The sequence below is a fragment of the Streptosporangium sp. NPDC002721 genome (assembly GCF_042888905.1).
Taxonomy (GTDB): domain Bacteria; phylum Actinomycetota; class Actinomycetes; order Streptosporangiales; family Streptosporangiaceae; genus Streptosporangium.
In genome coordinates, this window is sequence record NZ_JBIAQI010000012.1 from 1 (window position 1) to 57136 (window position 57136).

Annotated in this window: 50 protein-coding genes and 1 pseudogene (1 of these 51 cut by a window edge); 35 read left to right on the forward strand and 16 right to left on the reverse strand. The window is 71.8% G+C overall.

Going from position 1 to position 57136, the window contains the following annotated elements; all coding sequences use genetic code 11:
- From ACFYWM_RS18335 to ACFYWM_RS18350, 4 genes and pseudogenes are all read left to right on the forward strand, one after another.
- Window positions 1-141: pseudogene (locus ACFYWM_RS18335) on the forward strand (succinate--CoA ligase subunit alpha); the annotation flags it as partial.
- A 467-nt stretch (window positions 142-608) separates the two neighbouring features.
- Entirely contained in the window at window positions 609-2270 is a 1662-nt protein-coding gene (locus ACFYWM_RS18340; protein WP_389916051.1) for a DUF6350 family protein, read from the forward strand.
- Window positions 2271-2605: 335 nt separating this feature from the next.
- A complete protein-coding gene (locus ACFYWM_RS18345; protein WP_389916053.1) occupies window positions 2606-3124 on the forward strand; it encodes a SigE family RNA polymerase sigma factor in 519 nt (172 codons plus the stop codon).
- Complete coding sequence (locus ACFYWM_RS18350; RefSeq protein ID WP_389916055.1) at window positions 3111-4508, forward strand: hypothetical protein; 1398 nt, start codon at window positions 3111-3113, stop codon at window positions 4506-4508. The genes ACFYWM_RS18345 and ACFYWM_RS18350 overlap by 14 nt, the downstream gene beginning before the upstream one ends.
- Window positions 4509-4686: 178 nt before the next feature.
- Here the strand turns inward: ACFYWM_RS18350 and ACFYWM_RS18355 are convergent, their stop codons facing one another.
- Window positions 4687-5097 (reverse strand): hypothetical protein, encoded by a 411-nt coding sequence (locus tag ACFYWM_RS18355; protein ID WP_389916058.1) that lies wholly within the window; start codon window positions 5095-5097, stop codon window positions 4687-4689.
- Window positions 5098-5176: 79 nt separating this feature from the next.
- On the opposite strand from ACFYWM_RS18355, the gene purN reads away from it, so the two are divergent.
- The 4 genes from purN (at window position 5177) to ACFYWM_RS18375 (ending at window position 8796) form a co-directional block, all read left to right on the forward strand.
- On the forward strand, window positions 5177-5797 hold the full coding sequence (gene purN, locus ACFYWM_RS18360) for a phosphoribosylglycinamide formyltransferase (protein WP_389916061.1): 621 nt from the start codon (window positions 5177-5179) through the stop codon (window positions 5795-5797).
- 61 nt (window positions 5798-5858) lie between these two features.
- Complete coding sequence (gene purH, locus ACFYWM_RS18365) at window positions 5859-7403, forward strand: bifunctional phosphoribosylaminoimidazolecarboxamide formyltransferase/IMP cyclohydrolase (RefSeq protein ID WP_389916064.1); 1545 nt, start codon at window positions 5859-5861, stop codon at window positions 7401-7403.
- A 152-nt stretch (window positions 7404-7555) separates the two neighbouring features.
- A complete protein-coding gene (locus tag ACFYWM_RS18370) occupies window positions 7556-7738 on the forward strand; it encodes a hypothetical protein (RefSeq protein ID WP_362678706.1) in 183 nt (60 codons plus the stop codon).
- Between the two features lie 197 nt (window positions 7739-7935).
- Window positions 7936-8796, forward strand: coding sequence for a bifunctional methylenetetrahydrofolate dehydrogenase/methenyltetrahydrofolate cyclohydrolase (locus ACFYWM_RS18375; protein ID WP_389916068.1), 861 nt, complete (start codon window positions 7936-7938; stop codon window positions 8794-8796).
- 57 nt (window positions 8797-8853) lie between these two features.
- On the opposite strand, the gene ACFYWM_RS18380 is transcribed toward ACFYWM_RS18375, so the two are convergent.
- The gene (locus ACFYWM_RS18380; RefSeq protein ID WP_344749230.1) at window positions 8854-9510 is read right to left on the reverse strand and encodes an FHA domain-containing protein; all 657 of its coding nucleotides are present in this window, start codon (window positions 9508-9510) and stop codon (window positions 8854-8856) included.
- Window positions 9511-9691: 181 nt separating this feature from the next.
- Here ACFYWM_RS18380 and ACFYWM_RS18385 point away from each other — a divergent pair, with 181 nt between their 5' ends.
- From ACFYWM_RS18385 to ACFYWM_RS18395, 3 genes are all read left to right on the forward strand, one after another.
- Entirely contained in the window at window positions 9692-10813 is a 1122-nt protein-coding gene (locus ACFYWM_RS18385) for a citrate/2-methylcitrate synthase (protein WP_389916073.1), read from the forward strand.
- 34 nt (window positions 10814-10847) lie between these two features.
- Window positions 10848-11135 carry a DUF3017 domain-containing protein gene (locus ACFYWM_RS18390; protein ID WP_389916076.1) on the forward strand — a complete coding sequence of 96 codons (288 nt, stop codon included), beginning with the start codon at window positions 10848-10850 and terminating at the stop codon, window positions 11133-11135.
- A 115-nt stretch (window positions 11136-11250) separates the two neighbouring features.
- The gene (locus ACFYWM_RS18395; RefSeq protein ID WP_389916079.1) at window positions 11251-12465 is read left to right on the forward strand and encodes an NADP-dependent isocitrate dehydrogenase; all 1215 of its coding nucleotides are present in this window, start codon (window positions 11251-11253) and stop codon (window positions 12463-12465) included.
- Between the two features lie 466 nt (window positions 12466-12931).
- Here the strand turns inward: ACFYWM_RS18395 and ACFYWM_RS18400 are convergent, their stop codons facing one another.
- Window positions 12932-14512: a sigma factor-like helix-turn-helix DNA-binding protein gene (locus ACFYWM_RS18400; protein WP_389916082.1), complete on the reverse strand. Its 1581-nt coding sequence runs from the start codon at window positions 14510-14512 to the stop codon at window positions 12932-12934.
- Window positions 14513-14757: 245 nt separating this feature from the next.
- Between ACFYWM_RS18400 and ACFYWM_RS18405 the strand changes: the two genes are divergently transcribed.
- The 3 genes from ACFYWM_RS18405 (at window position 14758) to ACFYWM_RS18415 (ending at window position 19709) form a co-directional block, all read left to right on the forward strand.
- Window positions 14758-17256 (forward strand): protein kinase, encoded by a 2499-nt coding sequence (locus tag ACFYWM_RS18405; protein ID WP_389916084.1) that lies wholly within the window; start codon window positions 14758-14760, stop codon window positions 17254-17256.
- A gap of 323 nt (window positions 17257-17579) precedes the next feature.
- The gene (locus ACFYWM_RS18410; protein ID WP_389916086.1) at window positions 17580-18557 is read left to right on the forward strand and encodes a malate dehydrogenase; all 978 of its coding nucleotides are present in this window, start codon (window positions 17580-17582) and stop codon (window positions 18555-18557) included.
- 312 nt (window positions 18558-18869) lie between these two features.
- A complete protein-coding gene (locus ACFYWM_RS18415) occupies window positions 18870-19709 on the forward strand; it encodes a hypothetical protein (protein WP_389916089.1) in 840 nt (279 codons plus the stop codon).
- Between the two features lie 102 nt (window positions 19710-19811).
- Here ACFYWM_RS18415 and galE read toward each other — a convergent pair whose 3' ends face one another.
- On the reverse strand, window positions 19812-20771 hold the full coding sequence (galE, locus tag ACFYWM_RS18420; RefSeq protein WP_389916092.1) for a UDP-glucose 4-epimerase GalE: 960 nt from the start codon (window positions 20769-20771) through the stop codon (window positions 19812-19814).
- Between the two features lie 122 nt (window positions 20772-20893).
- On the opposite strand from galE, the gene ACFYWM_RS18425 reads away from it, so the two are divergent.
- From ACFYWM_RS18425 to ACFYWM_RS18445, 5 genes are all read left to right on the forward strand, one after another.
- Window positions 20894-22207: a hemolysin family protein gene (locus ACFYWM_RS18425; RefSeq protein ID WP_389916094.1), complete on the forward strand. Its 1314-nt coding sequence runs from the start codon at window positions 20894-20896 to the stop codon at window positions 22205-22207.
- A gap of 187 nt (window positions 22208-22394) precedes the next feature.
- The gene (gene trpS, locus ACFYWM_RS18430; RefSeq protein ID WP_389916097.1) at window positions 22395-23399 is read left to right on the forward strand and encodes a tryptophan--tRNA ligase; all 1005 of its coding nucleotides are present in this window, start codon (window positions 22395-22397) and stop codon (window positions 23397-23399) included.
- A gap of 174 nt (window positions 23400-23573) precedes the next feature.
- A complete protein-coding gene (locus ACFYWM_RS18435; RefSeq protein WP_389916100.1) occupies window positions 23574-24506 on the forward strand; it encodes a YihY/virulence factor BrkB family protein in 933 nt (310 codons plus the stop codon).
- A 64-nt stretch (window positions 24507-24570) separates the two neighbouring features.
- A complete protein-coding gene (locus ACFYWM_RS18440) occupies window positions 24571-24924 on the forward strand; it encodes a PadR family transcriptional regulator (RefSeq protein ID WP_389916103.1) in 354 nt (117 codons plus the stop codon).
- Window positions 24921-26282 (forward strand): hypothetical protein, encoded by a 1362-nt coding sequence (locus ACFYWM_RS18445; RefSeq protein WP_389916106.1) that lies wholly within the window; start codon window positions 24921-24923, stop codon window positions 26280-26282. The genes ACFYWM_RS18440 and ACFYWM_RS18445 overlap by 4 nt, the downstream gene beginning before the upstream one ends.
- A 121-nt stretch (window positions 26283-26403) precedes the next feature.
- On the opposite strand, the gene ACFYWM_RS18450 is transcribed toward ACFYWM_RS18445, so the two are convergent.
- Window positions 26404-27648, reverse strand: coding sequence for a D-alanyl-D-alanine carboxypeptidase family protein (locus ACFYWM_RS18450; RefSeq protein ID WP_389916109.1), 1245 nt, complete (start codon window positions 27646-27648; stop codon window positions 26404-26406).
- Between the two features lie 105 nt (window positions 27649-27753).
- Between ACFYWM_RS18450 and ACFYWM_RS18455 the strand changes: the two genes are divergently transcribed.
- Window positions 27754-27954 (forward strand): SCO4848 family membrane protein, encoded by a 201-nt coding sequence (locus tag ACFYWM_RS18455; RefSeq protein WP_389916112.1) that lies wholly within the window; start codon window positions 27754-27756, stop codon window positions 27952-27954.
- Here the strand turns inward: ACFYWM_RS18455 and ACFYWM_RS18460 are convergent.
- Window positions 27913-29337, reverse strand: coding sequence for a peptide ligase PGM1-related protein (locus ACFYWM_RS18460; protein ID WP_389916115.1), 1425 nt, complete (start codon window positions 29335-29337; stop codon window positions 27913-27915). The genes ACFYWM_RS18455 and ACFYWM_RS18460 overlap by 42 nt on opposite strands.
- 535 nt (window positions 29338-29872) lie before the next feature.
- On the opposite strand from ACFYWM_RS18460, the gene ACFYWM_RS18465 reads away from it, so the two are divergent.
- The 7 genes from ACFYWM_RS18465 (at window position 29873) to ACFYWM_RS18495 (ending at window position 38404) form a co-directional block, all read left to right on the forward strand.
- A complete protein-coding gene (locus ACFYWM_RS18465; protein ID WP_389916118.1) occupies window positions 29873-31114 on the forward strand; it encodes a M20 family metallopeptidase in 1242 nt (413 codons plus the stop codon).
- Between the two features lie 300 nt (window positions 31115-31414).
- A complete protein-coding gene (locus tag ACFYWM_RS18470; RefSeq protein WP_389916121.1) occupies window positions 31415-32494 on the forward strand; it encodes a BMP family protein in 1080 nt (359 codons plus the stop codon).
- Between the two features lie 102 nt (window positions 32495-32596).
- The gene (locus ACFYWM_RS18475) at window positions 32597-34120 is read left to right on the forward strand and encodes an ABC transporter ATP-binding protein (RefSeq protein ID WP_389916519.1); all 1524 of its coding nucleotides are present in this window, start codon (window positions 32597-32599) and stop codon (window positions 34118-34120) included.
- Window positions 34121-34199: 79 nt separating this feature from the next.
- Window positions 34200-35348 carry an ABC transporter permease gene (locus ACFYWM_RS18480; protein WP_389916124.1) on the forward strand — a complete coding sequence of 383 codons (1149 nt, stop codon included), beginning with the start codon at window positions 34200-34202 and terminating at the stop codon, window positions 35346-35348.
- Complete coding sequence (locus ACFYWM_RS18485) at window positions 35345-36625, forward strand: ABC transporter permease (protein WP_389916128.1); 1281 nt, start codon at window positions 35345-35347, stop codon at window positions 36623-36625. The genes ACFYWM_RS18480 and ACFYWM_RS18485 overlap by 4 nt, the downstream gene beginning before the upstream one ends.
- A gap of 64 nt (window positions 36626-36689) precedes the next feature.
- Window positions 36690-37121 carry a cytidine deaminase gene (locus ACFYWM_RS18490; RefSeq protein ID WP_389916521.1) on the forward strand — a complete coding sequence of 144 codons (432 nt, stop codon included), beginning with the start codon at window positions 36690-36692 and terminating at the stop codon, window positions 37119-37121.
- 2 nt (window positions 37122-37123) lie between these two features.
- Entirely contained in the window at window positions 37124-38404 is a 1281-nt protein-coding gene (locus tag ACFYWM_RS18495) for a thymidine phosphorylase (RefSeq protein WP_389916131.1), read from the forward strand.
- 156 nt (window positions 38405-38560) lie between these two features.
- Here the strand turns inward: ACFYWM_RS18495 and ACFYWM_RS18500 are convergent, their stop codons facing one another.
- A complete protein-coding gene (locus ACFYWM_RS18500) occupies window positions 38561-39007 on the reverse strand; it encodes a MarR family winged helix-turn-helix transcriptional regulator (protein ID WP_389916133.1) in 447 nt (148 codons plus the stop codon).
- Window positions 39008-39093: 86 nt separating this feature from the next.
- Here ACFYWM_RS18500 and ACFYWM_RS18505 point away from each other — a divergent pair, with 86 nt between their 5' ends.
- The 5 genes from ACFYWM_RS18505 to ACFYWM_RS18525 all read left to right on the forward strand — a co-directional run bounded on the left by ACFYWM_RS18505 (window position 39094) and on the right by ACFYWM_RS18525 (window position 44047).
- Window positions 39094-40614, forward strand: coding sequence for an MFS transporter (locus ACFYWM_RS18505; RefSeq protein ID WP_389916135.1), 1521 nt, complete (start codon window positions 39094-39096; stop codon window positions 40612-40614).
- 290 nt (window positions 40615-40904) lie between these two features.
- Window positions 40905-41525 carry a hypothetical protein gene (locus ACFYWM_RS18510; protein WP_389916137.1) on the forward strand — a complete coding sequence of 207 codons (621 nt, stop codon included), beginning with the start codon at window positions 40905-40907 and terminating at the stop codon, window positions 41523-41525.
- Between the two features lie 106 nt (window positions 41526-41631).
- Window positions 41632-41988: a cupin domain-containing protein gene (locus ACFYWM_RS18515; RefSeq protein ID WP_389916139.1), complete on the forward strand. Its 357-nt coding sequence runs from the start codon at window positions 41632-41634 to the stop codon at window positions 41986-41988.
- 166 nt (window positions 41989-42154) lie between these two features.
- Window positions 42155-43234, forward strand: a complete 1080-nt coding sequence (locus ACFYWM_RS18520; RefSeq protein WP_389916141.1) for an adenosine deaminase — start codon at window positions 42155-42157, stop codon at window positions 43232-43234.
- A 39-nt stretch (window positions 43235-43273) separates the two neighbouring features.
- Window positions 43274-44047: a hypothetical protein gene (locus tag ACFYWM_RS18525; protein ID WP_389916143.1), complete on the forward strand. Its 774-nt coding sequence runs from the start codon at window positions 43274-43276 to the stop codon at window positions 44045-44047.
- A gap of 85 nt (window positions 44048-44132) precedes the next feature.
- Here the strand turns inward: ACFYWM_RS18525 and ACFYWM_RS18530 are convergent, their stop codons facing one another.
- The 4 genes from ACFYWM_RS18530 to ACFYWM_RS18545 form a co-directional block, all read right to left on the reverse strand.
- On the reverse strand, window positions 44133-45776 hold the full coding sequence (locus tag ACFYWM_RS18530; protein WP_389916145.1) for a phospho-sugar mutase: 1644 nt from the start codon (window positions 45774-45776) through the stop codon (window positions 44133-44135).
- A gap of 170 nt (window positions 45777-45946) precedes the next feature.
- Window positions 45947-46750 carry a purine-nucleoside phosphorylase gene (locus ACFYWM_RS18535; RefSeq protein WP_389916147.1) on the reverse strand — a complete coding sequence of 268 codons (804 nt, stop codon included), beginning with the start codon at window positions 46748-46750 and terminating at the stop codon, window positions 45947-45949.
- A gap of 87 nt (window positions 46751-46837) precedes the next feature.
- Window positions 46838-48037 carry a chromate efflux transporter gene (gene chrA / locus ACFYWM_RS18540; protein ID WP_389916149.1) on the reverse strand — a complete coding sequence of 400 codons (1200 nt, stop codon included), beginning with the start codon at window positions 48035-48037 and terminating at the stop codon, window positions 46838-46840.
- A 121-nt stretch (window positions 48038-48158) separates the two neighbouring features.
- Window positions 48159-48611: a gamma-glutamylcyclotransferase gene (locus ACFYWM_RS18545; RefSeq protein ID WP_389916151.1), complete on the reverse strand. Its 453-nt coding sequence runs from the start codon at window positions 48609-48611 to the stop codon at window positions 48159-48161.
- A gap of 164 nt (window positions 48612-48775) precedes the next feature.
- On the opposite strand from ACFYWM_RS18545, the gene ACFYWM_RS18550 reads away from it, so the two are divergent.
- Entirely contained in the window at window positions 48776-50170 is a 1395-nt protein-coding gene (locus ACFYWM_RS18550) for an NAD(P)H-quinone dehydrogenase (protein WP_389916153.1), read from the forward strand.
- Between the two features lie 12 nt (window positions 50171-50182).
- Here ACFYWM_RS18550 and ACFYWM_RS18555 read toward each other — a convergent pair whose 3' ends face one another.
- Window positions 50183-50512 carry a nuclear transport factor 2 family protein gene (locus ACFYWM_RS18555; RefSeq protein WP_389916155.1) on the reverse strand — a complete coding sequence of 110 codons (330 nt, stop codon included), beginning with the start codon at window positions 50510-50512 and terminating at the stop codon, window positions 50183-50185.
- Between the two features lie 88 nt (window positions 50513-50600).
- Window positions 50601-51386: an SDR family oxidoreductase gene (locus ACFYWM_RS18560; RefSeq protein WP_389916157.1), complete on the reverse strand. Its 786-nt coding sequence runs from the start codon at window positions 51384-51386 to the stop codon at window positions 50601-50603.
- A 108-nt stretch (window positions 51387-51494) separates the two neighbouring features.
- Here ACFYWM_RS18560 and ACFYWM_RS18565 point away from each other — a divergent pair, with 108 nt between their 5' ends.
- Entirely contained in the window at window positions 51495-52013 is a 519-nt protein-coding gene (locus tag ACFYWM_RS18565; RefSeq protein WP_389916159.1) for a winged helix-turn-helix transcriptional regulator, read from the forward strand.
- A gap of 202 nt (window positions 52014-52215) precedes the next feature.
- On the opposite strand, the gene ACFYWM_RS18570 is transcribed toward ACFYWM_RS18565, so the two are convergent.
- Both ACFYWM_RS18570 and ACFYWM_RS18575 read right to left on the reverse strand, forming a co-directional pair.
- A complete protein-coding gene (locus tag ACFYWM_RS18570; protein WP_389916161.1) occupies window positions 52216-53499 on the reverse strand; it encodes a M20 family metallopeptidase in 1284 nt (427 codons plus the stop codon).
- A gap of 83 nt (window positions 53500-53582) precedes the next feature.
- Entirely contained in the window at window positions 53583-54374 is a 792-nt protein-coding gene (locus tag ACFYWM_RS18575; protein ID WP_389916163.1) for an alpha/beta fold hydrolase, read from the reverse strand.
- Window positions 54375-54538: 164 nt separating this feature from the next.
- On the opposite strand from ACFYWM_RS18575, the gene ACFYWM_RS18580 reads away from it, so the two are divergent.
- Complete coding sequence (locus ACFYWM_RS18580) at window positions 54539-56836, forward strand: AAA family ATPase (RefSeq protein WP_389916165.1); 2298 nt, start codon at window positions 54539-54541, stop codon at window positions 56834-56836.
- 43 nt (window positions 56837-56879) lie between these two features.
- On the opposite strand, the gene ACFYWM_RS18585 is transcribed toward ACFYWM_RS18580, so the two are convergent.
- Window positions 56880-57136: the end of a pentapeptide repeat-containing protein gene (locus ACFYWM_RS18585; RefSeq protein ID WP_389916167.1), read on the reverse strand. 943 nt of this gene lie beyond the right edge of the window; only the last 257 of its 1200 coding nucleotides appear in the window; the start codon falls outside the window, past its right edge; it ends in the stop codon at window positions 56880-56882.

Consider the following 57136-nt stretch of genomic DNA (forward strand, 5'->3'; position numbering starts at 1 on the left):
GGACACGCGGGCGCGATCGTCTCCGGTTCCGCGGGCACCGCCCAGGCCAAGAAGGACGCCCTGGAGAAGGTCGGCGTCCGCGTCGGCCGGACCCCGAGCGAGACCGCCCGCCTGATGCGCGAGGTCGTCGAGTCGCTCTGACGTACGCTCCCGGGGCCACGGCCCCGACGGGCTGCTCCCTGAGCCCGGCTCCGGGGTGAGCGGGACGCGGCGTGGCACCGCGCGATCCGGTGGCGGGCTCGACACCGGATCCCGCGCCCGCCCCACCGCGCCGAGAACCACCAAGGGCGCCCGGCACCCCGCCGGGCGCCCTTCGCCGTGCGATCCCCGTTTCGCCGTGCGATCCCCGCCTCACCGCGCGATCCCCGTTTCACCGCGCGGCCCCGGCAGGTGATCCCGGTACGCGGCTCCGACGGGCCGCTCCCGCCACCGCGCGGGCCCGCCGATTCCCCTGTTGGTGGCCGCCCTCGATCACCGCGGGTCCCTCTCCGGGAGAGGGGGCGGCGCGGGTGCCCCCCGAATACCACAGGGGGCTCGTGTCACGCGGTACGCGACACGCGGGCGCGGGAGTCCCTTCCGCGCCGAAGATCCTGAGACCATCGACTACTGTGACGGCCCTTTTCGATCAGCTACGGACGGCTCCCCGTAACGTCCTCAGCCGTATCCCCCTGCCCGGCCTCACGGGTGACGACGACGACGTCCGCCGGCCGCTTCCCGTCTCCGGGATGCTCGCCGCCGCGTGGACCCTCGGCGTGGGGCTGGCGGTGCTCACCACGCTCACCCTGATCGGCTGGATCGCCGCTCCACGCGGCGCGCTCGGCGCGGGCCTGCCCGCGGTGTTCCGCACCGCGTCGCAGCTCTGGCTGGCCGCGCACCACGCGGGCTTCGCGATACCCGGCGGCTCGGTGGGCCTGCTCCCGCTCGGGCTGACGATCCTGCCCGCCTTCCTGCTGTACCGCGCCGGGATGTGGATGGCCCGCGACGCGGACCTGCGGCTCCGGCTGCCCGCCCGGCTGCCCAAGAACACCCCGAAGGAGGTGTCCAACGCCCGTCGCAGGGCGCAGCTGGTCCTGATCGCGCAGGCGGGCATCTCGCTGGCGGCGCCGTACGCGCTGCTGGCCGGGCTGATCGCGCTGATCACCAGGAACGAGATCACCCAGCCCTTCCTCGGCGACGTGCTGGTCAGCCATCTGGTGCTGGCCTTCATCGCGGGCTCCGTGGCCGTGGCCAGGACGATCGGGCCCTGGCGGTCGATGCTGCGCCTGCTGCCCGAGCGGCTGCGCTCGGTCGTGGCCGGGACGTCCGCAGCGCTGGCGATCATGCTCGCGGCGGGTGCCGTCCTGGTGCTCGGGGCCATCGTGGTCAACTTCGGGCAGGTCCAGGAGCTGTCGGGCATCCTGGCGCCGGGGTTCGTCGGCGGGCTGCTGCTCCTGCTGGTCCAGGGTCTCTACCTGCTCAACGCCGTCATCTGGGGCCTGGCCTACATCGCGGGCCCCGGTTTCGCGGTCGGCACCGGCACGCTGGTCGCGCCCACGGGCGTGCAGCTGGGCGCGGTACCGAGCCTGCCCATCCTGGGGGCGCTGCCCGAGGCGGGCCCGACCCCGGCCTGGGTGATGATCGTGATCGCGGTGCCGTTCGTGGCCGGGGCCGTGGCGGGCATCCTGGTCGTCCGGATCTCGCCCTCTCCCTCGTACGAGGGGGCGCCGCTGTGGGGGTTCGTCTGCGGGCTGGCGACCGGGGCGGTGGCGGGCCTGCTCGCGGCGCTCTCCGGCGGCTCGATCGGCGGCGCGCGGCTGTCCGCGCTGGGCCCGGCGGGGTGGGAGGTGATGCTCTCGGTGACCCTGGAGGTGGGCGTCGCGGCGGGGATCGCCGCCGGGCTCGCCAACTGGTGGCTGATCTTCCGCGGGCACAACACGGCCGTCACCAAGGCGGCGGCCAAGGTCGGCACGGCCACCGCGCCGGTGCGCAAGGCGGGCGTCAAGATCGCCAAGGCGGCGGCCTCGGCGGCCGGGAAGGTCGGCTTCGCCGAGCCCGAGGAGCTCCAGAAGCTTCCCGGCTACTGGCTGGACGCCACGGAGTGCGACACCCAGCCGATCCCGGTCATCAGGGACGACTGGGAGGACGAGCACGCCTCGGCCGCGGCGGAGAGCGCGCAGAAGGCCCGCAACCCCGACCCGCCGCGCCCGCCCCGGCGCGACATCGTCGACGAGACCGACGACAAGGGCGGCCACGTCATCTACGTCGACCCCTACGCCTGGGACCGCGACTAGAGAACCGGGGTTCACGTCGTCTTCCCGCCGGGAACGCCTTCCGACCCGGGAACCGCCCGGGAACCTTTCACCCATGCCCGCCCCTCACCCCAGGGCCGCGACCGCCTGAACCCGTGGCGGCCCGGGGGCGTGACGGCCCGTTCCCATGGGGCGCCCGGGCCCGTGACCGCCCGGACTCATGGCCATCTGGATTCATGACCACCGGACTCATGACCACCTGGACGTGGCCGCCTGGATTCATGGCCGAGGATCCGGTTGCCGGGAATCCGGTCATGGTTGGAAACCCTTTGCGTGGGGCCGGGCGTATGGACGGTCATGAGACCTAAGACGGCCGCGTGAGCGGTCACGAGGGGTTCACCGAGTTCGTGGCGGCGCGGGGAGCGAGCCTGTTCAGGATCGCCCACCTCACCTGCGGGTCCCGCGACGAGGCCGAGGACGTCCTGCAGGGCGCGCTGGAGAAGGCCTACCGCAGCTGGGGACGCCTGCACGCGGGCAGTGATCCCGAGCCCTACGTGCGCCGCATCATCGTCAACACCTCCATCAGCCGCGCCCGCCGTCGCGCGATCCTGCGGATCTTCCTGACCGACTCGCCCCCGGAGACTTCGGCACCCGACTCGCTGAGCGGTGTCGAGCTTCGCCAGGTCCTGATCGCGGGCCTGCGGAGGCTGCCGCCACACCAGCGCGCCGTACTGGTCCTGCGTTTCTTCGAGGACCTGACCGAAGCCCAGACCGCCGAGACTCTTCGCTGCTCGATCGGAGCGGTCAAGAGCCAGGCGTCGAAGGGGCTGTCCCGTCTGCGCGCCCTGATCGGCGCCGACCTGAACGAGGAGGCGTTTCCCCGTGCCGAACATTGAGGACGAGCTCCGTCTGGCCCTGGTCGAGGAGACCTCCGCGCTCGGCGTCCCCCCCGGCCTCGCCCACAGGGTCGTACAGGGCGCGAAACGGGAGCGGAGGGCCCGTACGACGGCCGTGGCCCTGGTCGCCGCGGCCGTGCTGGCGGCGGCCGTACCCGGCTACCTGAGCGTGACGGACCGGAGCGGCGTCGCCTCTCCCACCCGGGCGGTGGGCGTGGACGGCGTCGAGGTCGGTTACCTGCCCCCGGGGCTCGGCGTGCCCGTACTGGAGAGAGCCGACGCCGGAGGTCTGCGCGGCACGGCCGCGACCTGGGGGGCGGGGGACGACCTCGTCCGCGTCACGGTCTACCGGGACCCGGCCTTCGGGGGAGCCGAGCGCGTGCTCGGCGGGATCAGGGGCACGCCCGAGACGCTGTCGGGAGTCCTCGTCGCGAAGGTGCGCGGACGCGGGGCGTTCACCCGGGCCGAGGGGGACGACCTGGTCTGGGAGGAGCGGCCCGGCCTGGTCCTGCGCGTCACGGTGGGCGCCCTGTACCGGGACGCCCTGCGGAGGATCGCCGGTGGTCTGATCCCCAAGGATCCGACCGGGGGAGTTTTCCAGGGACTGCGTGTCACATACATCCCCCCCGGCCTGCACCTGGCGGACCTCTCCTCCGTGGTCGACCGGACCGGGTGGGCCGAGATCCGATTGAGCGGGGACGACGGCGCCTCGGTCCGGATCCTGGCGGTGCGCGGGCTGAGCGCCGCGGACCCGGAGACGTTGCTCACCTGGGCCAGGGTCCGTCAGAACCTGTACACCGCCACCCCGGAGAAGGTCCGTGGCAAACCCGGGTACCGGGCGGACGGGGGCGGCAGGGGGGCCTCGTACTCGCGGCTACGCCTGTGGCTGGAGAAGCCCGGCCTCGGATACGTCGTGGAGGTGAACGAGGGTCTCGCGACCACACTGGACAGGATCGTGAAGGGCCTCGTCCCCATCGAGCCGCCGTCCGCCTCCGGCAACGCGATCGGCCAGGTCACCGTCGCCTACCTGCCCCCCGGTCTGCGGCGGGTCGCCGGGGAGACGACACGGCTCGGCAAGGGCTGGAGCGCGACGGTCGGACGCTGGTCGGACGGCTCGCGCGACGTCGAGGTCACCGTGATCCGCGGCGTGCGCCTCTACGACAACCTGTGGGTGAACGAGTTCCTGCGTGGGGAGAAGCGCGAGTCCGCGCGCACGAGAAGGCCGTCCATGGGCATCCGGACCACCGGTCCGGACGGTCGCCGGGGGATCTTCTTCGAGAGCACGGAGGTCGCCGTCCACGTCAAGGTCGACCCCGCCCTGGCCGGCGACCTGGACAGGATCGCCACGAAGATCCGCGTCCCGCCCCCGTCCTACCGGCCGTAGCTCCTGAGGGCCACAGATCTCACAGCCACCGATCAGGACCGACCGGGACCGACCGGGACCGACCGGGAAAGGAGGATCCGCCCGCACTCTTCCGGGAGTGCGGGCGGCGTCGTCACCGGCGCCGCCCGCCGGTCAGGACGGGAAGGGGCCGGTCAGGGTAGGACAGGAAGGATGCCGGTCAGGGCGGGAAGGGGAACTGCACCTGGCCCGGCTGGAGGAAGGGCATCTTCTTCTCCATGGCCCGTTCGAGCTGCTCCACGCACTCGTTCTGCGACGCGATGGTGCCCGCGCCCCTGCCGCACTCGGTGTAGGCGGCCAGCTCGTCACCGAAGTAGAACTGCAGCGCCGTCACCGCGATCGAGATCAGCAACGCCCCGGCCGACAGCACGACGCCCACCACGGCGGTGCCGGCCGGCTTGGGGATCGAACGGAGTGTCCTGATCGCGCGGATCGAGGTGACGAGGGCGAAGATCGCCATGACGATTCCCGCGAGGGGGAGCGCCAGCGTCATCACCACCGCGGCCACCGCGAGCCACAGCGCCCTCCGACCGGCGCTCTCAGCGGGCCGGACCTCGACCGGTAGTGTCACCTGACCTCCTTGCGTTGTTCGTGCGGACAGGCCGATACCCTTGCAGCGGCGTGAGTCCCCGTCCGAATGGAGTGCGTCGGTGTCATCCCAGGCCGTTCGGCTTGTGGTTCTCGTGTCCGGTTCTGGAACCAACCTACAGGCCCTGCTGGACGCTGTGGCAGACGAAACCTACGGTGCCCGGATCGTGGCCGTGGGCGCCGACCGCGACGGCATCGAGGGTCTGGCGCGCGCCGAGCGCGCGGGGGTGCCGACCTTCGTGGAGAGGCTCGCCGACCACCCCACGCGCGAGGAGTGGGACGAGAGACTCGCCGCCCGCATCGCAGAGCACCGGCCGGACCTCGTGGTCTGCGCGGGGTTCATGAAGATCCTCGGCTCGCCGACGCTGGAGGCCTTCCCGGTCCTCAACACCCATCCCGCCCTGCTGCCCTCCTTCCCCGGCGCGCACGGCGTCCGCGACGCGCTCTCGTACGGCGTGCGCGTCACCGGCTGCACCGTGATGCTCGCCGACGCGGGCGTCGACACCGGGCCGATCATCGCCCAGGAGGCCGTGCCCGTGCTGGACGGCGACGACGAGGCGGCCCTGCACGAGCGCATCAAGACCGTCGAGCGTCACCTGCTCGTCGACACCGTCGGCCGGATGGCCCGCGAGGGCTGGACCGTCACCGGCAGGACCGTCCGATTCGGACGCCCCGGCGGATGAGCCGGGCACCCGGAGAAAACCGGAACCAACCAGGACCGGAACCAACCAGGAGGAGCACGAAGTGACCCGCATCGCCATCCGGCGCGCGTTGATCGCGGTGTATGACAAGAGCGGGCTGGAGGAACTGGCCCGCGGGCTCGACGCCGCGGGCGTGGAGATCGTCTCCACCGGGGGCACCGCCGCGAAGATCGCCTCCTTCGGCGTCCCCGTCACTCCTGTCGAGTCGCTGACCGGCTTCCCCGAGTGCCTCGACGGCCGGGTCAAGACGCTGCACCCGCGCGTGCACGCCGGGCTGCTCGCCGACAGCGGCAACCCGTCCCACGTCAAGCAGCTCGAAGAGCTGGAGATCGAGCCGTTCGAGCTGGTGGTGGTCAACCTCTACCCGTTCCAGGAGACCGTGGCCTCCGGAGCCTCCGACGCCGAGTGCGTGGAGCAGATCGACATCGGCGGCCCGGCCATGATCCGGGCCGGGGCCAAGAACCACGGCACCGCCGCGGTCGTGGTCGACCCCGCCTCCTACGGCGACGTGCTCGCCGCGGTCGCCGCGGGCGGCTTCACCCTCGTCGAGCGCCGCCGCCTCGCCGCCGCCGCGTACGCCCACACGGCCTCGTACGACACCGCGGTGGCCTCCTGGTTCGCGAGCGTCTACGCCGCCGAGGACGGCGCGTGGCCGCGCTACATGGGTGCGGCCTGGGAGCTGCGGTCGCCGCTGCGCTACGGCGAGAACCCGCACCAGGGCGCCGCCCTGTACTCGGGGCAGAAGGACGGCCTGGCCAACGCCGAGCAGCTGCACGGCAAGGAGATGTCCTACAACAACTACCTCGACGCCGACGCCGCCTGGCGGGCCGCCTGGGACTTCGACGGTCCCGCCGTGGCGATCATCAAGCACCAGAACCCGTGCGGCATCGCGGTCGGCGCCGACGTCGCCGAGGCGCACCGCAAGGCGCACGCCTGCGACCCCGTCTCGGCGTACGGCGGGGTGATCGCGGTCAACGCGGAGGTGACCGGTGAGCTGGCCCGGCAGATCGCCGAGGTGTTCACCGAGGTCGTGGTGGCCCCCTCCTTCACGGAGGAGGCGCTGGAGGTGCTCACCGCCAAGAAGAACATCAGGCTGCTGTCCTGCCTCGGCGGGCCGTCCAACCCGGCGGAGTTCCGCCGGATCGACGGCGGCCTGCTGGTGCAGACCGCCGACCGGGTCGACGCCCCGGGCGACGACCCGTCCACCTGGGAGCTGAAGGCCGGGCCCGCCGCCTCCGCCGAGGTCCTCGCCGACCTCGCCTTCGCCTGGAAGGCGTGCCGCTCGGTGAAGTCCAACGCGATCCTGCTCGCCTCCGACGGCGCGAGCGTGGGCGTGGGCATGGGACAGGTCAACCGGGTCGACTCGGCGCGGCTCGCGGTCTCCAGGGCGGGCGAGCGCGCCTCAGGGGCCGCGGCGGCCTCCGACGCGTTCTTCCCCTTCGCCGACGGCCCGCAGATCCTCATCGACGCGGGAGTGAAGGCGATCGTGGAGCCGGGCGGTTCGATCAGGGACGAGGAGGTCGTCGCGGCGGCCGAGGCGGCCGGGGTCACCCTCTACTTCACCGGCACCCGCCACTTCTTCCACTGATTCCGTCCCCTGCGTGCGGCCGCCGTACGGCTGTGGCGGCCGCACACGGGAGATAAGAAAGTGGCGGATTAGACAGGACCAGCTGGGTGAAAAAGGTTTGACCTGCGGTTAGTCTGAAGCATCCCCTTTCGTCCCAGCCGTGGAGCTCCCCTATGCCCCTGCTCGACCACGCCCTGTACGCCTTCGTGATCATGCACGGTTTCTGGATCAGCCCGTGGATGATGATCATCATCGCGCTCGGCGCGGCCTACCTCAGCGGGCGGGCCATGGAGTGGATCCCGTTCACCCGCAGGATCATCGAGCGGAGGGAAGCGAGGGAGGCCGAGCGCGGCTGAGCGCGCTGACCTCGCTGACCCCGGCGGGCTCGTCGCCCGCACGGGTTCCGTGGAAAGGTGACCCCGGCGGGCCCGCCGCCCGCGCGAGTCCCGTGAGGGGGCTGACCCGGGTGGGTCCGTCGTTCGCGCGAGTCCCGTGAGGGGGCCGGCCCGGGTGGGGCCGTCGCTCGCACAGGTCCCGTGAGAGGGTTGTCCGCATGAGCGCGCGGATTCTCGACGGCAAGGCCACGGCGGCGAAGATCAAGGCAGACCTCACGGCGCGGGTGGCCGCGCTGAGGGAGCGGGGAGTCGTCCCCGGGCTCGGCACGGTCCTGGTGGGCGGTGATCCCGGCAGCCAGATCTACGTGGCGGGCAAGCACCGCGACTGCGCGGAGGTGGGCATCTCCTCCATCCGCAGGGACCTGCCGGAGGACGCCACCCAGGCCGACGTCGAGGCGGTCGTCGACGAGCTCGACGCCTCCGCCGAGTGCACCGGCTACATCGTCCAGCTCCCGCTGCCCCGTCACCTCGACACGCAGGCGCTGATCGAGCGGATGGACCCGGCGAAGGACGCCGACGGCCTCCACCCGGTCAACCTGGGCCGCCTGGTCCACATGGTCGACGCGCCGCTGCCCTGCACGCCGTACGGCATCGTCACGCTCCTGCAGGCGTACGGGGTGCCGATCAAGGGGGCCGAGGTCGTCGTGGTCGGCCGGGGCATCACCGTGGGCCGCTCGCTCGGCCTGTTGCTCACCCGCCGCTCGGAGAACGCCACCGTCACCCTCTGCCACACCGGCACCCAGGACCTCGCGGCCCACACCCGGCGCGCCGACATCGTCGTCGCCGCGGCGGGGGTACCGCACCTGATCACCGCGGACATGGTGAAGCCGGGCGCCGCCGTGCTCGACGTCGGCGTCTCCCGGGTCGACGGGAAGATCGCCGGCGATGTCGCCCCCGGCGTCGAGGAGGTCGCGGGCTTCCTCACCCCCAACCCCGGCGGCGTGGGCCCGATGACCCGGGCCATGCTGCTCACCAACGTGGTCGAGGCCGCCGAGAGGCAGGCCCGCGAGCGGGGCTGAGACCGCACGTCCCGCGGTTTCCCGGGACGCGGTTCCTCACGGACGCCCCGCGGTTCCTCAGGAGGCCCTGCGGTTCGCGGTGGTGGACGACGCCGTCTGAGGCTCCGGGGACCCGGCCGCGCGCTGCGGCGGCACCACGGGGGTGGGCCTGACCAGCCCCAGGGCGACGACCTCGTTCGCCAGCCGGGTGCGCCGGTTGGTCCCCTCGGGGATGCGGAACTTCTGGTAGAGGCGCAGGAGGTGCTGCTTGACAGCCGCCTCCGTCACCACCAGGTCGTCCGCGATCTCCCTGGCCGTGGCCGGGGCGACGAACGCCTCGTCCGACAGCGCCGGACGGCACAGCGACGTCAGGACATCGACCTCCCGCCTGGTCAGCTCCGGCGCCGCGGCGCGGCGGAGCTCGACCTCCGGGGCGAAGTCCTCGCGCGGCACCCCGCCGATCCTGCCTCGTGCCGCGCCGAAGGACACCACGTCACCGTCGTCCAGCACCCTCCGGGCGATCGGCCGTCCGTTGACCCGGGTGCCGTTGCGGGACAGGCCCAGGTCAACGACGTACAGGTAGGGTCCGCGCCGGACGAATTCCGCGTGCAGCCGGGAAACACTCGGATCGGTGAGCCGGATGTCCACTCCACGGCCACGTCCGATCGTCGTGATCTCGGGGCGCAACGGGACCACCTCGCCTGTGTCCTCGATGCGTATGAACGGCCCCTCCACGGCAGTTCCTCCCCAGGTAGCCCGCCGTAACTATTCCTACAGCTTCGGCTTACCCAAACGAGGTGATGGGGAATCGCCTTTGCCAGAAGGAGAATCCTGCGTGAAATTGGTCTGTACCTCTCGGGAGGGTTTCCGCTGCTCACAGGTAGACTTCGGGCACAGATAAGCGGAGGAAACACTCATGGCGGACAAGCCCACCAAAGGTCTCGCCGATGTCGTAGCCGCGTCCACAGCGCTCAGTGACATCGACGGTCAGGCCGGTCGCCTCTTCTATCGTGGCTACGACATCCACGATCTGGCCGGCCGCACCACCTTCGAAGAGACCGCCCACCTGCTCCAGTACGGCACCCTCCCCACGCGGGAGCAACTGTCGGCGTACGGTGAGGAACTGGTCCGGGGGCGCACGCTCGGCACGCTCGCCGAGGCCAACATCCCGGAGATCGCGGAGAAGCAGGCCCCCATGGAGGCGCTGCGCACGCTGGTCTCGCTGGCCGGGGGCGACGATCCCGACAAGGACACCAACGCCCCCGAGGCGAACCTGCGCAAGGCCGCCAGGCTCACCGCGCAGCAGCCGATCCTCGTCGCCCGCTACCACGCGGCCAGGACCGGGACCACCGTCCCCGACCCGGACCCGGAGCTGAGCGTCGCGGCGAACTTCCTCCTCCAGATCACCGGCCGCGTCCCCGGCGAGCGCGAGGTCGAGATCTTCGACGCCTGCCTGGTCCTGCACGCCGACCACACGATGAACGCCTCCACGTTCGCCGCCCGCGTCTGCGCCGCGACCCTGTCCGACATGCACTCGGCGGTCGTGGCGGCCATCGGCACCCTCAAGGGCCCCCTGCACGGCGGCGCCAACGAGCAGGTCATGCGCACCCTGGAGTCGCTCGACACGGGTTCGGTGGCCCGGGCCGTACGCGACAGGCTCGCCGCCGGTGAGAAGATCATGGGCTTCGGGCACCGCGTCTACAAGACCGAGGACCCGCGCGCCACGCACCTGCGCAAGATGTCGCAGGAGCTCGGTGAGGCGTCCGGCGACGACACGTACTACCGGATGTCCAAGGAGATGGAGGAGGTCGTCTTCGAGACGAAAGGCCTCTACCCGAACGTCGACTTCTACGCGGCGACCGTCTACCACTATCTCGGCATCCCGACGGATCTGTTTACCCCCGTCTTCTCCGTCAGCCGCATGTCAGGATGGACCGCACACGTCATCGAGCAGCACGCCGACAACCGGCTGATCCGCCCTGACAGCGAGTACATCGGCGAGCGGGACCAGAAGTGGAAGCCGATTTCCGATCGATGAGCCGGAGTCAGGGGCGAGAGCGGGTGGTGGGCCGGTGAACGCGCGAGCGGCCGAGGCGAACAGGGAACGTTGGGGGGCCTACCCCCTGGTGATGGGCGGGGCGCTCGCCGCGCTCACCCTCTCCGTACTGCTGGGCCTGCCCTACTGGGGCGGGATCGCCATGGGTGCCGTCATGATGCTGGGGGCGCTCGTCCGGCTGGCCTCGGGCGGGCGTCTCGCCGTCCGCCGCAAGGCCACGGACGTCGTCACGCTCGGAGGCCTCGGCCTCGCCCTGGCGGCGGCCGGGTTCATCCTTGAGTTCAAGGACCTCGTACCGATGTGACAGGTCGGACGAACGGGTGCGTCGCGAGGCGATCGGCCCGGTCCGATAGCCTCACGGCCAGTGAGCCTCAAAAAGGACTGTCTGGCCAATTTAGTTCAGAAGGGGAACCACACGCATGCCCAAGATCAAGGTAGAGGGCCCCGTCGTCGAGCTTGACGGCGACGAGATGACCCGGATCATCTGGCAGTTCATCAAGGACCAGCTGATCCTTCCCTACCTCGACGTCGACCTGAAGTACTACGACCTCGGGATCGAGCACCGCGACGCCACCGACGACCAGGTGACGATCGACGCCGCGAACGCGATCAAGCAGTACGGCGTCGGCGTCAAGTGCGCCACGATCACCCCTGACGAGGCTCGGGTGGAGGAGTTCGGCCTCAAGAAGATGTGGAAGTCCCCGAACGGGACCATCCGCAACATCCTCGGCGGCGTCATCTTCCGTGAGCCGATCATCATGTCCAACGTGCCGAGGCTCGTCCCCGGCTGGACCAAGCCGATCATCATCGGCCGTCACGCGTTCGGCGACCAGTACCGCGCCACCGACCTGAAGGTCCCCGGCGAGGGCAGCCTGACCCTCACCTACACCCCCAAGGACGGCTCGGAGCCGATCGAGCTCGACGTCTACGACTTCCCCGGCCCCGGCGTCGCGATGGCGATGTACAACCTGGACGAATCGATCCGCGACTTCGCCCGCTCCTCCATGCGGTACGGCCTGTCGCGCGGTTACCCGGTCTACCTCTCCACGAAGAACACGATCATGAAGGTCTACGACGGCCGCTTCAAGGACATCTTCGCCGAGGTCTTCGAGACCGAGTTCAAGGCCGACTTCGACGCCGCCGGGATCACCTACGAGCACCGCCTCATCGACGACATGGTCGCCGCGGCGCTCAAGTGGGAGGGCGGATACGTCTGGGCCGCCAAGAACTACGACGGCGACGTCCAGTCCGACACCGTCGCGCAGGGCTTCGGCTCGCTCGGCCTGATGACCTCGGTCCTGCTCACCCCCGACGGTCAGACCGTCGAGGCCGAGGCCGCCCACGGCACGGTGACCCGCCACTACCGCGAGCACCAGAAGGGCAACCCCACCTCCACGAACCCGATCGCCTCGATCTTCGCGTGGACCCGGGGCCTGCAGCACCGCGGCAAGCTCGACAACAACCCCGCGCTGATCGACTTCGCGGAGAAGCTGGAGCAGGTCTGCGTCGAGACCGTCGAGGGCGGTCAGATGACCAAGGACCTCGCCCTGCTGGTCGGCGGCGACGCCAAGTGGCTGACCACCCAGGACTTCCTGGCGGCCCTGGACGAGAACCTGAAGAAGAAGGTGGGCTGACAGCCGGAGCCTGACCGGCGTCCGGCGGCACCGGGCCGACACGGGCCGGTGCCGGACCGGCCGCCCGCCCGCTGCCGGGTGGCAGCAGGTCGGCGGCCGGTTCCGTCGCCCAGGAAACGCCCGGGAAAAGGGCCGCCCCACGGCGGCCCTTTTCCCGTTCTCCGCACCGGAGGCGGGCTCTCCCCGCGCGCCTGGCGCCCTCCCGCGCTCACGGCGCCGGGTGCGCCCTTCCGCACTCACGGTTCCTCGCGCGTCCTCCCGCGTTCACGGCGCCGGGTGCGCCCTTCCGCACTCACGGTTCCTCGCGCGTCCTCCCGCGTTCACGGCGCCCGGTGCGCCCATCCGCACTCACGGCGCCCGGTGCCCTCCCGCGTTCACGGCCCCCGCGCGCCCTCTCGCGTATACGGCGCCCGGTGCCCTTCCGTAACTCACGGCGCCCGGCGCGCTTACGGCGCCGGGTGGCCGGTCACGGCGCCGTCACCGCCCCCAGGACGAGCGGGGCGTTCGCCGGGAGGCCGGGCACGCGGTGCGAACGGCCGGTGACGGCGTCCACCCGGTAGAAGCCGAGGAGGCCGCCCCCGGCCTTGGCGCTCATCCGTACGACCACCTCGCGGTTGTTCAGCCAGCTCACGACCTCGGCCGTGGCGGGCCGCCTCGTCTCGGGGAGCGGGTGCCGCTTGAAGACCCGTCGTGACGCGGCGTCGATGACGTGGAGGCTGTGGGGCTCCTCGCCCTTCCCTGCGACGACCGCGGCGGAGTGTCTTCCGCCGGGGGAGTCGGCCCAGGTCCCGTACCTCTCCTGGAGCCAGGTGGCGATCCGCTGCGCCGGAGGCGTCTGTCCTGCGGGTACAGACGTCAGGGCGCCGGTCGTGAAGTCGGTCCGCAGCCGCCGCTCGCCGAGGGTGACGGTGAAGTGGCGGCCGTTGGGGGAGACGCTCACCCGGGTGCCGTTCTCGGTGTCGGAGGCGGCGAGGACCGGCGACAGGTAGCGCTTCACGCCACTGCCGAGGTCGTGGGCCACGTAGCGTCGCTCCGCCGCGCTCAGGTAGGCGACGCGGCGCCCGTCGGGGCTGATGGCGGGGGCGAGCCGGGGGCCCTTCTCCTCGTCGCCGTGCGCGAGGCGCTGGACGGCGTCGGGGACGCGCAGCGTCGCCTCGCAGGGTTCCGGGCCCTCGCACCCGGCGAGGCCGGGAGCGGGGCTCTCGGGGCCGCCGGAGGCCATCGTCAGCGTCCAGCCCGCGCAGGTGACGTCTCCGGCGCGTGCGGGAGGTGTTCCGACGGGGGCGTCGGGACACGGCCCGGGGGACGCGTAGCGGATCACCGAGGAGGTCCGCGGGGCCTGCCACGGCGCCGGGAGGGCACCGGTCTCCCCGCCGCCCCCGTCGGAGCCGTCGGGCTCCGGGCTGGAGACCGCTCGTACGGGCTCCTGCGCCTGTGCCGCGTGCGGCCGGCCGCGCTCGCCCAGCGCCGAGTTCCACACCTCGCCCTGCTGGACCACGACGAAGGCGGCGATCAGGCCGACCGGCACGAGCGCCGCCGCCACGGCGAGGAGTGCGCCCCTGGCGCGACGCCGCCTGAGCGTACGCATGGACCGGACGGTGAGGTCGGGGACGGAGGCCTCGCCCGCGGCGTTGGCCATCCGGGTGATCAGGCGGCTCTCGCTGCCCTTGGTGAGGGTGTCGACCGCCTCGGCGATCTCCGACTTCACGGTCTCCTCCGAGAGCCCGAGAAGGGAGGCCATCTCCGCCTGGGACCTGCCGTCGTGCAGGCAGGCGACCACGAGGAGCCGCTGCCTGGGCGCGATCCGCACCAGGGCCGTCGGCCCGGCGGCGCTCGGCCGCTGGAGGAAGCGGCGGTAGAGCGCGATCTGGGCGTGCGTGGTGGGGTTCTCCCACAGCGGCGGCGGCCAGGAGAGGGCGACGGTGTGGAAGGAACGCAGGGTGAGGCGGATGGCCTGCTCGTGGCTGCCGGTGAGGAGAAGGGCGGTGCCGACGAGGGAACGCTGATCGCGCTGCACGAACTCGCGATAACCGATGTATCGGCGCATGGAAGTTTTTGCTCCGGCTTGCCTGAGGGACGTACAACGGTAGCGATCTAAGCGGCTGGAGCGCCAGATTGGGGTGAATGTCGGAGATTGGGGGGTAACGCTGCCTGTCGCTTTTTATCGTGACACGGGTGGAAGCCGAGTCGTTGTCGTAGGAAATGTGAGGTCACGTCGGGATAACGAGGGGAGAGGGTGGGTCATGGCGCCGTAAAGTTTGCCACGTCGAAGATTACGAGACCGTGGGGACGATGATGCCGGAGATCGCGCCACTGGAAGCGGGAGAGCCGCGCCAGCTCGGGCCGTTCCGTGTCGTCGGGCGGGTCGGCGAGGGCGGGCAGGGCATCGTCTACCTGGGGATCAACGCCGCGGGCGAGCGGGCGGCGATCAAGTTGCTGCACGTGAAGTTCTCGGGTGACGCCATCGCCAGATCCCGGTTCGCCAGGGAGGCGAGGGCCGCCCAGCGCGTCGCCTCGTTCTGCACGGCGGGCGTGATGGACGCCAACCTCGAAGGCGACACCCCCTACATCGCGAGCGAGTACATCGAGGGCAGGTCGCTGCGCGAGGTCGTGGAGACCGACGGCCCCCTCAAGGGCTCCCCGCTGCAGCGGCTGGCGATCGGCACGGCCACCGCGCTCACCGCGATCCACCACGCCTCGATCGTGCACCGCGACTTCAAGCCGGACAACGTGCTCATCGCCGCCGACGGCCCGAGGGTCGTCGACTTCGGTATCGCCCGCATCCTCGACTCCACCGGCACGATCACCAGCCGGGCCATCGGCACTCCCGCGTACATGGCGCCTGAGCAGATCTCCGGCGCCGACGTCGGGCCGCACACCGACGTCTTCGCCTGGGGGGCGACCATCGCGTTCGCCGCGACCGGCGAGACGATCTTCGCCGGCAGCTCGATCGCCGTGGTGCTCAACCGCATCCTCAACCACGAGGTCGACCTCGGCACGCTGCCGGAGCCGTTACGCGGCGTGGTCGGCTCGGCGCTGGCCAAGTCGCCCGCCACGCGGCCCTCGGCCGACCAGCTCCTGCTCCGGCTGCTCGGCCATCCCGAGACGGCGAACGCCTCGCCCGCGATCCTCACCCAGGGCGCCAAGGTCGCCGTCCCCGAACCGTCCCGCGACGAGCTCCGGTCCCGTGAGCGGGGCCAGGAGCGAGGGTACGCCGACGGCGACCGGAAGGACGACCGGAGGGGCGACCAGGAGCTCGACAGCGACGCCACCAGCCCCATGCGCACCCCGAAGCCCCGGACGGGCGGTGTCTCGGGCGACCAGCCCCTCCCGTCCACGGGATTCCGGGCCCGGCAGCCCGTCCACGACCAGCACCCCCACACCGGGCAAGGCGATCAAGCAGGCCAGGGCGGCCATATCGGTCAGGGCAGCCAGATCGGTCGGGACGGTCAGATCGGTCAGGGCGGTCAGGTGTTTCATCAGGGGACGGGTGGCCAGACCGGGCCGGGGCAGGGTGAGCGCCGCGCGCCCGCCGCCCACGGCGGGCCGTCGTACACCCCCGCCCCCGCTCCCGTGGAGCACCCGTCTCCCGTGGAGCACCCGTCCTTCCCCGACCACCGCTTCCCGGACCACCGCTCTCCCGGGTCGCGTCCCTCGGAGCGTCACTCCCCGGGGCAGCGACCACCTGATCCGCGCTCTCCCGACCACTTCCCCCAGGACCGCTTCTCCCAGGACCACTTTCCCCAGGACCACTTCCCGGCGGATCGCCGCTCGCCGGCGTACCGCGGCCACCCGTCCTCCCCGGACTACTGGGACCACCCCCCGGCCCCCGGGCCGGAGCAGGGGGGCGAGGTGCCGCCGCCCAGCTGGCAGGCGTCCGCGACCCTCGTCGGGGCCCCGGAGACGCCGCGGCGCCCGCGCCGGGGGCGCTGGATCGCCGCCGCCGTGGCCGTGCTGCTGCTGGTCGCAGGTGGGATCGCCGCGGCCCGCTGGTGGCCGGGGGCCACCCCGGAGGACGAACCGGAGAAGCCCGTCCCCACCGCGTTCACCTCCGTGGTGGACAAGGCCGCGGGCACGGACAGGCTCGTCGTCGGCGTGCGCGACTCCCTGCCCGGCATCGCGCTGAACAACCAGGGCAGGTGGAGCGGCTTCGAGATCGACCTGGCACTCGCGATCGCCAAGGCGATGGGAGTGCCGGAGAGCGGTGTCACCTTCCGGAGCACCAGCCGCCCCGAACGGCCGAAACTGCTGGCGGACGGCGACGTCGACCTGGTCCTGTCGACGTACTCGATCAACGACACCGACGACGTCACCTTCGCGGGCCCGTACTACCTCGCCCACGTCGACGCCCTCGTCAAGGACGGCTCGCCGATCGTGGGCCTGAAGGGCCTGGAGGGCAGGCGGATGTGCCAGCCGGCCTCCAGCGCGGCCGTGGCCGTCCTGCAGGGCGCGGTCGGGCAGCTCACGCTGGTGCCCGCCCAGACCTACACCGAATGCGTCAACATGCTGCAGGCCGGGCAGGTCGACGCGATCCCCGGTGACGACCTGCTGCTCGCCGGTTTCGCCAACCGGGAGAGCATCCGCTACAAGCTGCTCGGCCTGAAGCTCACCGACGAGCGCTACGCGGTGGCGCTCAAGAGGGGCGACGCGCGCACCTGCGAGGCCGTCAAGGGCGCGGTCGCCGACCTCTACCGGAACGGCACGATCCGCACGCTGCTCGACAAGCACTTCTCCAGGGTCGAGTTCCCCGGGCGGGAGAACGACGCCCCCACCATGGCCGCCTGCACCTGACCGGAGTTCCTGCCGAGGCCGCCTGCGCCTGACCGGGGCTTTCGCGGGGGCCGCCTGCGCCTGACCGAGGTTCCTGCCGGGGTCGCCTGCGCCTGACCGGGGCTTTCGCGGGGGCCGCCTGCGCCTGACCGAGGTTCCTGCCGGGGTCGCCTGCGCCTGACCGGGGCTTTCGCCGGGGACGCGCCGCGCCGTCGGCGGGGGAGGGGGCTTGTCGCGCAGGTCGCACCGCCCGGCGCGCGGATCGGGGCACTCGCCGGACGGCCGTCCACCGTGGACGGGTAGCATCCGAGCGTCACAATTCATCCTTCGAGTAGGGGAAGGTCATGGCCCAGACTCCCGTAAAGGTCACCGTCACCGGCGCCGCCGGTCAGATCGGCTACGCGCTGCTCTTCCGCATCGCCTCGGGCCAGTTGCTGGGCGCCGACGTCCCGGTCAAGCTGAGCCTCCTGGAGATCCCGCAGGCCGTGAAGGCCGCCGAGGGCACCGCGATGGAGCTCGACGACTGCGCGTTCCCGCTGCTGAGCGGCATCGAGGTCACCGACGACCCGAACGTGGCGTTCGACGGCGCCAACGTCGCGCTGCTGGTCGGTGCCCGTCCCCGCAGCAAGGGCATGGAGCGCGGCGACCTCCTCCAGGCCAACGGCGGCATCTTCGGCCCGCAGGGCAAGGCGATCAACGACAACGCGGCCGACGACATCCGCGTGCTGGTGGTCGGCAACCCGGCCAACACCAACGCGCTCATCGCCCAGCAGCACGCCCCGGATGTCCCGGCCGAGCGCTTCACCGCGATGACCCGCCTCGACCACAACCGCGCGCTCTCCCAGCTCGCGGCCAAGCTGGGGGTCCCGGTCACCGAGATCAAGAAGATGACCATCTGGGGCAACCACTCCGCCACTCAGTACCCCGACCTCTTCCACGCCGAGGTCGGTGGCAAGATCGCCGCCGAGCTGGTCGACGAGACCTGGCTGCGCGACACCTTCATCCCCACCGTCGCCAAGCGCGGCGCCGCGATCATCGAGGCCCGGGGCGCGTCCTCGGCCGCCTCCGCCGCCAACGCCGCGATCGACCACGTCTTCGACTGGGTCAACGGCACCGCCTGGACCTCGGCCGCGATTCCCTCCGACGGTTCGTACGGCGTGCCGGAGGGCCTCATCTCGTCCTTCCCGGTCGCCTCGCGCGACGGCAAGTGGGAGATCATCCAGGGCCTGGAGATCGACGCCTTCTCCCGCGAGCGCATCGACGCCACGGTGCGCGAGCTGGAGGAGGAGCGTTCCGCGGTACGCGAGCTCGGCCTGATCTGACCTGGTCTGATCCGCTCGGCCTGACCTGATCGGCCTGATCCGATGGGTCCGACCCGATCGGTCCGGTCCGATCGGCCTGATCCGATCAGCCTGATCCGAGCCGTCACGCGAAAGGGGCCCCGGTGTGCCGGGGCCCCTTTCGCGTTCCCCGTGTCTTTCGCGGTCCAGGTCATCCCGTGCCGCCCGGCCCTCCGGCGCCCGCGCTTCCCGGCTTTCCCCGTGTGGACGACGGGCTTTCCCCGTGTGGACGACGGGAAAAGGCGGCGTGTCGATCATCGCGGAGCGGCGCGACCCGGCGTTCAATGATCACTTGTGGTCGGGGGATCGCTGTTCAGGGGGCACGCCACGGCGCGGATCGTCGCCGGGGCGATCTGTCTCGTGCTCGCGGCGGCACCCCGGGGGGCCCTCGCCTCACCCGACGACGACGGCTGGGGCGGCGCCGACCTTTCGGTGCGGCTGACGGCCTCCCCGAAGCGGGCGCAGCCCGGTCAGCCGCTGGCCTACCGCGCCGAGGTGCGCAACGACGGTCCCGGCGACGCGGTGCTTCCGCTGCTCACCGTACGGCTGCCCGAGGAGATGGCGGTGGTCGGCGTCAACGTCGCCGAGTGCCTGCCCGGGGCCGTGGCCGGAGAGGTGGTATGTCCCTCGCCGACGGACGTCCTGGCCGGGCAGAGCGGCGGGGTGACGATCGTCGGGGTGGTGCGGCCCGGTGCGCGGGGCCCGCTGAGGGCGGTCGCGACGCTCTCCTCCGAGGTCGTGGACGACGACGAGACGAACAACTCCTCCGAGACGCTGACCGAGGTGGACGAGGGTACGGACCTGGCCGTCAGGCTGTCGCGCGCGACGCGTGCGGGCCGCCTGGTCACCGTGGCGGCGGTGGTGCGCAACCGCGGGCCGCGGCGCGTCCACGACGCCGGGGTCCTCTTCGACACCGGCGGGGCGCGCCTGATGTCGGCGCGGGGCGCGCGCTGCGACTCCCACCCCGCCTACGTCGGGTGCAGGCTCCGTACGGTCGGCGCGGGCAGGCGGGTGAGCTTCATGCTCGCCTTCGTGGCCCGCGCGCACGCGCCACGGGCCGAGGCGACCGTCTACTCCCTGCGTCTGGGCGACCGCCGCCCGGCCAACAACACGGCCCGCCTCAGCCTGGGGTAGGCGCGGCCGGCCGGTCCGCGCCCGGCCCCGGCCGCGGGTTTCCGGGACCGGTGGCGCGGCCGGGGCGGCGGAGCGGGGCGGTGCCAGCTGAGCGGGGTGATGTCAGCCGAGCAGGGCGGCCCAGGCGTCGGCGACGACGTCGCGGACCGACGGGTGCTCGGGCTTCCAGCCGAGCTCGCGCTGGATCTTCTCCGACGAGGCCACCAGCACGGCCGGGTCGCCGGCGCGGCGCTCGCGCACGATCGCGGGGATCTCGTGGCCGGTCACCTCGCGGCAGACCGACAGCACCTCCTGGACCGAGAAGCCCGTCCCGTTGCCCAGGTTGTAGATCTTGTGCTCGCCCGGGGAGCAGGCGTCCAGCGCCAGCAGGTGGGCCCTGGCGAGGTCGGCCACATGGATGTAGTCGCGCACGCATGTGCCGTCGGGAGTGGGGTAGTCCGTGCCGAACACGCTGACCGACTCGCGCCCGCCGAGCGCGACGGCGAGGATGTTAGGGATCAGGTGGGTCTCCACGGTGTGACGTTCGCGGTAGACCCTGCCGTCCCCGGCGGTGTAGGCGCCGCCCACGTTGAAGTAGCGCAGGCTCACCGCGGCCAGGCCGTACAGCCCGGCGAACGTGCTCAGCGCGGTGTCGACGGCGAGCTTGGACGCGCCGTAGGGGTTGGTCGGCCGGGTCGGGTCGGTCTCCTCGATCGGGGAGCGCTCCGGCTCGCCGTACGTCGCGGCGGTGGAGGAGAAGACGATCCGGCCCACCCCGGCACCCCGCATGGCGTCGAGCAGGGCCAGGGTGCCGCCGAGGTTGTGCGCCCAGTAGAGGCCCGGCCGCTCCACGGACTCGCCGACCAGGGACTTCGCCGCGAAGTGGAGCACGGCGTCGGTGCCGGGCAGCAGGCCGGCGGCGTCGGTGATCGACCCCTCTACGAAGCGGGCGCCCGGCGGCACCGCGTCGGCGTGGCCGGTGGAGAGGTCGTCCAGCACGGTGACCTCGTGGCCCGCCTCGACGAGTTGCGCCGCCACGACCCCGCCGATGTATCCGGCGCCTCCGGTGACGAGCAGCTTCACGGAGCCTCCTGTTTGATGATGTTTGTACTTGTTTACTTTTGTAAGTCTATCGCCAGCATATGCTGGCACATCAAATATCGGCCACCGCCGGAACGGGCGACCGCCATGACGGAGACGATCTCGTGAACAGCGTCCTGGCGAACATCGCCCTGGTCATGCTCTTCGTACTGATCGGGGGATTCTTCGCCGCGGCGGAGATGGCCATGGTCTCCCTCAGGGAGAGCCAGGTCAGACGGCTCGACACCCGGGGCCGCAGGGGGGCGAGGGCCGCCAAGCTGGCCCGCGACCCCAACCGCTTCCTGTCCGCGGTGCAGATCGGCGTCACCGTGGCGACCATGCTCTCGGCCGCCTTCGGCGCCGACACCCTCGCCAAGGACCTCATCCCCGTGGTGACCGGCTGGGGGGTGCCGGAGGCCGTGACGGCCCCGCTCTCCCTGGTGCTGGTGACGCTGGCGATCTCGTACGCCTCGCTGGTCCTCGGCGAGCTGGCCCCCAAGCGGATCGCCAGGCAGCGCGCGGAGGGGATCTCCCTGCTGGTCGCGCCGTTCCTCGACCGGATGGCCGCGCTGTCGCGGCCGATCATCTGGGCGCTGTCCAAGTCCACCGACGGGGTCGTCAAGCTGCTCGGCGGCAACCCCGACGCCGACCGCGAGGAGATCTCCACCGAGGAACTGCGCGACATGGTGGTGGGCCACCAGGAGCTCACCGCCGACGAGCGCCACCTGATCGGGGAGGTGTTCGCGGCGGGCAAGCGGCAGCTTCGTGAGGTGATGCTGCCGCGCACCGAGGTGGAGTTCATGTCCGCCGACACGCGGCTGGCCGAGGCGGCGATCCTGGCCGCGGCCATGCCGCACTCCCGCTTCCCCGTCTACCGCGACTCCTACGACGACATCGTGGGCTTCGTGCACATCCGCGACCTGCTCGACCCGGTGCTGACCGGGTCCATCGAGCCGATCAGCGAGCTGGTGCCGATCCGCCCGGTCAAGCTGGTCCCCACCAGCAAGCGGCTGATGGCCACGCTGTCGGAGATGCGCAGGGAGGGGCACCACCTGGCGATCGTGGTCGACGAGTACGGCGGCACGGCGGGCATCGTCACCCTGGAGGACCTCGTCGAGGAGCTGATCGGCGACATCCGCGACGAGCACGACGTGGCGGACGAGCACGTCGCGCTGCCCGCGGGGGAGGTCGAGCTCGACGGGCTGGCCAACCTCGACGAGGTGGCGACCGAGAGCGGGATCCGCCTGGCCGACGGCCCGTACGAGACCCTCGGCGGGTTCGTCATGTGGGCGCTCGGCCACCTTCCCGCGCTCGGGGAGCGGGTGGAGATCCCGGGGTTCGACCTGACGGTCACCGACATGGACGGGCGCCGGGTCTCCCGGGTGAGGATCAAACGGAGCGCGCCGCGCCCGGAGACGCCGCCCGCCCCCGACAGCTGACGGGAGCGCCCCGCGCTCGGGGGCCGCGAGGTCACCTCGGCCTGCCCGCCGAACAGGCCGAGGAGCGCCCCGCGCGCGGGGGTGCCGCGAGCGGGGCGCTGCGCGGGGGTATCGCGAGCGAGGTGCCGTGCGGGGATGCCTCGAGCGGCGCGCCAAGCACTCCCGGCAGCTGACAGAATTGGCTGTTATGGCCAGTCCTCGTGTCCTGTCGGGAATCCAGCCGACCGCAGACTCCTTCCACCTGGGAAACTACCTCGGTGCCATCAGGCAGTACGTCGCCATGCAGGAGGGGTACGACGCCTTCTACTGCGTCGTCGACCTGCACGCGATCACCGTGGACTACCAGCCGGACGTGCTGCGCAGGCGCTCCAGGGTCGCCGCGGCCCAGCTCTTCGCCGCCGGTCTCGACCCCGAGCGCTCCACGGTCTTCGTGCAGAGCCACGTCCGCGAGCACACCGAGCTGGCCTGGGTGCTGATCTGCCTCACCGGAATGGGCGAGGCCGGGCGGATGACCCAGTTCAAGGACAAGGCGGCCAAGGCCGGTGAGAGCTCGGCGAGTGTCGGGCTGTTCACCTACCCGATCCTGCAGGCGGCCGACATCCTGCTCTACCAGGCCAACCGGGTCCCGGTCGGCGCGGACCAGAAGCAGCACCTGGAGCTCACCCGCGACCTCGCGCAGCGCTTCAACCACCGCTTCGGCGAGACCTTCACGCTGCCCGAGCCGCACATCGTCAAGGGGGTCGAGAAGATCACCGACCTCCAGGAGCCCACGGCGAAGATGTCGAAGTCGTCCTCCTCGCCCACCGGGATCCTCGACCTGCTGGAGCAGCCGGGGCCGCTCCGCAAGAAGATCATGCGTGCGGTCACCGACACCGGCTCCGAGGTCCTCGCCGACGACGAGAACAAGCCCGGCGTCACCAACCTGCTGCGCATCCAGTCCGCGCTGAGCGGCGTCCCGATCCCCGAGCTGGAGGCCCGCTACGCCGGGCAGGGGTACGGCACGTTCAAGAAGGACGTGGCCGAGCTCGTGGTCGACACCTTCACCCCGATCCGCGAGCGCACCGAGAAGCTGCTCGCCGACGAGGCCGAGCTCGACCGGCTGCTCGCCGTCGGGGCCACCCGGGCCCGGGCGGTGGCCGCCGAGACCATGGCCAGGGTGCGCGACCGCGTGGGGTTCCTGCCCACTTCCTGATCTTCCTTGGGCGGCCCGGGTGAGATCCTCGCCCGGGCCGTTTTCGGTACGGCCGTCCGCGTGGCCGAAGGTCCGGGCCCGCCCCCCGCCCGCTCCGTGGTCCCCCGTGTACGCACGGCCGCTTTTCCGCCGCCGTCCACGATCGGGACGGCGGTGACTGGGTAGGGGGCGCACGTGACAAGCCTGCTGGAACGCGTCCGATCGGCCCGTGAGCGATCCGGGAGGGCGCTCGGCGTGGCCCGGGTCAGGTGGCACTGGCTCGATCACCTGGTCAGGACCTTCCAGCGTTACCAGATCCAGTCCGGCGACCGGCTGGCGGGAGCGGTCAGCTACTTCGCCTTCCTGTCGTTCTTCCCGATCATCGCGCTGGCCTTCGCGGTCTTCGGCTACTTCCTCTCCGTCAGGCCCGACGCCATCGTGACCCTGCAGGCGGCGATCGACCAGTACCTGCCCGGCCTCGCCGACAAGCTGCCGATCCAGCAGATCGCCGGATCCCGGACCAGCGCCGGGGTGATCGGCCTGCTCGGGCTCCTGTACGCCGGGCTCGGCGCGATCGACGCGCTGCGCGGCGCGCTGCGCGAGATCTCCATGACGACCGAGTCGCCGCTCAACTTCGCCCTGGCCAAGCTGAGGGACCTGCTCGCGCTCGTGGTCGTCGGCACGACGATGGTGGCGTCGGTGCTGGTCGCCGGTTTCGCCACCCAGGCCAGCGGGGTCGTGGCCGGGTGGCTCGGGCTGTCGGGGTCGTTCGTGGCCACCGCCACCATCTGGCTCGCCGGGCTGGCGGTCAGCGTGCTCGCCGACGTCGTCGTCTTCCTGGTCATCCTGCGCGGGCTGGGCAGGTCCAGGCAGCCGTTGCCGGTGCTGCTGCGCGGGGCCCTGCTCGGCGCGGCCGGTTTCGCCCTTCTCAAGCAGCTCGCCGCGCTGATCCTCTCGGGCACCCTGAACAACCCCGTCTACGGGGTGTTCGCCGTGGTGGTCGGCCTGCTGGTCTGGATCAACTTCTCGGCCCGCGTGATCATGTACGCCGCCGCCTGGACCGCGACCGCCTCCCTGGGGCCTCCGCCCGACCCCACCCCGATCCCGGCGACCGCCATCCGCGCCTGAAGGCCCGTCGCCGCAAGCGATCGCCCCCTCTTCATATCCTGCTTTCCGATATATGCTGCAAGGCATGACTCCAAGGGTGATGACGGAGCCCGCGTTCCTCATCCTCACCGCGCTGGTCGACGAGCCGTGTCACGGCTACGGCATCGTGCGTGAGGTCGAGCGGCTGTCCGGCGGGCGGGTCCAGCTCAAGGTCGGCACGCTCTACGGCGTGCTCGACCGGCTGGCGGGCGACGGCCTGGTGGCCCTCGACCGAGAGGAGGTCCAGCAGGGGCGGTTGCGCCGCTACTACCGGCTCACCGACTCCGGCTCGCGGACGTTGGAGGCCGAGGCCGTCCGGCTCGCGGAGAACGCCCGGACCGCCGTCGACAGGCTCCGCGCCCGGAACGCCCGACCGGCCCCCGCCGGAGGCCCCGCGTGAGGGCGGGTGGGGAGACCCCGCGCGAGGGTGAGTCCCAGGTTCCGCGCGAGGGCGAGCGCGAGGTTCGGCGCGAGGGCGAGCGCGATGCTCTGCGTGAGGTCCCGAGCAAGACTCCGAGCAAGACTCCGAGCGAGACACCGAGCGAGACACCGAGCGAGACACCGAGCGAGACACCGAGCGAGACACCGAGCGAGACACCGAGCGAGGGCGATCGCGGGGACGAGCGGGAGGTCTCGCGTGCAGGAGATCGCGCGGTTCCGCATGAGGGCGAGCTTGGAAGTGCCGCGCCGACTAGCCTGCTGGAGGATCGTTACCGCCGCTGGCTGCGCCTGCTGCCCGCCTCCTACCGCGCCGAGCGCGAGGAGGAGATGGTCTCGGTGTTCCTGGAGGGCTCGCCGGGCGTCTCCGACGCCGACGGGCCCCGGCCCCGCTGGTCGGAGATCGCCAGTGTCGCCGCGCTGGCTGTCCGGGTCCGTCTCGGGGGAGCGGGCCACCCGGCGCCGAGGTTCCTCGCGTGGGGGGAGACGGTCCGCCTGATCGCCCTGCTGGGCCTGGGCCTCCAGGCGCTCCTCGGGGCCCTGGCCTTCACGATCACTCTGCGCGTGTACGGGGTGATCGGCGGGGTCGGGCCCTTGTTCGCCCAGGTGGAGCCTCCGGGATCGCCCGAGCGGCTCGTGGCCATCCTGGAAAGTCTCGCGGGCGCTCTCTGGTTCGCCCCGTTCGCGGCGCTCCTCGCCGGGCGCCCGCGCGCCGCCAGGGCGCTGGCGCTCCTCGCGCTCGTTCCGGAGGTGCCGTGGCTGGTCCGGGCGTTCCCGGCCGATCTCGGTGGCCCGTCCGCCTTCCTCGGAAGCGAGCTGGTCGGCCTGCTGCCGTCCCTGGTCACGGTGCTGGCCCTGTGGGCCGGTTTCCACCGGGACGCGCGGCCCGTGCGCCGGACGCTGTGGCTCCTGCTGCCTCCCCTCGCCGCCGGTGCCGCTCTCACCGCGCTGTACGAGGTGATCGCGTCCCCCGCGACCGCCGCCTGGATATGGCCGTGGATGGACGATCCCGGCCTGGCGAGCGCGCTCATCCTGGGCGCGGGTGTCGCGTACGGCTGCGTGCACGTGTACGCACCCGCCCGGCGCACCCCGTCGTGGCCGATCGCCCTGGCGATCCTGGCGCTGCCGATGTTGTGCGTCCGTCTGGCCGGGATGGAACACGGCGCCGACCTCGCCGACGAGATGAGCCGGACCATCACCCTCGTCATGTACGGCCAGGCGGCCCTGCTCCTGGTCTTCGTCGTCTGGAGCGCCGTCCTGGGGGTCAGGACCCTCCCGGCCGCACCGGTCCCGAGCCGCGAGGAACCGGCCGAGGGGTGACCGGGGCACCGGGAACGGGCGGACCGCCGCGATGAGGCCGTCCACCCGGACCGGGGCGGGCGATCCGTACCCGTACCCGCGCCCGGAGCGGGTGCTCCGGGCGCGACGAGGGTTCTCGGGGTCACCGTGCCCGGTGGGAGCGCCTGCGCAGGCCGTACACCAGCCAGGCCAGGCCGCCGAGCAGGGCGGCGCCGAGGGCGTAGAAGCCGATCGGGACGCCCTCGTCGGCGGGTCGCGCGGCGGCGGCCGGGTCCGGCGCGGAGACGGGGGCCGGGGCGGCGGGGGTCGCCGAGGCGGCGGGTCCGGTGGGCAGCGGGGCGGCTTCGGGGACCGGGTCGACCAGCCTCCCGACCGGGGTGACCTTGCCGCGGTTGGCGAAGCCCCAGTCGAGCAGGTCGGCGACCTCCTCCCAGAAGTAGCCGTCGTGGCGCATGATCGACACGATGACGGTGTGACCGTTGCGCTTGGCGGCGCCGACGAAGCTGCCCATGGCCTTGGACGTCCAGCCGTTCTTGACGCCGATCATGCCCTTGTAGCGCCAGAGCAGCTTGTTGTGGTTGCCGATCTCGTAGTAACCCTTGGGCGCGGGGAACTTGTCAGTCTTAGTGCTGATATATCGGCGAAAATCGGCGTTGGCCAGACCGGCGCGGGCGATGAGCGCCAGGTCGTAGGCCGAGCTGCTCTGGCCCGGCTTGTCCAGCCCGCTCGGAGTCTTGGCCACCGTGTCGAACGCCTGCAGCCGCTTGGCCTCGGCGTTCATGTCCGCCAAAGTCGTGGCCAGGCCGCCGTTGGCCTCGGCCAGCGCCATCGCGCAGTCGTTGCCCGAGACGAGCATCAGCGCCTTGAACAGGTCCTCGACGGTGTAGATGGGCTTGGTGACCAGGCCGACCGCGCTGCCCTCCTCGTTCACGGCGCGCCTGCTCGGCCTGATCTTCCGGTCCTTGTCCAGCTTCGGGATCAGGGTGAGGGCGGTCAGCGCCTTCAGCGTGCTCGCGGGAAGGTAGCGCCCGTGGGCGTCCTTGGCGGCCAGCACCTCACCGCTCTCGGCGTCGGCGATCACGTACGCCTTCGCGGCCGTCTTGGGCGGGGCCTTCACGCCCGCGGGGACGACGAGGCCCCGCCCTCCGAGCCGGATCCCGCCGACCGGTTCCCTCTCGCGCCGCGCGCGCGGACCCGCCGCGGAACCGGCTCCCGCGCGCGCGTCCGCCGAACCGGTACCCACACGTGCGTCCAGCGGACCCGTGCCCGCGCGCATGTCGAGCGGGCCGGTCACGGCTACGTCCGCGACCTGGGCCTGTACGGGCGCGCCGAGGAAGGCGGTGGCCGCGAGCAGCACCCCGACGGGCGCGACATGTTTGATCCCCATGATGATCTCAGGGTAGCTTCGTACCGGTTCGCATGGAGTTACAGGTGCCCTGACCAGGTACGAGCCACTCGGCGGAATACTGACATCATGCAAATGACACGAAAGATGGCTGTTTTTCTGATCGGCCTTGCCGCTTTCATGATCTTCGAATGGATCACCCTTGGCTTCAACCTCGCGGACGGCCATCCGAGGGCCTTCTACGTGGTCCACGGAATCCTGATCGCCGTCAACCTCGTGCTGGGGATCGTGCTCGGTGTGATCGGCCTACGCGGTCTGGCGCAGCGTGACCAGCGTCCTCCGGTGTAGCTCGGCGGCCTCCTCCGCGGAGTCGCCGATGCTGGTGAACCCGAGCTTGCCGTACTTCGGGATCCCGCCCAGCATGTGCAGCACGTTCCCGGTGCGCCTCTCGCGGTCGAAGCCGAGGCCCTGGTCGTGGACCAGCTTGACCACCTCCCCGGGGGTGCGGCCCCGCAGGGCGGGCGCGGCGCAGTTGTCGGTCGCCACGTAGTGTTTCGGCCGGCCCGCGTGCACGAGGGTGCCGCTCTCCGGGTCGTACGACGCGCCGGTGGTCAGGATCGCGGCGCCGAACGGATGGGTGGTGCCGCCGATGCGCAGGTTGATCTCGCACATCAGCGTGCGGTAGCCGCCGTCGGTCTTGACGGCGAAGAAGTCGATGCCGAACAGCCCCACCACGCCGCGGCCCGCGAGGATCCTGGCGATCCGCTCCGCGTGCGCGCCCAGCTCGGCCCGGTACTCCTGCCGGGCGGGGAAGGTGCAGCCCTGGTAGACGTCGCCGTTGGGACCGCCGAGGATCTGCTCGTGGGTGGCGACCACGTCGTAGGAGCCGCCGGGGGTGATCCGCGCCAGCGCGCTGGGGGAGTACAGCGGCCGGTCCTCGATGAACTCCTCGATCACCGCGCCCCGCTCGGCGACCTTCTCGGCGAACGTCGTCCAGTTCTCGTCCGCCGCGGAGAAACTCGTGGGGCAGGAGGCGAGCGGCCGGTCGTCCTTGGTCACGATGGCGTTGCCGAGCCCCGAGTAGCTGTTGTTGAGCTTGACCATCAGCTTGCTCGCGGGACCCAGCGCGCGGGCGGCGTGCTCCACCTCGATCATCGAGCGCAGGTCGCCGAAGCCCCTGACCAGCGGCACCCCGGCCTCGTCGCCGATCGTGCGCCCGCCGCTCTTGGACCCCAGGTGGGCGAGGGAGGTGGCGGGGCCGTAGATCGGCAGGGAGAGCATCTCGGCGAGGCGCTCCTCGTACTCGCTCACCACGAACGGCACCATCCAGGCGGCCCCGCCGTTCCCGCCGTTCCCGCCGTTCCCGGTGTCCTCGGCGTCGCCCTCACGGTGGCCGAGGGCGGCGCGGACGCGCGCGATCGCGTCCGGGCGGCGCAGCAGCGCCTCGGTGAGCGGATGCGTGTCGGGATCATCCAAACTGATCATTTGCAGGCGCGTGCGGGCCTCGTCGGGATCGTCGAGGAAACCGAGGTAGTAGTCCACGACCGCGCTGTCCACGGGGGTCGAGGTGAGGTAGACGACCTCGACCTTCGGCTTCCTCAGGGTGAGGAGAAGGAACAGCAGCCGCTCCTCGTAGCAGAGGGGGCCGGTGATCCTGCGCAGCTCATCCTGGGGCAGCGACAACGAGGGAAGGACCACCAGGGTGCCCTCGTCCGGTTCAAATATGCTCAAACGCGACTGCCTCTCCCCGAATGGGATGTTTGCGATCATGTGAGGAGTGAAACACGCATTTCTCCGGTTTGCATCACTCCGCCGGGTTCGATGACCGGCACCTGAGGTCACGTAAATTGCCAGGTCGGCGAGGTTTGGAAATGGCCCGGGGGCTACCGCCCGCCGGATCGGCCGCCACCTGCGCTAACCATCCTCCCATAGTCAATTTGGACTATCTTTCCTGGTCCTCCCGGGTCAGAAGGTGTACGAGTGGGGCATGGGGTGACAAAACATTTGGCGGAGATGTCGGCGAGCTGCTCGGGGGGAGAGATAAAGTCGATGTCATCGCCGACACGACGGCTTCCCCGGTCCTCCGGCCTGCCGTTTCCGGGTCGGCGACCGACCAGTCCGTGCTGATGCGGCCCGTGAGAACCCACTCCGGCCCGTCGGTGCGGCGATCGCTTTTTTCGAGACTGCCTCATGGGTTTCGAGATCCTGGGCAGTGGCACGGTGCGTCGAGGATCCAGGCCCGCCGGCGCGGATGGGACGGTGAGCAATGCGGGGGCGTAATTTGCGGGGAGAACTCGACACGTTCCTCGCCGGGCGCGAGCAGGAACTGATCAACTTCCGTCGAGACCTGCACATGCATCCCGAGCTCGCGTTCGCCGAATACCGCACGACGCAGCGCGTCGCCGAGCGGCTGACCGCCGCGGGGCTCGTCCCCCTGGTGCTGCCGCGCGGCACCGGCCTGCTCTGCGACGTCGGCAGCGGCGACGGCCCGACCGTGGCGCTGCGGGCCGACATCGACGCGCTGCCGGTGCCGGACGAGAAGGACGTCCCCTACAGCTCGACGGTCCCCGGCGTGTGTCACGCCTGCGGCCACGACGTGCACACCGCGATCCTGCTCGGCACCTCGCTCTTCCTCGCCCAGCAGGCCGAGGCCGGCCTGCTGCCCGGCCGGGTCCGGCTGATCTTCCAGCCCGCCGAGGAGCTTCCCGGCGGCGCGCTGGAGGTGATGGCCTCGGGCGGCATCAGCGGTGTCGACCGCATCTTCGGCCTGCACTGCGACCCCCGGCTGGACGTCGGCAAGGTCGGCCTCAAGGCGGGTCCCATCACCTCGGCCTGCGACAAGGTCACGATCAGGGTGAGCGGTCCCGGCGGGCACACCGCCCGGCCGCACCTCACCGCCGACCTCGTCTTCGCGCTCGCCAAGATCCTCACCGAGCTGCCCGCCGCGCTCTCGCGCCGGGTCGACCCCCGTTCCTCGCTCAGCCTGGTCTGGGGCCGGGTCGAGTCGGGCTCGGTGGCCAACGCCATCCCCGACGACGGCATCGCCGAGGGCACCGTGCGCTGCCTGGACGAGGCGGCCTGGCACGCGGCCCCCGACATGATCAAGTCGCTGCTGGAGTCGGTCGCCGGCGCGTACGGCGTCGAGGCCGAGATGGAGTACGTGCGCGGCGTGCCGCCGGTGGTCAACGACAAGATCAGCGTGCAGATGCTGGCCGAGGCCGCGGAGGGCGTGCTCGGCGAGGGCGCTCCCGCCCCGACGGAGCAGAGCCTGGGCGGCGAGGACTTCGGCTGGTACCTGGAGTCCATTCCCGGCGCGTTCGCCAGGCTCGGCACCCGCGAGCCGGGCTCGACGCACCTGGCCGACATCCACCAGGGCACCTTCGACGTGGACGAGACCGCCATCGCCGCCGGGGTGCGCTTCCTGGCGGCGACCGCCCTGACGGCCCTGTGGGAGGGACAGCGTCCCATCACGGGCGAGCCCCTGCTGGCCGCGAACGCCGACAACTAACCGGCCTTTGACATCTAGTCAGCTGAAAAGTCCGGACATATCCTAGGGAGCCGGTCGACGATCTCCGAAGACGGTCGTCGACCAGCCGACAGGCGGTCAACGCCAGGCTGCGGCGGCCATCCGGAGCTACCCACGGGTAGTCGTGCCCCGCTTCCTGGGTCACAAGGTGGCGTGAGCTGGATAACGGACCTGTTGCGGACTTGTGTGCTGGTTTGGTCAACCCTGATGGAGCAACTATCTTCCGTGCAGGGTTGCCGTGCGTCTCTTCGCGCGTGCACTGAAACGCGAAGGGAGTCCATCTTGCTTCAGAACCGATTCGGCAAGCTGGCCGCGACCGCACTGGCGGGCAGCATGCTCATGGGAGCTGCCGCGTGTGGTGGAAGCGAGGAACCGGCCACGTCGGCCGCGCCGAGCGGGGCCGCCAGCAGCGCGGCGCCGGCCGCGACGGGTCCGAAGGTCGGTCTGGCGTACGACATCGGCGGGCGTGGCGACCAGTCGTTCAACGACTCCGCGGCGGCGGGCATCGACAAGGCCAAGGCCGAGCTGGGCCTGGCCGAGGTCAGCGAGCTGGAGGCCGGTAACGGCGAGACCGAGGCGGCCAAGGAGGAGCGGCTGCGCCTGCTCGCCGACGGCGGCTTCAACCCGATCATCGCGGTGGGCTTCGCGTACTCCAACCCGGTCAAGAAGGTCGCGACCGAGTTCCCCGACGTCAAGTTCGCGATCGTCGACGACGCGGCGGCCGTCGCCCCCAACATCACGAACCTGCTCTTCGCCGAGCAGGAGGGTTCCTTCCTGGTCGGCGCCGCGGCGGCGCTGAAGAGCAAGAAGAACCACGTGGGCTTCGTCGGCGGCGTGCAGGTGCCGCTGATCAACAAGTTCGAGGCCGGCTTCATCGCGGGCGCCAAGGCCGTCAAGGCCGACGTGAAGGTCGAGGTCAAGTACCTCACCCAGCCGCCGGACTTCACCGGCTTCAGCGACCCGGCCAAGGGCAAGACCGCGGCCGAGGGCATGTTCGACGCGGGCGCCGACGTGGTCTACCAGGCCGCGGGCGGCTCCGGTGGCGGCGTGTTCGAGGCGGCCAAGGCCGCCAAGGGCCTCGCGATCGGCGTCGACTCCGACCAGGCGAAGACCGCCGCCCCCGAGCTGCAGAGCGTCATCATGACCTCCATGATCAAGAAGGTCGACGTCGCCGTCTTCGACTTCCTGAAGGGCTTCACCACCAACACGGTGAAGGCGGGCAGCACGGTCTACGACCTCAAGGCCGACGGCGTCGACTACTCCACCACCGGTGGCCAGGTCGACGACATCAAGGCCAAGCTCGACGAGTACAAGCAGAAGATCATCTCCGGCGAGATCACCGTTCCGGACAAGACCTCCTGACCTGGTACTAATGAGGGGCCCGGCGGACATTTCCCCCGGGCCCTTTGTCCTACTCTGACCATCACGTTCCGTATCGGGGCCATCCGTACGGAGGAGGCCGTCATCAGCACCTCGGCACCGGCCGTCGAGCTTGAGGGGATCACCAAACGATTCCCCGGCGTCGTCGCCAACCGTGACATCTCCCTTTCCGTACGGCAGGGGCACGTGCACGCCGTCGTCGGCGAGAACGGCGCGGGCAAGTCCACCCTCATGAAGATCCTTTACGGCATGCAGCGCCCGGACGAGGGGAAAATCCGCGTCAACGGCGAGGACGTGAGCTTCCGTTCCCCCGGTGAGGCGATCGCCGTGGGCATCGGCATGGTCCACCAGCACTTCATGCTGGCCGACAACCTGACCGTGCTGGAGAACGTGATCCTCGGCAGCGAGCCCCGCAAGGGCGGGATCGCCCTCGACTTCGGCACCGCGCGAAGAAGGATCCGGGAGATCTCCGACTCGTACGGCCTCGGCATCGACCCCGACGCCACCGTCGAGGACCTGGGCGTCGGCGCCCGCCAGCGGGTGGAGATCCTGAAGGTCCTCTACCGGGGCGCCCGGATCCTCATCCTGGACGAGCCGACCGCGGTGCTCGTGCCGCAGGAGGTCAAGGAGCTCTTCGCCAACCTGCGCGAGCTGGTCCGCGAGGGGCTGACGATCATCTTCATCTCGCACAAGCTGGACGAGGTGCTCTCGGTCGCCGACGCCATCACCGTCATCCGGCGCGGCACGACCGTGGCCAGCGTGAACCCCAAGGACGTGACCGCCAGGCAGCTGGCCGAGCTGATGGTCGGCAGCGAGCTGCCCAGCCCGGAGACCCGCGAGTCCACGGTCACCGACGTGGTGACGCTCTCGGTGCGCGGCCTGAGCGTCCACTCGGCCGAGGACCGATGCATCGTGGACGACGTCACCTTCGACATCCGCAGGGGCGAGGTGCTCGGCATCGCCGGGGTCGAGGGCAACGGCCAGGCCGAGCTGGTCGAGGCCATCATGGGCATGCGCCCGGCCGACGGCGAGATCCACCTCGGCGAGCACGACATCTCCGCCTGGACGACGCTGCGCCGCCGCGAGGCCGGCATCGGCTACATCCCCGAGGACCGCCACCGGCACGGCCTGCTGCTGGAGGCCCCGCTCTGGGAGAACCGGATCCTCGGTCACCAGACCCGGCGGCCCAACGTCAAGGGCCCCTGGATCGACCGCGCGGGGGCGCGCGAGGACACCCGGCGCATCGTCGAGGCGTACGACGTCCGGACCCCGGGCATCGACGTGGACGCCGCGGCCCTGTCCGGCGGCAACCAGCAGAAACTGATCGTCGGCCGGGAGATGAGCGGGGAGCCCGTCTTCCTGATCGCCTCCCACCCGACGCGCGGCGTCGACGTGGGTGCCCAGGCCGCGATCTGGGACCACCTGCGCGCGGCGCGCGCCGCGGGCCTGGCGGTCCTGCTGATCTCGGCCGACCTCGACGAGCTCATCGGCCTGTCGGACACCCTGAAGGTGATCCTGCGCGGCCGGATCGTCGCCGAGGTCGATCCCAAGGACGTGACACCCGAGCGGCTCGGTTCGGCCATGACGGGTGCTGGAGAGGCGGCATGAACACCCACGTAGCGCACACGCCCCCGGGGACGCGCGGCATGAACATCCAGGTGGCGCACACACCCCCGGGGACGCGCCGATGAGCCGGGAAAAGTCCACCTTCGCCGACCGGTTGCTCGGACGGGTCTCGCCGGCGGGGCTGCTCTCGCTCGCCGCCCCGCTCGTCGCCATCGTGTTCGCCGCGCTGATCACCATGGTCATCCTGTCGATCACCGGCGCCCCGCCGCTCGACACGCTGGTCATCATGGGCGAGTACGGCATCCGGCCGCGCTCGATCGTGCTGACCCTGAACTACGCGACGACCTACTACCTGTCCGCGCTCGCGGTGGCGATCGGGTTCAGGATGAACCTCTTCAACATCGGCGTCGACGGTCAGTACCGCCTGGCGGCGCTCACCGCCGCGGCCGTGGGCGGCGCGGTCACCCTGCCCGCCCCGCTGCACGTCGCGCTGATCATCTTCGTCGCCGTGCTGGTCGGCGCCGGATGGGCGGCGATCGCCGGGCTGCTCAAGGTGCGGCGCGGGGTGAGCGAGGTCATCTCCACGATCATGCTGAACGCCATCGCCACCTCGGTCGGTTTCTGGCTGCTCAACAAGGAGCGCTTCGCCGTCGAGGTCGGGGGCAGCAACAACATCGGCACCAGGCCGATCGGCCCCTCCGGCCAGGTGCCCGGCCTGGAGATCATCTCCGGCACCCAGACGAAGGTGTTCGGCCTGATCGTCCTGTCGGTCGTGATGGGCGTCCTCTACCACGTGGTGATCAACCGGACGCGCTTCGGCTTCAACCTGCGCGCCACCGGCCGCTCGGAGTCGGCGGCGGTGGCCAGCGGCGTGAACGTCAAGCGGATGGTCCTCGTCTCGATGATCCTGTCCGGCGGCGTGGCGGGCCTGGTCGGCATGCCGCAGCTGCTCGGCGCCTCCTACAGCTACAGCCTGGACTTCCCCACCGGCCTCGGCTTCACCGGCATCGCGATCGCGCTGCTCGGCAGGAACCACCCGGTCGGCATCGCGTTCGGCGCCCTGCTGTGGGCCTTCCTCGACACGTCCGCGGGCATCCTGCAGCTTCAGAAGATCTCCCCGGACATCGTCACCATCATGCAGGGCACGATCGTGCTCTCGGTGATCATCGCCTACGAGCTGGTCCACCGCTACCAGATCTCCGCCGAGCAGCGCCGGGTGAGCCGCCAGCTGGCGGACGCCACCTCGAACAGGGAAGGAGCGCCGGTATGAGCCAGGGTGCCCTCACCACGCCGGAGGCTCCCCTCCTGGAGCCGAAGACCCCCGCCCGCAGGTTCAGGGTCACCTGGCAGGTCCTGCTGCTCGGTCTCGGCGTGCTCGTCCTGCTGCTGTCGTTCGCGCGGACCGTCACCGGCGCCGTCGACCTCACCTCCGCGGGCGCGATCAACGCCTCCGTCGCGCTCGCCATCCCCATCGGCCTCGCCGGTCTGGGCGGCCTGTGGGCCGAGCGGGCCGGGGTGGTCAACATCGGCCTCGAAGGCATGATGATCATGGGCACCTGGTGCGGGGCCTGGGGCGCGCTCCAGTTCGCCAACCCGTGGGCGGGCGTCCTCGCGGGCGCGATCGGCGGGGCCCTGGGCGGGCTGCTGCACGCGATCGCCACCGTGACGTTCGGCGTCGACCACATCATCTCCGGTGTCGCGATCAACATCCTGGGCCTGGGCGTCACCCAGTTCCTGTCCAAGGTCACCTTCGCCGAGATGCCGGGCGGCGGCGACTCCCAGTCGCCCCCCGTGCCCAAGCCCGGCGTGGTGAGCGTGCCGTGGATCGGTGACCCGCTGCGGACGCTGGAGGCCAAGCAGTGGTTCCTGCTGTCGGACGTGGCGGGCATCCTGCGCGGCCTGACCACGAACGTCTCGCTGCTCACGATCCTGGCGATCCTGCTCGTCCCGCTCTCGTACTACCTGCTGTGGCGTACGGCGTTCGGCCTGCGCCTGCGCTCCTGCGGGGAGAGCCCGGTGGCCGCGGAGTCGCTGGGCGTCAACGTCTACACCTACAAGTACATCGCGGTGCTCGTCTCCGGCGCCCTGGCGGGCCTGGGCGGCGCGTTCCTGGCGCAGGTGGCCGCGAGCGCCTACCGCGAGGGACAGACCGGCGGGCGCGGCTTCATCGGCCTCGCCGCCATGATCTTCGGTAACTGGCGGCCCGGTGGGCTGGCCGGGGGCGCCGTGCTGTTCGGCTACACCGACGCGCTCCAGCTGCGCAGGGGCGGCGAGTCGGTGCACGCGCTGCTGCTCGTGGTGACGATCCTGCTCGCCGCGGTCGCCGTCTACCAGCTCGTACGGCAGCAGCGGACGCGGGCCGCGCTGATCACCGGGGTCGCGACGGTCGCGGTGTTCGTGGTGTTCGCGCTGACCGACACCATCCCCTCGGAGTTCACCTCCGTCACCCCGCACATCACCACGTTGCTGGTGCTGTCGCTGGCGGCGCAGCGGCTCCGCCCGCCGGCCGCCGACGGCGTGCCGTACCGCAGGGGACAGGGGAAGTGACCGTCACGCGCACCTCACGAGCGGATCTGATTCGATGAGTACCGAGACGGGTGGTGAGATCGAGATGAGCGGCGAAGCGGGCAGTGAGACGGGTGCCGGGACGGTCATCGACTGGGCGGCGCTGAAGGCCGAGGCCGTGCGGGCCATGGGGCACGCCTACGCCCCCTACTCCAAGTTCCCCGTCGGTGCCGCCGCGCTGGTGGACGACGGGCGGATCGTGTCCGGCTGCAACGTCGAGAACGCCTCCTACGGCATCGGACTGTGCGCCGAGTGCGGGCTGGTGTCCTCGCTGCGGGCCACGGGCGGCGGCCGTCTCGTCGCGTTCACCTGCGTCGACGGGCACGAGGAGCTCCTCATGCCGTGCGGCAGGTGCCGCCAGCTCCTGTACGAGTTCGGCGGCCCCGAGTTGTTGCTGGAGACCATCGACGGCCCGAAGCCGATGGCGGAGATCCTCCCCTACGCCTTCGGGCCCGACGACCTGAGCCGGGGGGCCTGACCATGGACGCGATCGACGTCATCGTCACCAAGCGGGACGGCGGGGAACTGTCGGCGGAGCAGATCGACTGGGTGATCGACGCCTACACCAAGGGCGTCGTCGCCGACGAGCAGATGTCCGCGCTCGCTATGGCGATCCTGCTCAACGGCATGAACCGGCGGGAGATCGCCGGGTGGACCCAGGCCATGATCCGCTCCGGTTCCCGGATGGACTGGTCGTCGCTGCCGGGGGCCACCACCGACAAGCACTCCACCGGCGGCGTCGGTGACAAGATCACGCTGCCGCTGGCACCGCTGGTCGCCGCGTGCGGGGGGTACGTGCCCCAGCTGTCCGGCAGGGGACTCGGCCACACCGGCGGCACCCTGGACAAGCTGGAGTCCATCCCCGGCTGGCGGGCGTCCCTGTCCAACGACGGGATGCTCGACGTGCTCGGCAAGGCCGGGGCGGTCATCTGCGCGGCGGGCGACGGCCTCGCCCCCGCCGACAAGAAGCTGTACGCGCTCCGCGACGTCACCGGCACCGTCGAGGCGATCCCGCTGATCGCCTCCTCGATCATGTCCAAGAAGATCGCGGAGGGCACCGGCGCGCTCGTCCTGGACGTCAAGGTCGGCTCCGGGGCCTTCATGAAGAACGTGGAGCAGGCCCGCGAGCTGGCCACGACCATGGTCGAGCTCGGCACCGACGCCGGGGTCAACACGGTCGCGCTGCTGACCGCGATGGACCGGCCGCTGGGCCGGGCCGTGGGCAACGCCCTGGAGGTCACCGAGTCGGTCGAGGTGCTCGCCGGAGGCGGGCCCGCCGACGTGGTCGAGCTCACCGTCCGCCTGGCGCGGGAGATGCTCCAGGCGGCGGGCCTGACCGGGGGCAAGGACCCTGAGCGCGCCCTCGCGGACGGCTCGGCGATGGACGCCTGGCGCCGGATGATCTCCGCCCAGGGCGGTGACCCCGACGCCCTGCTGCCCAGGGCCGCCGAGACGATGGAGATCACCGTGCCCTCGTCCGGCGTGCTGTCCAGGCTCGACGCGTACGGCGTGGGCCTGGCGGCCTGGCGGCTCGGCGCGGGCCGGGCGCGCAAGGAGGACCCGGTGTCGTTCGGCGCGGGCATCGTGCTGCACGCCAAGCCGGGGGACCTGGTCCGCGCGGGGCAGCCGCTGATGACGCTGCACGCCGACGAGACCGCGCGCTTCGAACGGGCGCTCGCCGCCCTGGAGGGGGCCTACACCGTCGGCGAGACCGCCGGCCCGGACCTGCTGCCCCTGGTGATCGACCGCGTCACCGCCTGACACCGGCGGGTTCGTCCGGCGGACCGGGACGCTCTCCGGGTCCGTCTTTCGGTCCGCACCTCGGCCCGCCTCGCGGGCCGGGACGCTTTCCCGGCCCGTCTTTCGGCCCGTGCCGGGCCGGACCGGGATGTTCTCCCGGTCCGCGCCTCGGTTCGTCTAGCGGGCCGGGACGCCTTCCCGATCCGTCTCCCGGCCCGCACCTTGGCACGCACTTCGGCCCGCCTCGCGGGCCGGTGGGCCGAAGATCTCGCCGATCACGGCGCGGTGGGTGGGCAGGGCGGTCGCGTGGCGCTCGCGGCCGTCCTCGGTGATGCCGACGAAGATGCCGCGCCGGTCGTCCTCGCAGATGCGACGGGTCACCAGGCCCGCCTTCTCCAGGCGGGCGATCAGCCGGGAACAGGCGCTCTGGCTCAGGTGGACCGCGTCGGCGATCTCCTGGACCCGGTATTTGCCCTGGCCGCCCTCGACCATCCGCTCCAGGACCTCGAACTCGCTCATGCCGAGCCGGTGCCGCTCGGAGAGTTCGCGTTCCAGCGCGCAGGCGGTCGCGGCGTGCCTGGCGAGCACCTCACGCCACGCGCGGACCGGGTCCTCCTCGTTCATGCGCGGATCGTACCATGCATGAACAATAAGTGCACAGTCATTAAATGCTTTTGCATTAGATGTGCCTGCATGTATTGTCGGACGACATGACCCCTTCACCGGCCTCGACGGCTCCACCTGATCCGTCGGTCGCATCCGTTCCACCCGCCGTATCCGCCTCATCCGCCTCATCCGCCGCGTCGGCGTCGCCGTCCGACGAGCGCTGGGGGGCGGGCCTGTGGGCCGCGCTCACCGTGCTCTGCGCCGTGGTCTTCCTCGACGCGCTCGACGTCTCGATGGTGGGGGTCGCCCTGCCGTCCATCCAGGCGGACCTGGGGCTGTCCACGTCCTCCCTGCAGTGGGTGGTCAGCGGCTACGTGCTCGGCTACGGCGGGCTGCTCCTCCTCGGCGGCCGGACCGCCGACCTGCTCGGGCGTCGCAGGGTCTTCCTGGTCGCCCTCGCGGTCTTCGCCGTCGCCTCGCTTCTCGGTGGCCTCGTCAACGACGGCACGCTGCTGATCGCGGCCCGCTTCGTCAAGGGCGTCAGCGCCGCCTTCACCGCGCCCGCCGCGCTCTCCATCATCACCACGACCTTCGCCGAGGGACCTGCCCGCAACAGGGCTCTCAGCGTCTTCACCGCCTCGGGTGCCAGCGGGTTCTCCCTGGGCCTGGTCATCTCCGGATTCCTGACCGAGCTCGGCTGGCGCTGGACGTTCCTCATGCCCGTCCCCGTCGCGATCATCGCGCTGGTCGCGGCCCTGAAGTTCCTCCCCAAGCAGCGGGAGGAACGCGCCGAGGGCGGCCACGACCTCATCGGCGCCGTCACCATCACCGGCTCCATGCTGCTGCTCGTCTACGCCGTGGTGGAGGCGCCCGGCGCGGGCTGGGGATCGCCGCGCACGATCGCCTCGCTGCTGGGCGCCGCCCTGCTGCTGGCCGTCTTCGTCCTCACCGAGCAGCGGGTCAGGCACCCGCTGGTACGCCTCGGCATCCTGCGCTCCGGCCCGATCGTCCGCGCGAACCTGGGACTCGTGATCCTGTTCGGCTCCTACGTCGGCTTCCAGTTCGTCGCCATGCAGTACTTCCAGAACTTCCTGCACTGGTCGGCCCTGGAGACCGCGCTGGCCTTCCTGCCCGCGGGACTCCTGGTGGCGGTGACCTCCACCAGGATGGGCAAGCTGGCCGACCGGTTCGGCACCGCCCGGCTGATCGTGATCGGCTCGGCCGCGCTGGCCGCCGGGTACGCGTTCTTCCTGCGGGTCAACGACGAGCCCAGCCTGGCCACGCTGATCATCCCCGGCATGGTCCTGCTGGGCATCGCGTTCGCCCTGTCCTTCCCCTCGCTGAACATCCAGGCGACCAACGGGGTGGCCGACGACGAGCAGGGGCTGGCCTCGGGACTGCTCAACACCTCGGGACAGGTCGGCGGGGCGGTCGTGCTGGCCGTCGTGACGGCCGTCCTCACCTCCGGTACGGGCGCCGACCCCATCGGCACCTTCCGTGCCGCGATCACGGTCTCGGGGATCCTCGCCGTGGTCGGCCTGCTGATCGCCCTCACCGGCCTTCGTGCCCGCCGCGCGGTCGTCGCGGACGAGGGGGAGGGGGAGAAGGTGCTGGAGACCGTCTAGGCCACCGGTCCGGCGTCTCCGTCCCTGCGTGGGAGGGACGGGAACGCGGGTTCCGCGGGTCGCGAGGGTGCCGCCGCCGGATACCGGGGCCCGGCGGCGGCACCCTCGCGGCCCGCGCCCCTCCCCGACCCTCGTGACCCGCGCCCCCAGCCCCGCGACCCGCGGCCCTGCCGCCCGGGGTGCTTGACTCCCCCCTCGACAAGGTGTCACGATCCGGCCAGGGCGCATGTGGACGGCCGGGGGTGAACCTCTCCGGAGACCTGAGCATCTAACGGGGCAGGAGGCTCACCATGAACCGCACCCTCGTTTCCCTCGCGCTCGTTCCCCCGCTCCTGCTGGCGGCCGGCTGTGGCTCGGCCACGCAGACCGCGAGCCCGGCCCCGGCGTCCCCGGCGGCCCCGGTCACCACCGCCCCGGCACCGGTCGATCCGGCGGTCACACCGTCTCCCACGCCCCCCGCCGTCGCGGCCGGGCTGCTCCCGCCGACGAGCACCAAGGCGGTCGAGGTCGAGCGCCCCATCGACACCCAGCCGACCGTCACCGGAGCCCGGTTCGGCAGGCACAAGGGGTTCGACCGGGTGGTGATCGACCTCAGGGGCGACCTGCCCGGCTACACCGCGCGGTGGGTGCCCAAGCTCGTCCAGGACGGCTCGGGAGATCCGGTCGACGTCAAGGGCGGGGCCTACCTGCAGCTGACGATCACCCCGGCCGTCGCGCACACCGAGGCGGGCAAGCCCACCTGGACGGGCGGCCCGATCTTCCAGGCCAAGCTGGGCAACGTCCGGAACGTGGTCAAGACGGGCGACTTCGAGGGCGTGGTGAGCGTGGGCGTCGTCCTCGACCGCAAGGCGCCGTTCCGGGTGCTGGAGCAGAAGAACCCGTACCGGCTGGTCGTCGACGTCGCGCACTAGCCGTGCACCGGCGACGTGCCGGGGTCGGGTCACGTACCGGATCACGTGTGGAAGGCGCCGGGACGCTGAGGGGCGCCGCACCTCGGAGCGGTGACAGACTGGTCCGATGGTACGCAAAATCGACAGCGCGACGCGGATTCCCGTTCCCGGGGGCAAGACGATCGACGAATACGTCGGTCTGGCCAACAGCGGTGACGCCGGGATCTCGATCGCGCACATGAAGGCCCCGGCCGGGTGGGACGAGCCCGCCCAGACACCGGAGTTCGCCGAGTACACGCTGGTGCTCAAGGGCACCGTCATCGTGGAGCACGACGGCGGCACGACCGAGATCGGCGTGGGGCAGGTGTTCGTGTGCGAGCCGGGGGAGCGGATCCGCTACAGCTCCGGCCCCGAAGGCGCCGAGTACGTCGCCGTCTGCCTGCCCGCCTTCTCCCCGGAGACCGTCAACCGCGAAGGCGAGTGACAGGACGGCGAGCGACGGCTCGTCACGCGCCGGTCCCGGTGCCTTCGTCCCGGGATCGGCGCGGGCGTCCCCCGGGAGGGGACGCCCGCGTGAACATCCCGAGGCCGGGCCGTGGCGGCGCCTTCGTACGGGCGGCCGATCAGACCCCTGACGGTAAGGTTGCCAGATGAGTCAGCTACCCACTTTCGAGCAGATCCGCCTGGCTCCGAAGGTGTTGCTCCACGACCACCTCGACGGTGGCCTGCGGCCGGAGACCATCATCGACCTGGCCCGCGAGTCGGGCTACGACAGGCTGCCCACGACCGAGACGGAGAGCCTGCGCGCCTGGTTCAGGGAGGCCGCCGACTCCGGCTCGCTGGAACGTTACCTGGAGACCTTCGACCACACGGTCGGCGTCATGCAGACGCGCGAGGCGCTGGTCAGGGTCGCCGCCGAGTGCGCCGAGGACCTGGCGGACGACGGCGTCGTCTACGCCGAGGTCCGTTACGCGCCCGAGCAGCACACCTCCGCGGGCCTGAGCCTCGAAGAGGTCATCGAGGCCGTGCAGGAGGGCTTCGCCGCAGGTTCCGAGGGGCGGGGCATCCAGGTCGGCACGCTGCTCACCGCCATGCGTCACCAGGCCAGGTCCATGGAGATCGCCGAGCTCGCGGTCCGCTACCGCGACGCCGGGGTGGCCGGGTTCGACATCGCCGGCGCGGAGGCGGGCTACCCTCCCACCCGCCACCTGGACGCCTTCGAGTACCTCCAGCGGGAGAACGCCCACTTCACCATCCACGCGGGCGAGGCGTTCGGCCTGCCGTCGATCTGGCAGGCGATCCAGTGGTGCGGCGCCGACCGGCTCGGCCACGGCGTCCGGATCATCGACGACATCACCGTCGAGGGCGACGGGGAGCCCAAGCTGGGACGCCTGGCGGCCTACGTCCGCGACAAGCGCATCCCGCTGGAGATGTGCCCGACGTCCAACCTGCAGACCGGCGCGGCGGCCTCCATCGCCGAGCACCCGATCGGCCTGCTGCGCCGCCTGAACTTCCGGGTCACGGTCAACACCGACAACCGGCTGATGAGCGGCACGTCCGTCTCCGAGGAGTTCGCCAAGCTGTCGGAGGCGTTCGGCTACGGCTGGGACGACATGCTGTGGTTCACCGTCAACGCCATGAAGTCCGCGTTCCTGCCGTTCGACGAGCGCCTGTCGCTCATCAACGGCGTCATCAAACCCGGTTTCGCCCGCCTCAAGTGGCATGCGTAGGCGTGAACGGGCTCGTACGAGTGAAGTGAGCTTTCTCCGATGAAGCAGGTGTTCCGCTCCACCCTCGCGACGGTCGTCGGCTGGGTCTGGATGGCCTTCGCCGCGTTCAACGCGGTCGATCTGATCGCCCGGTACAGCGGGCAGACGTCGATGATCGCCGCGGCGGTGCTGGGGGTGCTCACCGCGGTGGTCTTCGTCACCTGCCTGCGCCCGGCGGTCATCCTGTCCGAGGAGGGCGTTCACGTCCGCAACCCGCTGAGGAACGCCTTCGTGTCCTGGCCGGCCGTGGACGAGGTCACGGTCTCCCACTCGATCGCGATCGTCTCGGGCGACGAGAGCGTCCGCTGCTGGGTGCCGCAGGCCTCGGCCCGCGAGCGGGCGGCGGCCGTGCGCAGGGGCAAGCCCGCTCCCGCCCCCTCGCGAGGCCGTTCCAGGACCGAGCCGGTCCGCTCGAAGGGCGAGCAGGCCGCCGCCGAGGCGCTGGCGGGCAGGACCCACGCCGACTGGGTGGCCGAGCAGATCACCGAACGCGCGGAAGCGGCCAGGCGCGCTGCCGCGCTGACCGCCACCGCGGCGGCCACCGAGGCTACGAAGGCGACGGGGACCTCCGCGAGCGCGGCGGCCGGGGTGGAATCCGAGGACGAGGCCACCGCCGTCGCCGAGAGGGAGGCCGAGCCCACTACCGCTGTCGGGACGGGCGCCGAGACCGGCCGTGAGGTCGAGGCCGGTGGGCTCAAGGTGACCTGGTCGCCGAGCGCCCTGGCGGCCTTCGCGGCCGCGGTCCTGCTGGTGGTCGCCGCCTTCCTCGCCTGACCGCGCCGCTACCGGGATCCTGACCAGGGCGGCGCAGGTCGCGCCGACGCCGGTAGCGGTCCCCGGCGAGCCGGCCTCGGCGGGGTCAGAGGCCGAGGGCCTCGGTGAGGTCGGCCTTCAGGGCGTCGAGATCCCGTACGGCCAGCGCGCGGGCGGCGGACACCTCGCCGGTCACCGGGACCACGACCTCCAGGTAGCACTTGAGCTTGGGCTCGGTGCCAGAGGGGCGGACGACGACCCGGGCGCCCCCGGCCAGGTGGTAGCGGAGGCCGTCGGTGGGCGGCAGCCCGCCCGCGCCGAGGCTGAGGTCGTCGGACGCCTCGACCTCGCGGCCGCCGAGCCGCGCGGGCGGCGTGGCCCGCAGGCGGGCCATGGCCCCGGTGATCAGCGACAGGTCGGCCACCCGGAACGACAGCTGGGACGTGGCGTGCAGGCCGTGACGGCGTGCCAGGTCGTCCAGGAGGTCGAGCAGGCCGCGACCCTCCAGTTTGGCCCGCGCGGCGATCCCGGCCACGGTCAGCGCCGCGCCGATGCCGTCCTTGTCGTGCACGGGCAGCCCGAGGTCGGAGCCGACGCTGTATCCCAGCGCCTCCTCGTACCCGAACAGCAGGCCCTCACCGGCCTTCATGATCCACTTGAAGCCGGTCAGGGTCTCGGCGTAGCGCACCCCGTACTCGGCGGCGATCTTGCCGAGCAGGGACGAGGACACGATGGTGGTCGCCACCAGGCGGTCGTCGCCCGAGGTGTGCCGGATCACGTGCTCGCCCAGCAGGGCGCCCACCTCGTCGCCGGTCAGCATCCGGTAGCCGCCGCCGGGCAGCGGCACGCCCACCGCGCAGCGGTCCGCGTCGGGGTCGTTGGCCAGGATCAGGTCGGCGCCGACCCGTCCGGCGAGCTCCAGCGCGAGGTCCATCGCGCCGGGCTCCTCCGGGTTGGGGAAGGCGACGGTGGGAAAGTCGGGGTCGGGTTCGGCCTGCGCCTCGACGGTCGCGGGCGCGTCGAACCCGGCGGCGGTGAACGCCCTGGCCAGGGTGTCGCCGCCCACGCCGTGCAGCGGGGTGTACGCCACCCGCAGCTCGCGCGCGCCGCCGATCGGGAGCGCGGTCACCGCCTCCAGGTAGGCGGCCACGACGCCGTCGTCCAGCTCGCTCCAGGCGGGGTCGCCGGGGGAGCCGAGGGGCAGTTCGGAGACCGGCCCCGTCGCGTCGATGGCGGCGGAGATCTCCGCGTCCACCGGCGGCACGATCTGGGAGCCGTCGCCCCAGTAGACCTTGTAGCCGTTGTCGCGGGGCGGGTTGTGGCTGGCGGTGACGGTCACGCCCGCGTCGGCGCCGAGGTGGCGGACGGCGAAGGCCAGCACGGGGGTGGGCAGCGGCCCGGGGAGGACCGAGGCGCGCAGCCCGGCCCCGGTGAGCACGGCCGCGGTGTCGCGGGCGAAGGCGTCCGACTTGTGCCGGGCGTCGTAGCCGATCACGACGTGCTTGCCGGGACCGAGGACGCGGGCCAGCCCGGCCGCGGCGCGCATCACCGTCACCCGGTTCATCCGGTTGGGACCCGCTCCCAGCTCGCCCCGGAGCCCGGCGGTGCCGAACTCCAGCCTGGAGCCGAACCGCTCGCGCAACGCGTCGCCGTCGCCGCTCTCCAGCAGCTTCGCCAGCTCCGCGCGCGTGTCGGGGTCGGGGTCCTGGGCCAGCCAGGAACGGGCGAGCCCTGCGAGATCGCTGCTCATCGTCACCTCTCGGGGCCGGGGTCCGTCGGCTTACCCGGGCCCGCCTCGTGTTCATCCCTGGAACCAGGGGGATTCTCGAAAGCCGGACGTCACTCGCCGTCTTACAGCTCGCCGTCCTACAGCTTGCCGTCCCGCAGCTCCGCAGCTCCGCGGTTCTGCGGCTCGCCGTCCTACAGCTTGCCGACGACCTTGGCCAGCAGGCCGCCCATGCGCGTGGCGGTGGCGCGGCCGACCTCCAGCACCTCCTCGTGGTTGAGCGGCTCGCCCACCAGCCCGGCACCCGGGTTCGTGACCAGGGAGATGCCCAGCACCTCGGCGCCGCCCTCGCGGGCCGCGATGGCCTCCAGGACGGTGGACATGCCCACCATGTCGCCACCGAGGATGCGGCACATGCGGACCTCGGCCGGGGTCTCGTACGTCGGGCCGCGGAAGGCCACGTAGACGCCCTCGGCCAGCGAGGGGTCGGCCTCGCGGGCCAGCTCGCGCAGGCGCGGGGTGTAGACGTCGGTGAGGTCGACGAAGGTGGCGCCGGTGATCGGGCTGGCACCGGTCAGGTTGATGTGGTCACTGATCAGCACCGCCTCGCCGACCTCCTGGGTCTCGGGGCGCAGGCCCCCGGCGGCGTTGGTCAGCACGACCGTGCCCACCCCGGCCCTGATCGCGGTCCGTACGCCGTGCACGACCGGCTCCACGCCGCGGCCCTCGTAGAGGTGGGTGCGGCCCAGGAAGATCAGCACGTTCTTTCCCGACTCGGTCCGCACAGCGCGGATCCGGCCCGCGTGGCCCTGCACGGCGGGCGGCGCGAAGCCGGGCAGGTCGGTCACCGGGATCTCGGCGACCGTCTCGCCGATCGCGTCGGCGGCCGGGACCCAGCCGGACCCCATCACCAGCGCGACGTCGAAGGAATCCACGCCGACGGCGCTTCTCAGCGCGTCCGCGGCGTCGTTGGCGAGTGCATACGGGTCATTGGTCACGTCACCGAGCGTACCGGTCATCCGTCCTCGGGCCGCGCCGTGTCTCCTGCTCAGCGGAGGGTGCCATCAGCCGAACCACCAGGTGAGTCAAGCGACGATCACCGAGACCAGGCCGACCACCGCCCCGGCCGCGATCAGCCACGCCGAGTTCAGCCTCGTCCTCCACAGCGCCAGCAGCGTCCCGGCCGTCAGCGCCCAGGTGAGCGGGTCGACCAGGGAGATACGGCCGAGCTGGAGCGCGACCCCGGCCATCAGCGCCAGCGCGGCGGCGTTCACCCCGTCGAGCAGCGCGCTCGACCACGCCCTCGACCTGATCCGGTCGGTGATCCTGGTGAGCAGCCCGACCAGCAGGAAGCTCGGCAGGAAGATCGCGACCGTGGCGAGGACGGCCCCCGGGGTCCCGGCGACCAGGTAGCCGACGAAGGTGGCCGTGGTGAACACCGGGCCCGGGGTGAACTGGCCGATCGAGACGGCGTCGGCGAGCTGGGCGGGGGTGAGCCAGCCGAGCCGCTCGACGAAGTCGCCCTCCAGGAAGGCCAGCAGGACGTAGCCGCTCCCGTACAGGACGGCGCCGATCTTGAGCATGGTGAGGAAGAGGCGCAGCAGCTGGTCGGGGTCCTGGCCGCCGGCCAGGGCCAGCGGCGCGGCCAGCAGCGCCCGCGAGGACCGAGAGCCGTCCGGGGGCGGCTCCTGTCCGGGCCCGCGCGGGCGGGAACGCCGGGCGGAGATCATCCGTACCGCCACGGTCAGCAGGCCCCCCGCGGCGAGCAGGAGCAGCTCGTTCACGCCGAGCAGGTAGGCCGCCAGGACGGCCCCGGCCAGGATCCACAGGTACGCGCTCCCCAGCGCCGTACGGACCAGGGAGAACAGGGCCCACGCGATGATCGCGATGACGACCGGCCTGATGCCGTACAGGATCCCGGTGACCTCGGGGGTGCGGCCGTAGTGGACGTACAGGGCCGCCAGCGCGCCGACCATGAGCGCGGCGGGCAGGATGAAGCAGACTCCGGCCGACACCAGGCCGCGCCACCGGGCGCGTTCGTGGCCGAGGTGGATGGCCAGCTCCGTGGAGGAGGGGCCGGGGATGAGGTTGGTCGCGCCGACCAGGTCGAGGAAGCGCTGTTCGGTCAGCCAGCCGCGCCGCCGTACCACCTCGTCGTGCATCATCGCGATGTGCGCCGCGGGACCGCCGAAGGCGGTGACGCCCAGCCGCAGGAACAGCCAGGTCACCTCGCGCAGGGCTGACCCGCGCCCGGTCTCCCCGTTCTCGACGGGTGTGTCCCTCATCCCGGAATCATGCCATTTTTCCAGGTAAAGGCGGGATGGCGTGCCGGTTAACGCCAGGCCCCGCGCACGCTCGCGCGGGGCCGGTGACCGGTGACGCCCGGCTCCCCGGGGAAGGTCGTCCTCAGCTCCCCAGGGAGGTGCAGGGGCGGCCGCGCAGCTCCCTGACGTAGTCGTCGGGGGCGCCCGCGTGCTCGGCCGCCTCGGCCAGGATGCCGAGGTAGCGGGCCGAGGGCAGGCCGCCCTCGTACCCGTCGAGCACGTAGAACCACGCCACGACCTCGCCCTCCATGGTCTGCACCCGGAGCCTGACCTTGTGGTAGAGGCCCCGGGCCGCGCCCTCCCACTGGTCGAGGGAGCTCTCGTCCCACTCGGGCACGTCGTAGAGGACGACGAAGACCTGGTCGGCGGCGTCCTCGACGATGGAGGCGAGGGCGCCCTCCCAGCCGAGGTCGTTCCCGCCGAAGGTCAGGCGCCAGCCCTGGAGCCAGCCCGTCCCCCTGATCGGGGAGTGAGGGGCCCGCTGGGCCATCTGCTTCGGGTCCATGTTGCTGCCGTAAGCGGCGTAGACAGGCACGGAGACAAACACTAATCCAAGATCCGCTAGACGCTCACCCAGCTTCGAAGCCACGCCGATGTCTCGCCGATGTCACGCGGAATCCCGGTGGTTTTGCGGGGGTTTCGTGGTTTAGGAGGGATGCCGAGCGAGGTCCGGTCCCACCATGCGGGAGAATGGGCTATGTGACGAGGATAGTGATCATCGGTGGCGGTCCCGGCGGATACGAGGCGGCGCTGGTCGCCGCCCAACTGGGAGCGCAGGTCACCGTGGTCGAACAGGACGGCCCCGGCGGGGCCTGCGTCCTCACCGACTGCGTACCGTCCAAGACGCTGATCGCCACCTCGGTGCGCAAGCAGGCGCTCCTCGACGCCAGCATGCTGGGGGTCCACTACACCGGCGGCCCCGACGGCGACGTCGGCGGTGTCATCGCCGACATGCCGCTGGTGAACAGGCGTGTGAAGGATCTCGCCCGCGCGCAGTCCGCCGACATCGCCGCCCGGCTGGCGGCGGAGGGCGTCGAGGTGATCAGGGCCCCGGGACGGCTGGTCGACCCGCAGGTGGTCAGGGCGGGGGACCGGACGATCCGCGCGGACGTCGTCATCGTGGCGACCGGCGCGACCCCGCGCATCCTGCCCGGCGCCGAGCCCGACGGCGAGCGCATCCTCACCTGGCGCCAGCTGTACGACCTGGAGGAGCTGCCCGAGCACCTCATCGTGGTCGGCTCCGGCGTCACGGGCGCGGAGTTCGCGGGCGCCTACCGCTCGCTGGGCTCGGAGGTCACGCTCGTCTCCTCCCGCGACCGCATGATGCCCAACGAGGACGCCGACGCCGCCGAGGTCCTCGAAGAGGTCTACCGGCGCCGCGGCATGAACGTGATGGGCCGTTCCCGCGCCGAGTCCGTCAAGCGCACCCCGGACGGCGTGGTCGTCACCCTGGAGGACGGCCGGACCGCCGAGGGCAGCCACTGCCTCATGACGGTCGGCATGGTCCCCAACACCGCGGGGATCGGCCTCGAGGAGGCCGGGGTCACCCTCGACAGGGGCGGGTTCATCCAGGTCGACAAGGTCTCCCGCACCTCCGCGCCCGGCGTCTACGCGGCCGGGGACTGCACCGGGGTCCTGATGCTCGCCTCGGTCGCCGCCATGCAGGGCCGGATCGCCGTCTGGCACGCCCTCGGCGAGGCCGTGCACCCGTTGCGCCTGGCCACCGTCGCCTCCGCCATCTTCACCGATCCCGAGATCGCCGCCGTGGGCATCGCCGAGCGGGCGATCGAGAACGGCGAGATCGAGGCCAACATCGTCAAGCTGCCGCTGGCCACCAACGCCCGCGCCAAGATGCAGGGTTTCAACGACGGCTTCGTGAAGCTGTTCTGCCGTCCGAACACCGGGATCATCCTGGGCGGCGTCGTGGTCGCCCCGCGGGCGTCGGAGCTGATCCTGGCGGTCTCGGTCGCCGTCCAGCAGCGGCTGACGGTCGACCAGATCGCGCACACCTTCGCGGTCTACCCCTCCCTGTCCGGCTCCGTCACCGAGGCCGCCCGCCGCCTCATGCAGCCGATGACCCCCAGCGGTATCTGACCGCCGCCGGGGTCAGGGACGGATGCGCAGGACGCTGATGCGCCCGTCGGCGCCGTACTCGAAGTGGAACCGCAGGGTCACCGGGCTGCCGGGGAAGTCGCCGGAGACGTCCGCGGTGGCGTCGGTGGCATCGCCGGTGAGGTCGGCGCCGGTGACGGTGTAGACGACGTCGGGCACGGCGGTACGCCAGGCGCGGATCGCGGCGACGCCGTGGTGCTCGACGCCCTCGTCCTCCACGGTCGCGTCGTCCGCGAACAGCGCGAAGTAGGGGTCCTGGTCGGGCAGGACGGCCAGCTCGAAGTAGCGGCGGACGGCGCTCGGGACGGTGGATGCGTGGGACATGAGTGTTTCCTTCCGTATGGGTGATGGTGGAGCTGGGCGAATGGCCGGGCCGGTGAGTGGGGCCGGACGGCCGGATCGGTGAGCGGGGTCAGACGGTCGGCAGGGTGCCGCCGTCGATGACGTGTTCGGCGCCGACGATGGACGAGGCGCGGTCGGAGACGAGGAACGCGACGAGCTCGGCGACCTCCTCCGGGAGGTTGGGGCGGCCGAGGGGGATCCCTCCCAGGGAGTCCATCAGCTTCTGCAGCGCGGCCTGCTTGTCGATGCCGGAGCCGGCGGCGATGCGGTCGACGAGATCGTCGGCGGACGCCGTCCGGATGAAGCCGGGGGCGACGGAGTTGACCCGCACCCCGTGCGGGGCGACCTCGTTGGACAGGCCCTTGCTGTAGACGGTCAGGGCTCCCTTGGCCGCCGCGTAGGCCAGCGTCGCGTCGTACAGCGGCATCCGGCGCTGTATCGAGGTGACGTGCACGATCGCGCCGGAGCGCCTCTCGATCATGCCGGGCAGCAGCCCGCGGTCCAGGCGGACGGCGCTCAGCAGGTTGGTGTCGAGCGCCCTGTCCCACGCGTCGTCGTCCAGGGCGGCGAAGCCCCCGGAGGGCGAGTCGGAGCCGCCGAGGTTGTGGACCAGGATGTCGACGCCGCCGAGGCGGTCGAGGACCTGCTCGACGACGCTGTCGGCGCCCTCGCGGGTGGAGACGTCGGCCGCGACGAACAGCTCGGGCTCGACGTCGTCGGGGCGGGTCCGGGAGGTCACCAGCACCGTGGCACCGGCCCGCGCGAGCCGCCTGGCGATGGCGGCGCCCGTGCCCCTGCTGCCCCCGGTGACCAGGGCGCGCCTCCCGTCGAGCGAGTCGCTGATGAAGGTGTCCACGGTGTGCTCCGTCCCGGGCACGGGCGTGGTGGTGCCCGCGCCCCCAATGACTGCTAAAATAAGAGTGAGTCACTTCGACTTTAGCAGTAACTGCTGGGGAGGGTCACATTGGCGAGCCGGATCAGACTGGAAGATCGTGAATGCCCGCTGTCGACGACGGTGGCCCACGTCGGGGAGTGGTGGACGCTGCTGATCCTGCACGACGCCTTCGACGGCTACACCCGCTTCGACGAGTTCCAGGAGAACCTGGGCATCTCCTCCAGCATGCTGACCAGCCGCCTGAAGACCCTCGTCGCCGACGGGCTGCTGGAGCGCCGCGCGTACCAGAGCAACCCCACCCGCCACGAGTACGTCCTGACCGAGCTGGGCCGGTCCCTGCGCCCGGTGATCGTCGCCCTGGCCGCCTGGGGCAACTCCCGGCTCGACCCGTCGCAGCGCGCCATGATCCTCGTCGACGCGGCCACCGGCGAGGAGGTCGAGCCCGCCGTCGTCGACGCCGCCACCGGCCGCCGCCTCGACTCCAGCGAGGACTTCGTCTTCGCCGCCGGTCCCATCGCCAGCGAGGCCATGCGGGCCCGCTACCTCCGCACGCCCGGGAACGGCGGTGTCAGCCGAAGCCGGGTCTGACGTGGACGGGTTCGTGGTCCGCCGCACCGGTGCGCGCCGTGCCCGCACCCCCCGCGACGCCGTCAGGAGGCGCGGGCGGCGGAGGTCCACGAGGCGTACGTCGGCGTGGACGCCGTCCTGCCGCACCCGCCCAGGCGCGGTGGCCGCCGACAGGACCCGCTCCCGCCGCGCGGGGCCGCGCGGCGGGAAGCGGCGCCGGCCGCTACGCGACCTCACCCAGCACGGATCCACGCGGGGCGGCGGCCGCCCGCATCCTCGCGTGCCGGCGCAGTGCCCGGATCGCCAGCTCCGCGTGAACCAGCGCGCCGTCGGAGAGCACCCCGTCGTCGAACACCGCTCGCGGGCTGTGGTTGCTCGGCGCCGTGGCCGGATCGTCCGCGGCGCTCGCACCCAGGATGAGATAGCAGCCGGGCACCTCGTCGAGCACCTCGGAGAAGTCCTCCGCGGCGCTCACCGGGGACGCCATCGGGACGAACCGTTCCGCGCCGAGCACCTCGGAGACCACCGTACGGGCGAACTCGTACTGCTCCTCGTCGTTCACCGTCACCGGGTAGCCCTCGACGTAGTCGACCTCGGCGGTCAGCCCGTACGCCTCGGCGATGTGCAGGCACAGCCGGGTGACCTCGCCGGGCAGCCGCGTCTGGTTCGCCGGCGAGAAGGTGCGCACCGTGGCTTCGATCGTGGCCGTGTCGGGAATGGTGTTGGACCTGCTCCCGGCATGGATGGAGCCGACCGTGACGACCACCGGGTCGAAGACGTCGAAGCGCCGGGTGACCAGGGTCTGCAACGAGGTCACGATCTCCGCCGCCACCGTGACCGGGTCGCGGCTCAGGTGCGGCATGGAGGCGTGCCCGCCGACTCCGCGCACGGTCACCCTGAGCTCCGCCGTCGACGCCATCAACGGGCCGGGCCTGCTGCGGAACTGGCCGGCGGGGGTCCCGTACGAGCGCACGTGCATGCCGTACGCCGAGGAGACCCGTGGTCCCGCCGCGTCCAGCACCCCTTCCTCGATCATGCGGGCGGCGCCGTTCCAGCCCTCCTCGCCCGGCTGGAACATGAACACCACGTCGCCGGCCAGCGCGTCGCGGTGCGCGCCGAGCAGCCGGGCCGCGCCGACCAGCATCGCCGTGTGCAGGTCGTGCCCGCAGGCGTGCATGGCGCCGTCCGCCTGGCTCGCGTAGTCCAGCCCGGTCAGCTCGGTGATCGGCAGGGCGTCCATGTCGGCGCGCAGCAGCACCGCGGGGGCGGGTTCGCCGCCGGGATCCGCCTCGCCCGGCCGCCCGCCGCGCAGCACCGCGGTCACCGAGCTCAGCGACCGGCCCAGGGTGATCTCCAACCCCAGCCCCGACAGCTCGTCCAGCACCGCCAGCTGGGTGCGCGGCAGGTGGAGGCCGATCTCCGGGTACCGGTGGAGGTCACGCCGCAGCCGTACCAGGTCGTCCTGCAGGGCCGCGGCGTCGTCGCGCAGCCGGTTCGGTAGCGTCATCGAACATTCCGATCGTCAGGCCGGCCGGGCGGGCCCCGGCCGGCGGGGATGTGGTGAGGAAGGACGTCCCGGAGCGGGCCGGCTCAACCGGCCAGCATCCCGGCCATCTCGCGCGGGTGCACCAGGTGCGGGAAGTGGCCGCTGCCGGGCAGCACGGTGACGGTGACGTCCGGCAGGGCGGACCTCAGCCATCCCTCGTACGCCGGATCCGGCGAATGGCCGGTCACGTAGCGGTACGGCACCCCGTTGGACCGGATCACGTCCAGCAGGTGGGTCTGGCGGCGGCCGAGCTCCTCGGCGGAGGTGACCAGGATCTCGTCCCAGTAGCCGAGGAGCAGGTCCTGCCGCGGATCGGTGGCCGTGGAGACCAGGTGCCGCGCCGCCGGCGGCAGCCGGTCGATCTGCATGTTGCCGAGCATCCGGTCCCAGATCTCACCCCAGGACGGGCTGCGCAGCACCGGTTCGGCCTGCCGCAGGACATCGCCGAACCCGCCCGCGAGCAACGGCTGGTCGACGTTGACCACGCCACGGGTCGCGTGGGCCGCGGCGTACCTGGTCACCAGCACGCCCCCGAGGGAGTGCCCCACGACGACCGGCGCGGCGAGTCCGGCCTCGGTCACCGCCGTGTGGAGGGCGGCCACGACCTTGTCGAGGTCGTAGCCGTCCCATCGCGCCGACTCCCCGTGCCCGGGCAGGTCGAGTGTGAGCACCCGCCGGCCCGGATCGACGGCCGCCAGTTCGTCCAGCAGCGGTCCCCACTGGCGGCGGTCGTACGTGAGACCGTGCACGAAGACCAGCGGCGGGCGGTCGTCGTCCGTGCCCCGGATTTCACCGGCCAGGTAACCGAAAAACCGGATGTCACGTATGTCCTTCATGTCGCCCTCTTTTCGCAAAGGAACCTCACCCGGAGGGCGTAACCGAGGGGTGCACGATTTGTACGTGATGCAGGTCACAGCCGTCCGGGGCCGGTCAGGCGCACCGGAGGGCAGAGCCTCGGAACCGGTGGGGGGCGGTCGCGGCAAGCCGTTACGCTGCACAGATGGCCTTGATCGGACGCCAAAGGGAGCTCGCCGCGGTGGCACGGCTGCTCGACCGGGCCGCGGCGGGGGACAGCGGCCAGCTTTTCGTCACCGGCCCGCCCGGCTCGGGGAAGTCAGCGCTGATCGACGTCGCCGCGGATCTGGCCCGCGAACGGAAGATCCCGGTTTTCCGTGAGACCGCGCCCACCGTGTCCTGGCTTCGGTCGCCGGATCGCCTCGCCCAGGCGGCCGACGGCCCGCGCCTGCTCCTCATCGACGACGTCGACCACGCCGACCACGCCGACACGTCCGCCGTCGATCTCCCGGCCTTGCTGGACCGGCTCGTGTCCGGCGCGACGGTCCTGGTCGCGACCGCCGTGGAACCCACCGGACTGAAGCCGGAGCTGCGGTTGCGCGGCCTGACGGAACCGGAGCTCGCCGAGCTGAGCCCGGGCCTGTCCGCCGACGCGGTCCACGCGGTGTGGCTGGCCTCGGGCGGGCTGCCCGGAGCCGCGCTCGGCCTCGCCGACGAGCTGGCCCGGCTCGACGTCACCCGCGACCCGGTCCTCCACCTGGCGCTGACCGCGCCGTCGCGGACGGGGTTCCTCGACCTCGACCCCGGTCTCATCCGTCTGCTGGAGGCCGCGGCCGAACGCACGTCGGCTCCCGGCTCCCGGGCCCGTGTGCTGGCCAGGCTCGCGCGTGAACTGCTGGGCGACCCGTCGGCGGGACGGCGCCGGCGTACGCTGATCGACGAGGCGGTGGCGCTGGCCCGGGAGGTCGGCGCTCCCGGCGCGATCGCCGAGGTCCTCGACTCCGGGCTGCACGCGCTGTGGGATCCCGCGGCCGCCCACGAACGGCTGGCCACCGCGTCGGAGATCGTGACGCAGGCCCGGCGGGCCGGGGACGCCGAGGTCGAGCGGCGCGGACTGTTCTGGCGTTTCACCGCCCTGGCGGAGCTGGGAGAACTGGAGGCGGCCGAGTCCGCGCTGACGGCCTACGCGCGGGCCAGCTCACTGGCCGGCGACTCCGAGGCGGCGGTGGTGGTGCTGGCGCGTCAGGCGATGCTGGCGACGATCCGGGGACGGTTCGACGCGGCGGCCACGCTCGCCGCCGAGGTGGGCGTACTGGGCGGGCGTGCGGGGCTCGCGGACACCGAACGCCTGGTCGGGACGCTGCGCGCCGCCCTGGCCATGATGCGCGGCGAGTACGACTCGCTCATGGCTCCCTGGCACGACATGGCCCGACGGCTGCCCGGTCACTTCTTCGAGGCCGCCGCCGCCCGGGCACTGGCCGAGTCCGGGCGGGGCGACGAGGCGAGCCTTGAGCTCGAACGACTGCTCCCGGCTGTTCTCGCCGGATCGGGGCCGCGTTGGCTCGGGGTGTGCGCCGACCTGGCGATCGTGGCGGCGCTGGTCGGCGAACCGGCGGAGGCCCAGGCCCTGTACGACGCGCTGGCCCCCTACCACGGGCGTCTGGTCGTTTCCGGCGGCGCCAACATGATCAGCGGCCCGGTCGACGACTACCTGGGCCGGCTCGCCATGCGACTTGGCCGGCTCGACCTCGCGATAACCCACCTGGACGTCGCGGTGACGCTGGAGCGAAGGCTCGGAGCGCTGCCCTGGCTCGCCGGCACGCTGGCCGCCCGGGCACGGGCGCTGACCGCCCGCGACGGTGCGGGCGACCCGCTCCGGACGGAGGAGGACCTGGACCAGGCCCGCTCGATCGCGCAGCGCCTCGGCATGGGAGCGTTCCTGGCAACCCTGACCCCACCGGCGAACGAGTGGTCCCTGCGGCGCGACGGCGAGGGCTGGCGACTGGACACCGGCACCGAGACGGCCCGGTTGCGTGACGGACGCGGCATGGAGTACCTGCGGATCCTGCTGGCCGCGCCCAGGCGAGAGATCGCCGCGCTGGACCTCGTCGCGGGAGGAGCCGGCCTCACCGTCCCCCACGCCGCCCCGGTTCTCGACGCCGTCGCCCGCGCGGCCTACCGGAACCGGCTGGAGGCACTCACCGAGGAACTCGACGCGGCCGACCGGGCCGGCGACGCCGAACGGGCAAGGAGGGTCCAGGAGGAGAGGACCGCCCTGCTGGCCGAGCTGCGCAAGGCCACCGGGCTGGGCGGGCGGGCCCGTAACCAGTCCGACGAGGCCGAGCGGGCCCGGGTCAACGCGACCCGGGCGTTGTGGGCGGCGGTCAAACGGGTGGAGGCGGCGGCGCCCCTGGCCGGGGCCCACCTGCGGGCTTCACTGCGCACCGGCCATCTCTTCCGGTACCAGCCCGCACCGGGCGGCCCCGCTCGCTGGGTGCTGTGACCACACCACATACGAATCGCGCACTCCGAGGTCCGTACAGGCTCTAGTGCACGCGGGAGCGGAGGCGGTCCAGGGCGGCTCCGCCGTCCCGGACGGCGCGGGCCACGAAGTGCAGCTCCTCCGGGCGGCGGGCGACCAGCAGAGCCTGCTTGGCCGCCTCGTAGGCGTCGAGGGCGAGGCGCCAGTCGCGGTCGGCGGTCATGCCGCCGCGCCCGCTCACCTGGAACTCGTAGTCGAGCTGGTCGATCCCCTCGCCCAGCCGGGTGATGTCCTCCTCGGCGCCGCGCCGCATCAGGGCGA

Coding starts and splice junctions, on each gene's coding strand:
- ACFYWM_RS18370 (WP_362678706.1), top strand. CDS start 7,556: ATGCCCCTGCTCGACCACGCCCTGTACGCCTTCGTGATCATGCACGGT.
- ACFYWM_RS18375 (WP_389916068.1), top strand. CDS start 7,936: ATGAGCGCGCGGATTCTCGACGGCAAGGCCACGGCGGCGAAGATCAAG.
- ACFYWM_RS18385 (WP_389916073.1), top strand. CDS start 9,692: ATGGCGGACAAGCCCACCAAAGGTCTCGCCGATGTCGTAGCCGCGTCC.
- ACFYWM_RS18395 (WP_389916079.1), top strand. CDS start 11,251: ATGCCCAAGATCAAGGTAGAGGGCCCCGTCGTCGAGCTTGACGGCGAC.
- ACFYWM_RS18400 (WP_389916082.1), bottom strand. CDS start 14,512: ATGCGCCGATACATCGGTTATCGCGAGTTCGTGCAGCGCGATCAGCGT.
- ACFYWM_RS18405 (WP_389916084.1), top strand. CDS start 14,758: ATGATGCCGGAGATCGCGCCACTGGAAGCGGGAGAGCCGCGCCAGCTC.
- ACFYWM_RS18410 (WP_389916086.1), top strand. CDS start 17,580: ATGGCCCAGACTCCCGTAAAGGTCACCGTCACCGGCGCCGCCGGTCAG.
- trpS (WP_389916097.1), top strand. CDS start 22,395: ATGGCCAGTCCTCGTGTCCTGTCGGGAATCCAGCCGACCGCAGACTCC.
- ACFYWM_RS18440 (WP_389916103.1), top strand. CDS start 24,571: ATGACTCCAAGGGTGATGACGGAGCCCGCGTTCCTCATCCTCACCGCG.
- ACFYWM_RS18450 (WP_389916109.1), bottom strand. CDS start 27,648: ATGGGGATCAAACATGTCGCGCCCGTCGGGGTGCTGCTCGCGGCCACC.
- ACFYWM_RS18455 (WP_389916112.1), top strand. CDS start 27,754: ATGGCTGTTTTTCTGATCGGCCTTGCCGCTTTCATGATCTTCGAATGG.
- ACFYWM_RS18465 (WP_389916118.1), top strand. CDS start 29,873: ATGCGGGGGCGTAATTTGCGGGGAGAACTCGACACGTTCCTCGCCGGG.
- ACFYWM_RS18480 (WP_389916124.1), top strand. CDS start 34,200: ATGAGCCGGGAAAAGTCCACCTTCGCCGACCGGTTGCTCGGACGGGTC.
- ACFYWM_RS18485 (WP_389916128.1), top strand. CDS start 35,345: ATGAGCCAGGGTGCCCTCACCACGCCGGAGGCTCCCCTCCTGGAGCCG.
- ACFYWM_RS18490 (WP_389916521.1), top strand. CDS start 36,690: ATGAGCGGCGAAGCGGGCAGTGAGACGGGTGCCGGGACGGTCATCGAC.
- ACFYWM_RS18495 (WP_389916131.1), top strand. CDS start 37,124: ATGGACGCGATCGACGTCATCGTCACCAAGCGGGACGGCGGGGAACTG.
- ACFYWM_RS18500 (WP_389916133.1), bottom strand. CDS start 39,007: ATGAACGAGGAGGACCCGGTCCGCGCGTGGCGTGAGGTGCTCGCCAGG.
- ACFYWM_RS18505 (WP_389916135.1), top strand. CDS start 39,094: ATGACCCCTTCACCGGCCTCGACGGCTCCACCTGATCCGTCGGTCGCA.
- ACFYWM_RS18510 (WP_389916137.1), top strand. CDS start 40,905: ATGAACCGCACCCTCGTTTCCCTCGCGCTCGTTCCCCCGCTCCTGCTG.
- ACFYWM_RS18515 (WP_389916139.1), top strand. CDS start 41,632: ATGGTACGCAAAATCGACAGCGCGACGCGGATTCCCGTTCCCGGGGGC.
- ACFYWM_RS18520 (WP_389916141.1), top strand. CDS start 42,155: ATGAGTCAGCTACCCACTTTCGAGCAGATCCGCCTGGCTCCGAAGGTG.
- ACFYWM_RS18525 (WP_389916143.1), top strand. CDS start 43,274: ATGAAGCAGGTGTTCCGCTCCACCCTCGCGACGGTCGTCGGCTGGGTC.
- ACFYWM_RS18530 (WP_389916145.1), bottom strand. CDS start 45,776: ATGAGCAGCGATCTCGCAGGGCTCGCCCGTTCCTGGCTGGCCCAGGAC.
- chrA (WP_389916149.1), bottom strand. CDS start 48,037: ATGAGGGACACACCCGTCGAGAACGGGGAGACCGGGCGCGGGTCAGCC.
- ACFYWM_RS18555 (WP_389916155.1), bottom strand. CDS start 50,512: ATGTCCCACGCATCCACCGTCCCGAGCGCCGTCCGCCGCTACTTCGAG.
- ACFYWM_RS18570 (WP_389916161.1), bottom strand. CDS start 53,499: ATGACGCTACCGAACCGGCTGCGCGACGACGCCGCGGCCCTGCAGGAC.
- ACFYWM_RS18575 (WP_389916163.1), bottom strand. CDS start 54,374: ATGAAGGACATACGTGACATCCGGTTTTTCGGTTACCTGGCCGGTGAA.
- ACFYWM_RS18580 (WP_389916165.1), top strand. CDS start 54,539: ATGGCCTTGATCGGACGCCAAAGGGAGCTCGCCGCGGTGGCACGGCTG.